39 protein-coding genes are annotated in these 55,528 nt (G+C 68.4%); 32 read left to right on the forward strand and 7 right to left on the reverse strand.

Translation table 11 applies throughout. The features are described from left to right. Positions 1-659: 659 nt before the first annotated feature. Positions 660-1,694, reverse strand: a complete 1,035-nt coding sequence (gene cobT, locus Q1L50_RS04045) for a nicotinate-nucleotide--dimethylbenzimidazole phosphoribosyltransferase (protein WP_300336098.1) — start codon at positions 1,692-1,694, stop codon at positions 660-662. Positions 1,695-1,773: 79 nt separating this feature from the next. Between cobT and cobU the strand changes: the two genes are divergently transcribed. Then, on the forward strand, positions 1,774-2,319 hold the full coding sequence (gene cobU, locus Q1L50_RS04050; RefSeq protein WP_300336100.1) for a bifunctional adenosylcobinamide kinase/adenosylcobinamide-phosphate guanylyltransferase: 546 nt from the start codon (positions 1,774-1,776) through the stop codon (positions 2,317-2,319). A gap of 89 nt (positions 2,320-2,408) precedes the next feature. After that, a complete protein-coding gene (locus tag Q1L50_RS04055) occupies positions 2,409-2,873 on the forward strand; it encodes a universal stress protein (RefSeq protein ID WP_300336102.1) in 465 nt (154 codons plus the stop codon). A 29-nt stretch (positions 2,874-2,902) separates the two neighbouring features. Here the strand turns inward: Q1L50_RS04055 and Q1L50_RS04060 are convergent, their stop codons facing one another. Beyond that, the gene (locus tag Q1L50_RS04060) at positions 2,903-4,384 is read right to left on the reverse strand and encodes a cobyric acid synthase (protein WP_300336103.1); all 1,482 of its coding nucleotides are present in this window, start codon (positions 4,382-4,384) and stop codon (positions 2,903-2,905) included. Positions 4,385-4,419: 35 nt separating this feature from the next. Between Q1L50_RS04060 and cbiB the strand changes: the two genes are divergently transcribed. From cbiB to Q1L50_RS04090, 6 genes are all read left to right on the forward strand, one after another. Further along, the gene (gene cbiB, locus Q1L50_RS04065; protein ID WP_300336105.1) at positions 4,420-5,403 is read left to right on the forward strand and encodes an adenosylcobinamide-phosphate synthase CbiB; all 984 of its coding nucleotides are present in this window, start codon (positions 4,420-4,422) and stop codon (positions 5,401-5,403) included. Continuing rightward, positions 5,396-6,397 carry a threonine-phosphate decarboxylase CobD gene (gene cobD, locus Q1L50_RS04070; protein ID WP_300336106.1) on the forward strand — a complete coding sequence of 334 codons (1,002 nt, stop codon included), beginning with the start codon at positions 5,396-5,398 and terminating at the stop codon, positions 6,395-6,397. Before cbiB ends, cobD begins: the two co-directional genes overlap by 8 nt. A 1-nt stretch (position 6,398) precedes the next feature. Beyond that, complete coding sequence (locus tag Q1L50_RS04075; RefSeq protein ID WP_300336108.1) at positions 6,399-7,304, forward strand: cobalamin-binding protein; 906 nt, start codon at positions 6,399-6,401, stop codon at positions 7,302-7,304. A 23-nt stretch (positions 7,305-7,327) separates the two neighbouring features. Then, positions 7,328-8,164: an ABC transporter substrate-binding protein gene (locus Q1L50_RS04080; RefSeq protein WP_300336147.1), complete on the forward strand. Its 837-nt coding sequence runs from the start codon at positions 7,328-7,330 to the stop codon at positions 8,162-8,164. A 298-nt stretch (positions 8,165-8,462) separates the two neighbouring features. After that, positions 8,463-9,464, forward strand: coding sequence for a glycosyltransferase family 2 protein (locus tag Q1L50_RS04085; protein ID WP_300336109.1), 1,002 nt, complete (start codon positions 8,463-8,465; stop codon positions 9,462-9,464). Then, the gene (locus tag Q1L50_RS04090; RefSeq protein ID WP_300336110.1) at positions 9,461-11,080 is read left to right on the forward strand and encodes a glycosyltransferase family 39 protein; all 1,620 of its coding nucleotides are present in this window, start codon (positions 9,461-9,463) and stop codon (positions 11,078-11,080) included. Before Q1L50_RS04085 ends, Q1L50_RS04090 begins: the two co-directional genes overlap by 4 nt. Here Q1L50_RS04090 and Q1L50_RS04095 read toward each other — a convergent pair. After that, positions 11,046-11,435, reverse strand: coding sequence for a GtrA family protein (locus Q1L50_RS04095; RefSeq protein ID WP_300336111.1), 390 nt, complete (start codon positions 11,433-11,435; stop codon positions 11,046-11,048). The genes Q1L50_RS04090 and Q1L50_RS04095 overlap by 35 nt on opposite strands. On the opposite strand from Q1L50_RS04095, the gene Q1L50_RS04100 reads away from it, so the two are divergent. After that, complete coding sequence (locus Q1L50_RS04100; protein WP_300336112.1) at positions 11,434-12,285, forward strand: ChbG/HpnK family deacetylase; 852 nt, start codon at positions 11,434-11,436, stop codon at positions 12,283-12,285. The two genes, Q1L50_RS04095 and Q1L50_RS04100, sit on opposite strands and share 2 nt — an antisense overlap. A 35-nt stretch (positions 12,286-12,320) precedes the next feature. On the opposite strand, the gene Q1L50_RS04105 is transcribed toward Q1L50_RS04100, so the two are convergent. The 3 genes from Q1L50_RS04105 to Q1L50_RS04115 all read right to left on the reverse strand — a co-directional run bounded on the left by Q1L50_RS04105 (position 12,321) and on the right by Q1L50_RS04115 (position 18,407). Further along, positions 12,321-14,102, reverse strand: coding sequence for an asparagine synthase-related protein (locus Q1L50_RS04105; RefSeq protein ID WP_300336114.1), 1,782 nt, complete (start codon positions 14,100-14,102; stop codon positions 12,321-12,323). A gap of 184 nt (positions 14,103-14,286) precedes the next feature. Next, positions 14,287-17,649 (reverse strand): VanZ family protein, encoded by a 3,363-nt coding sequence (locus tag Q1L50_RS04110; protein WP_300336115.1) that lies wholly within the window; start codon positions 17,647-17,649, stop codon positions 14,287-14,289. Between the two features lie 374 nt (positions 17,650-18,023). Further along, the gene (locus Q1L50_RS04115; RefSeq protein WP_300336117.1) at positions 18,024-18,407 is read right to left on the reverse strand and encodes a hypothetical protein; all 384 of its coding nucleotides are present in this window, start codon (positions 18,405-18,407) and stop codon (positions 18,024-18,026) included. 493 nt (positions 18,408-18,900) lie between these two features. Between Q1L50_RS04115 and Q1L50_RS04120 the strand changes: the two genes are divergently transcribed. The 23 genes from Q1L50_RS04120 to Q1L50_RS04230 all read left to right on the forward strand — a co-directional run bounded on the left by Q1L50_RS04120 (position 18,901) and on the right by Q1L50_RS04230 (position 54,725). After that, complete coding sequence (locus Q1L50_RS04120) at positions 18,901-19,896, forward strand: sigma-54 dependent transcriptional regulator (protein ID WP_300336118.1); 996 nt, start codon at positions 18,901-18,903, stop codon at positions 19,894-19,896. 162 nt (positions 19,897-20,058) lie between these two features. Continuing rightward, positions 20,059-20,328, forward strand: a complete 270-nt coding sequence (locus tag Q1L50_RS04125) for a helix-turn-helix domain-containing protein (protein ID WP_300336119.1) — start codon at positions 20,059-20,061, stop codon at positions 20,326-20,328. 403 nt (positions 20,329-20,731) lie between these two features. Then, the gene (locus Q1L50_RS04130) at positions 20,732-21,355 is read left to right on the forward strand and encodes a DUF4255 domain-containing protein (RefSeq protein ID WP_300336121.1); all 624 of its coding nucleotides are present in this window, start codon (positions 20,732-20,734) and stop codon (positions 21,353-21,355) included. Further along, positions 21,352-22,287, forward strand: a complete 936-nt coding sequence (locus tag Q1L50_RS04135) for a hypothetical protein (RefSeq protein WP_300336123.1) — start codon at positions 21,352-21,354, stop codon at positions 22,285-22,287. The genes Q1L50_RS04130 and Q1L50_RS04135 overlap by 4 nt, the downstream gene beginning before the upstream one ends. A gap of 86 nt (positions 22,288-22,373) precedes the next feature. Continuing rightward, complete coding sequence (locus Q1L50_RS04140) at positions 22,374-24,236, forward strand: phage tail sheath subtilisin-like domain-containing protein (RefSeq protein ID WP_300336124.1); 1,863 nt, start codon at positions 22,374-22,376, stop codon at positions 24,234-24,236. Positions 24,237-24,252: 16 nt separating this feature from the next. Beyond that, the gene (locus Q1L50_RS04145; RefSeq protein WP_300336125.1) at positions 24,253-24,702 is read left to right on the forward strand and encodes a phage tail protein; all 450 of its coding nucleotides are present in this window, start codon (positions 24,253-24,255) and stop codon (positions 24,700-24,702) included. A gap of 102 nt (positions 24,703-24,804) precedes the next feature. Continuing rightward, on the forward strand, positions 24,805-26,811 hold the full coding sequence (locus Q1L50_RS04150; protein ID WP_300336126.1) for a phage tail sheath C-terminal domain-containing protein: 2,007 nt from the start codon (positions 24,805-24,807) through the stop codon (positions 26,809-26,811). Between the two features lie 7 nt (positions 26,812-26,818). Then, complete coding sequence (locus Q1L50_RS04155; RefSeq protein ID WP_300336128.1) at positions 26,819-27,370, forward strand: phage tail protein; 552 nt, start codon at positions 26,819-26,821, stop codon at positions 27,368-27,370. Next, complete coding sequence (locus tag Q1L50_RS04160; RefSeq protein WP_300336129.1) at positions 27,367-28,608, forward strand: hypothetical protein; 1,242 nt, start codon at positions 27,367-27,369, stop codon at positions 28,606-28,608. The genes Q1L50_RS04155 and Q1L50_RS04160 overlap by 4 nt, the downstream gene beginning before the upstream one ends. 20 nt (positions 28,609-28,628) lie before the next feature. Further along, positions 28,629-28,802 carry a hypothetical protein gene (locus tag Q1L50_RS04165; RefSeq protein ID WP_300336130.1) on the forward strand — a complete coding sequence of 58 codons (174 nt, stop codon included), beginning with the start codon at positions 28,629-28,631 and terminating at the stop codon, positions 28,800-28,802. Between the two features lie 48 nt (positions 28,803-28,850). Next, positions 28,851-29,945, forward strand: coding sequence for a contractile injection system protein, VgrG/Pvc8 family (locus Q1L50_RS04170; protein ID WP_300336131.1), 1,095 nt, complete (start codon positions 28,851-28,853; stop codon positions 29,943-29,945). Further along, the gene (locus Q1L50_RS04175) at positions 29,942-30,613 is read left to right on the forward strand and encodes a phage baseplate assembly protein V (RefSeq protein ID WP_300336132.1); all 672 of its coding nucleotides are present in this window, start codon (positions 29,942-29,944) and stop codon (positions 30,611-30,613) included. The genes Q1L50_RS04170 and Q1L50_RS04175 overlap by 4 nt, the downstream gene beginning before the upstream one ends. Then, the gene (locus Q1L50_RS04180) at positions 30,610-32,457 is read left to right on the forward strand and encodes a hypothetical protein (protein WP_300336134.1); all 1,848 of its coding nucleotides are present in this window, start codon (positions 30,610-30,612) and stop codon (positions 32,455-32,457) included. Before Q1L50_RS04175 ends, Q1L50_RS04180 begins: the two co-directional genes overlap by 4 nt. After that, positions 32,457-32,864 carry a GPW/gp25 family protein gene (locus tag Q1L50_RS04185; RefSeq protein ID WP_300336135.1) on the forward strand — a complete coding sequence of 136 codons (408 nt, stop codon included), beginning with the start codon at positions 32,457-32,459 and terminating at the stop codon, positions 32,862-32,864. The genes Q1L50_RS04180 and Q1L50_RS04185 overlap by 1 nt, the downstream gene beginning before the upstream one ends. A gap of 46 nt (positions 32,865-32,910) precedes the next feature. After that, positions 32,911-35,181, forward strand: a complete 2,271-nt coding sequence (locus Q1L50_RS04190; protein ID WP_300336136.1) for a putative baseplate assembly protein — start codon at positions 32,911-32,913, stop codon at positions 35,179-35,181. 15 nt (positions 35,182-35,196) lie between these two features. Then, complete coding sequence (locus Q1L50_RS04195; RefSeq protein ID WP_300336138.1) at positions 35,197-37,371, forward strand: phage tail protein; 2,175 nt, start codon at positions 35,197-35,199, stop codon at positions 37,369-37,371. Continuing rightward, on the forward strand, positions 37,368-38,864 hold the full coding sequence (locus tag Q1L50_RS04200; RefSeq protein WP_300336139.1) for a hypothetical protein: 1,497 nt from the start codon (positions 37,368-37,370) through the stop codon (positions 38,862-38,864). The genes Q1L50_RS04195 and Q1L50_RS04200 overlap by 4 nt, the downstream gene beginning before the upstream one ends. Then, positions 38,857-41,082 (forward strand): ATP-binding protein, encoded by a 2,226-nt coding sequence (locus Q1L50_RS04205; protein ID WP_300336140.1) that lies wholly within the window; start codon positions 38,857-38,859, stop codon positions 41,080-41,082. The genes Q1L50_RS04200 and Q1L50_RS04205 overlap by 8 nt, the downstream gene beginning before the upstream one ends. Before the next feature lie 14 nt (positions 41,083-41,096). Then, positions 41,097-42,470, forward strand: coding sequence for a hypothetical protein (locus tag Q1L50_RS04210; protein ID WP_300336141.1), 1,374 nt, complete (start codon positions 41,097-41,099; stop codon positions 42,468-42,470). A gap of 22 nt (positions 42,471-42,492) precedes the next feature. Then, entirely contained in the window at positions 42,493-43,812 is a 1,320-nt protein-coding gene (locus Q1L50_RS04215; protein ID WP_300336142.1) for a hypothetical protein, read from the forward strand. A gap of 2 nt (positions 43,813-43,814) precedes the next feature. Next, on the forward strand, positions 43,815-47,189 hold the full coding sequence (locus tag Q1L50_RS04220) for a hypothetical protein (RefSeq protein WP_300336143.1): 3,375 nt from the start codon (positions 43,815-43,817) through the stop codon (positions 47,187-47,189). A 26-nt stretch (positions 47,190-47,215) separates the two neighbouring features. Then, complete coding sequence (locus Q1L50_RS04225) at positions 47,216-53,896, forward strand: DUF4157 domain-containing protein (protein WP_300336145.1); 6,681 nt, start codon at positions 47,216-47,218, stop codon at positions 53,894-53,896. Between the two features lie 163 nt (positions 53,897-54,059). Further along, positions 54,060-54,725: a cupin domain-containing protein gene (locus Q1L50_RS04230; protein ID WP_300336146.1), complete on the forward strand. Its 666-nt coding sequence runs from the start codon at positions 54,060-54,062 to the stop codon at positions 54,723-54,725. A gap of 156 nt (positions 54,726-54,881) precedes the next feature. Here the strand turns inward: Q1L50_RS04230 and Q1L50_RS04235 are convergent. Further along, the coding region (locus Q1L50_RS04235; protein WP_366145211.1) for a tetratricopeptide repeat protein at positions 54,882-55,528 on the reverse strand (647 nt) is incomplete at its 5' end.

Consider the following 55,528-nt stretch of genomic DNA (forward strand, 5'->3'; position numbering starts at 1 on the left):
ATATAAAATTTTACATCCGTATCAAGGGGATACATACTTTGCCTTGTGCTCGCCTGACGCGCAACCGGTTTCTGGGTCCGCCGATCAATTTATGTCAATGGCGCGTTACGTTGAGAGCATTGGGTCGCCAGGGAGTTGCTGGCCAGGCTCGCGTAGCGATCAGGCACTCGGTCCTCCGCAGCGCCTTGCGAGAATTTCCTGCGCGTCCGCGGATCCGTTGTTGAAGGTGCGGGAAGAGTTCTCCTGCTTGCGGCCTTGAGGCGATGATGAAGAAGAAACCTTCATTGCCGCCGAGCTGTTGCTCGGCCAGGTGTTACGACCCGCATTATTCCAAACTCTTCCTCCCGACCTATTCCGCGGTGAGACAAGCAGACTGAACTTCAGGCAAGAGCAGGGACGTGTCAGACTTGTGACTCCAAAAGCGGCGCAGCACGGACCGCCGCCATCCTTCCTGCCTGAAGGTGGCGAGCGGGACGAAATCTGCCGCAGACCGCTCCCGCCCCGGTTTCCCTTCTCAGCGGCAGCGAACATGGCCCGGCCATCGTCGCCGCGTAGACGCTGTAGGGTACGGCGCGAAGTCCCGATAGCGGGCACAAGTTCTGCCGTGGATATTCCAATCGGCAATCTCGTCGATCGGCACTCCACCGCCAACGCGCCGCTCAGCCCTGCCCGCTGACGCCGGCCGATTCGAAGCTGGCCATTTCGTTGAGGAAAGCAGCGGCGGCGCGGACCAGCGGCCAGGCCAGCGCCGCACCGGTCCCTTCGCCGAGGCGCAGCCCGAGGTCGAGCAGCGGTTCGGCGTGCAGGGCGCGCAGTTGGGCCAGATGCCCCGCTTCGGCCGAGCGGTGACAGAAGACGCAGTAATCGCGAATGTTCGGCGCCAGGCCGGCAGCGACCAGCAGCGCGGCGGTGACGATGAAGCCGTCGACCAGCAGCAGCATGCGGCGTTCGGCGGCGGCGAGCATCGCGCCAGCGATCATCGCGATCTCGAAGCCGCCGAACTCGGCAAGGACGGTCAGCGGGTCCGCGTCGGCGGGCAGCGCCGCGCGCCGTGCTGCCTGCGCCAGCAGCGCCTGCTTGCGCGCCAGGCCGGCGTCGTCCAGGCCGGTGCCACGACCGACGCAGTCGGCCAGCGGCGTGCCGGTCAGGTGGTGCGTCAGCAGCGTTGCGGCGGCGGTATTGCCGATTCCCATTTCGCCGAAGCCGAGCACCCGGCAGCCGTCGTCGGCCAGTTGGCGGGCGATCGCTGCGCCGCGAGCCAGGGCGGTGTCGCGTTGGTGCGAACTCATTGCTGCCTGTTCGAGGTAGTTGCGCGTGCCGTGGGCGATCTTGGCGTCGACCAGACCCTGGCGGACGCCGAAATCGTGCGCCACGCCGGCGTCGATGACCTGTAGCCGCAGGCCGTTGTGGCGGGCGAAGACGTTGATCGCGGCTCCGCCGGCGAGGAAGTTCTCGACCATCTGCCAGGTGACTTCCTGCGGAAACGCCGAAACGCCGGCGCGGGCGGCACCGTGATCGCCGGCGAAGACCAGCAGATGCGGGCGATCGAGAGCCGGCGCCAAGGACTGCTGCACCTGGCCGATCTGCATGGCCAGGCGTTCGAGCTGGCCCAGCGAACCGGGTGGCTTGGTCTTGCCGTCGATTCGCTCCTGCAGCGCTGGGACGGCGGCGGTGGGCGGGATGGAAAACTGCATGTGCTGGCGATCCCCGGCAAAGGTCTTGATTATACCCCCGGCCCGCTGCCCGGCAGGCGGCCGTGCTAGTCTTCGCGGCATGCGAGAATTGATCATCGGCGGTGCCCGCTCGGGCAAGAGTCTGCTGGCCGAACGCCGGGCTGCCGAGAGCGGCCTGCAGGTCGTCTATGTGGCCACCGCGCAGGCTCTTGACGGCGAAATGTCGCAGCGCATCGCGCACCATCAGGCGCGGCGCTGCACCGATTGGCGGCTGGTCGAGGAGCCGCTCGACCTGGCCGGCGCGCTGCGTCGGAACGCGGCGCCGGCGGTCTGCCTGCTGGTCGATTGCCTGACGCTCTGGTTGTCGAATCTGCTGTTTGCCGGCGACGCCGCGCGCCAGGCCGAGGCCGGTGAAGCGATATCCTGCCGCTATCCGGGCGACGCGACGCAGACGCTGATCGACACCCTGCCGCAGCTTCCAGGGCGGGTGATCCTGGTGTCCAACGAGGTCGGCTGCGGCATCGTGCCGATGGCCGCCTTGTCGCGGCTTTTTGCCGACGAGCAGGGCCGGCTCAACCAGCGGCTGGCCGCAGTGTGCGAACGGGTGACCCTGGTGGTCGCCGGTTTGCCGCTCGAACTGCGCTAGCTGGCGCTGATCGGCGCTGTTCCCGCGCAGCGCAAGAGTGCTATTCTCCCGGTTGTCTGACAACTTCCAAAATCAAGGAGCAGAAACGAATGTACAAGCGAATCATGGTTGCCCTGGACCAGAGCTTCATGACCGGCAGGGTGCTGGAAACGGCTATCGAACTGGCCAAGAGCACCGGTGCGCGGATCGCCATTTGCCACGCGATCGACGAGACGATTCTCGCGCAGCGCGAGGTGGCGATGATGCTGCCGAACAGCGTCGGCAAGACCGAAGCGCGCCTGCGTCTGGGCGCCGAGGGATTCCTCGGCAAGGCAGCAGAAACAGTGCGTGCGGCCGGGGTCGAAGTCGAGATCAAGGTCGTCGAATCGGAGCAGAAACACGTCTCGGACATGCTCATCGACGCCGCGGCCGAATGGCACGCCGACCTGCTGGTGGTCGGCACGCACGGCCGCCGCGGCATCGAGCGTTACTTCGTCGGCAGCGTCGCCGAGCGTCTGGTGCGCAAGGGGCGCCGATCACTGCTGCTGGTCCGTAGCGAAGAGCCGGATGCGTAAGTCTCCGAAGCTGCAGCGGTTCGGCGAGTCTAGGCGGCCGCCCGGGCGACGGGCAGCCACGCCGCCAGCCGGCGCAGGTCCAGGTGTTGTTCGACGGCGTCGGCGAGGCGGTCGAGGTCGTCTTCGCGACGCTGCCGTGGATCGAAGTCGTGCGTCGGCCGGTGGCCGGCCCAGGACAGGAGCGCGGTCAGTGCTGCTGGCGAGTCGAACAGGCCGTGGCAGTAGGTCGCGAGAATCTGCCCGTCACCGGACAGCGCGCCATCCGGCTCGCCGGAAAGCAGCGCCGCCGGCCTGGACAGGGCCCCGCCGCGCGTCACACCCAAGTGGATTCGGTAACCGGCGACCGCAGCCGACCCGGGTAGCCGCAGCTCACCGCTGACGTTCTGCAGGGTTTTCTCGGCGGCGAGGGTCGTTTCGTAGTCCAGCCAGCCGAGCCCCGGGGTGCTCGCAGCAGGGCCTTCGAGCGCCAGCGGATCGTGCAACTGGCGGCCGAGCATCTGCAGGCCACCGCAGATGCCAATCACTTTGCCGCCGTAGCGCAAGTGGCGGGTGATCGCTTCTTCCCATCCCTGCGCCCGCAGCCAGGCCAAGTCGGCCTGTACCGCCTTGGAGCCGGGCAGCACGATCAGGTCGCACGCTGGCGGTGCCTGGTTCGGACCGACGAAGCGAAAATCGACTTCCGGGTGGAAGCGCAGCGGGTCGAGGTCGTTGTGATTGGCGATCCGCGGGTAGACCGGAGCGATCACCCGCAGCGCCGTCGCCTCCTTGCGCACGGCGTCGCGTGGCAGCGCGTCCTCGGCGTCGAGGTAGAGACCGTGCAGGTAGGGCAGCACGCCGAGCACCGGCTTGCCGGTGCGTTCCTCCAGCCAGCGCAGGCCGCTTTCGAGCAGGCCGATGTCGCCGCGGAAGCGGTTGATCACGAAGCCCTTGACGCGCGCCTGCTCGGACGGCGAGAGCAGATCGAGGGTGCCGCAGAGATGCGCGAAGACGCCGCCGCGATCGATGTCGGCGATCAGGATCACCGGGCAATCGACCGCCTCGGCAAAACCCATGTTGGCGATGTCGCGATCGCGCAGGTTGATTTCGGCCGGGCTGCCGGCGCCTTCGACCAGCAGGCACTCGTACCTGGCGCTCAGGCGACGCCATGATTCGAGGACCGCGTTCATCGCCCTTGGCTTGTAGGCGTGGTAGTCACGTGCGTCGAGGTCGAGCAGCGCCCGCCCGTGGATGATCACTTGCGCGCGCTGGTCTGTCGCCGGTTTCAGCAGCACCGGGTTGAAATCCGAATGCGCCGGCACGCCGGCGGCGAGCGCCTGCAGCGCCTGCGCCCGGCCGATCTCGCCGCCATCGATGGTGACCGCCGAATTGAGCGCCATGTTCTGTGGTTTGAAGGGCGCGACGCGGACGCCGCGGCGGTGCAGGATGCGGCACAGCGCGGCGACCAGCGTGCTCTTGCCGGCGTCGGAGGTACAGCCCTGAACCATCAGGCTGGGGGTAGGGCGCTCGTTCATCGTAGAATCCGTGGTTTCGTTGCCGCGATTCTCGCATGCTCACCGTCTCTTTCCCGGAATGGCCCGCCGGCCAGGCGCTACTGGCGCTTTCCATGCCGTTGGCGGCGATCGCCGGCGCCGGGCTCGATCGCCTGCTCGGCGAACCGCGGCGCTGGCATCCGCTGCTCGGTTTCGGGGCCCTGGCCGGCGCCGTCGAGCGGACACTGAACGCCAGCGACGGCGGCGATCGGCACCGCGCGCACAACTCGCGCAGCGTGCGCGGACTGCTGGCGTGGTCGCTGCTGGTGCTGCCCTTGCCGGCCCTTGCGGTCTGGCTGACGCCGGCGGGCCTGCCGGGCTGGGGCGTCGATGTCGTCCTGCTCTACCTGGCTCTGGGCGGGCGCAGCCTGGATCAGCACGCGCGTCGCGTTGCCAGCGACCTGGCGCGCGGCGATCTGGTCCTGGCGCGGCGGCACGTGGGCTGGATGGTCTCACGACAGACCGAACATCTCGGTGCAGCGGGGGTCGCCGGCGCCTGCGTCGAATCGACTCTGGAGAACGGCAACGACGCCGTCTTCAGCGCCTTGTTCTGGTTTGTGCTGCTCGGCGGGCCGGGCGCGCTGCTGTTCCGGCTGGCCAATACGCTGGATGCCATGTGGGGTTACCGCAACGACCGTTTTGCCGACTTCGGCTGGGCTGCGGCACGCCTCGACGACCTGCTGAACTTCGTTCCCGCTCGCCTGACGGCTGTTTCGTACGCACTTTGCGGCCAGCCGCGCAGCGCGCTGCGTTGCTGGCGAGGGCAGGCGGCGAACTGGAAGAGCCCGAACGCCGGTCCGGTGATGGCCGCCGGCGCTGGCAGCCTGGGTGTCGCCCTCGGCGGTCCGGCGGTCTACGATGGTCGCCGCGAGGAGCGGCCGCTGCTCGGCGAAGGACCGCCGGCGTGCGGCGCCGACATCGGCAAGGCGCTGGCGCTGCTCGATCGCTGTCTGCTGCTGTGGCTGGCGACGATACTCTGCTGGGGCCTGGCGCGTGCTTGAGCACGGCGGCCGGCTGCGCGCCGCCTGCCGCCAGTACACAGCCGGCGGTGAGCGGCCATTGAGCGACTGGCTTGATCTGTCGACCGGCATCAATCCCAGTGGCTATCCTGTTCCGGCGATCGACCCGGCGTGCTGGCGGTGCCTGCCGGAGGAAGACGATGGCCTGGAAGCGGCGGCTGCCGCCTACTACGGCAGCGAGCAACTCCTCGCGCTGCCCGGCTCGCAGGCGGCGATCCAGTTGCTGCCGGCGTTGTTCCCGCCGGTAGTCGTGACGTGCATCACGCCGATCTACGAAGAGCATCCCCAGTCCTGGGAACGAGCCGGCCATCGCTTGCGCCGGCTGGAAAATGCGTCGCTGACCCGCGCGGTGTCGGTAGCGACGCCGGTGATCGTTCTCTGCAACCCCGGGAATCCCACCGGCACCACGCTGCCGCGCACCGCCGTGCTCGATGCGGCCGGGCAGTTGCAGCGGCGCGGCGGCTGGCTGGTGGTCGACGAAGCCTTCGGCGACGCCGACCCGGACAACTGCGTCAGCGCGCTGGCCGGCCGCCCGGAAGCGCCGAACCTTATCGCCCTGCGCTCGCTGGGCAAGTTCTTCGGGCTGGCTGGTGCCCGCGTCGGTTTCGTCTTTGCCGCCGCCGACAAGCTCGCGCGGCTGCGCGCAGCGATCGGTCCCTGGCCATTGTCCGGTCCGGCGCGCGCCGTCGCGCAAGAGGCGCTGGCAGATCGCGCCTGGCACGGGCGGACGCGTCGGCAACTGCGCGGCGCCTCGGCCCGGCTGGCGGCGCTGCTGGCGCCTTTCGGCGAGATCAGCGGCACGGCCCTGTTCGCCACCATCGCCACGCCGAACGCCTCGTCACTGTTCGCCCACCTGGCCGGGCAGGCGATCCTGCTTCGGCATTTCCCCGCGCTGGGACTGCTGCGCTGTGGTTTGCCGGGCAGCGAGGCCGAATGGCAGCGCCTCGCCGGCGCACTCGCCACCTGGACGCCCTGAAATGGCCGCGCCAGGCCGGCTGTGGTCGCAACTGCTGTGCGCCGCCTGGCTGCTGACTGCCGGCGGCGTGCTGCGGGCCGAAGTCTCGGTAGTGGACGACGCCGGGACGACGCTGCGGCTCGCGCAGCCGGCGCAACGCATCGTCAGCCTGGCGCCGCACCTGACCGAGACGCTGTTCGCCGCCGGTGCCGGTGAGCACGTCGTCGGTACCGTCGAGTACAGCAACTACCCGGCGGCGGCGGCGAAGATCGCGCGCGTGGGCGGCTACTCGCAAATCGACCTCGAGCGCGTGGCCGCCTTGCGGCCAGACCTGATCATCGCCTGGCAGAGCGGCAACGCGGCAGCGCACCTCGACCGCCTGCGCGCGCTGGGGCTGCCGATTTACATCTCGCAGCCCGACCGGATCGAAGATGTCGCCACCGAGATCGAACGACTGGGGGCGCTGGCCGGCAGCGCGGCGGTAGCCAACCGTGCGGCGGCGAGCTTTCGCGAGCGCCTGGCCGGCTTGCAGCACAGCTACGGCAAGCGGCCGCCGGTTCGCACCTTTTACCAGATCTGGAAGCAGCCGCTGATGACCGTCGGCGGCAAGCAGATCATTTCCGACGTCATTCGCCTGTGCGGCGGCGACAACGTTTTCGGCAAGCTGGAAACGATGGCCCCGACGGTGACCGTCGAAGCGGTCATCGCCGCCAACCCGGAAGCGATTGTCGCCAGCGGCATGGGCGAGTCGCGTCCCGAGTGGCTGGACGACTGGCGGCGCTGGACGTCGATCACGGCGGTCGCACGCGGCAACCTGTTCTTCGTGCCGCCGGACCTGATCCAGCGCCACACGCCGCGCCTGCTCGACGGCGCCGAGAGTGTGTGCCGGCAACTCGAAACAGCGCGCAGTCGGCGGTCGGCGAAATGAATCAGCCGCCGCCGCAGCCACGCATGCCGCGCTTGCCGCGGCGCATTGTCTGCCTGAGCACCGAAACCGTCGAAGTCCTGTACGCGATCGGCGAGCAAGCGCGAATCGTCGGGATCAGCGGCTACACGGTCTATCCGCCGCAAGCACGGAAGGAAAAGAACAAGGTCTTTGCCTTCAGCAGCGGCGACCTGGGCCGCATTCTGGCCGTCGAGCCCGACCTGGTGTTGTGCTTCTCGGACCTGCAGGCCGACATCGCCGGCCAGCTGATCAAGGCCGGCGTGGCGGTCCATGCCTTCAATCAGCGCAGTGTCGAGGGCATCCTGGCGATGATTGAAACGGTCGGTCGGCTGGTCGGTGCGGCAGAGCGGGCCCTGGCGCTGGCCGACGAGCTGGCGGCCATGATCGCGCGGACGCGGCTTGCCGCCGCCACCCTGCCACGCCGGCCGCGGGTCTACTTCGAGGAATGGGACGAACCGCCAATCTCGGGAATTGGCTGGGTTTCGGAACTGATCGGCATCGCCGGGGGCGACGATGTGTTCGCCGACAACGCCGGCAAGCAAGCTGCCAGCGATCGGATCCTGCCCGACCCGCTCGAAGTCGTCCGCCGTGCCCCAGAGATCATCATCGGCTCCTGGTGCGGCAAGCGCTTTCTTCCCGAAAGGGTGGCGGCCAGACCCGGCTGGCACGCGCTTCCAGCGGTCAGCGGCGGGCAACTGCACGAGATCAAGTCAACGCTGATCCTGAGTCCCGGGCCGGTAGCGATCCGCGAAGGCCTGCCGGCGCTGCGGCGGGTGTTCGAGACCTGGGCGGCGGCGGGTAGCGCCTGCGGGAAGGGGATGGCGAGGGTCACCGGGGCTTAAGCTTGCGGTAATATTGGGGCGCCATCATCCACCGATGGGCCTGCGATGGGCGATGCTCGGCAGCTCCTCGATTCTGCCGGCCACCTTTCATCCGACATCCGGATCGGGCGCCGCTTGCTCCTCATGCGACAATCATCGTTTGCGCACTTCTTCTTCTGATCATGACTTTGCCTTCTCTGGACTCGATCTCGCCGCTTGTCTTGGCGCCGCCCAGCGGCCTGGCCGTATCGTGCACGCCGGTTGATGCGGCTTTCGGCTGGCCTGGATTCAGCTCACCGCGCCAGCAAGGATCTGGCCGGTGACTCGAAAGCCAGCAGTCGGCGACCGGCGCTCAGGCGGTTTGCCCAGCGCCTCCTGCATCGTCCCAGGACTCAACGAATGCGATAACCTGCGCGTCCTGCTGCCGAGCCTGGCGGCCATTCTCGAGGCGCATAGCTCGGCGTGGGAAGTGATTGTCGTCGATGACGGCAGCACCGATGCGACTGCCGAACTGATGGCCTCGTGGACAGCTCGTCCAGGATTTCGCTATCTGCAGCTGTCGCGCAACTTTGGCAAGGAGGCGGCGCTCAGCGCCGGTCTGGAAGCAGCCGAAGGCGAGGTGGTGGTAAGTCTTGACGCCGACCTGCAGCATCCGCCGGCGCTGATCCCGGCGATGATCGAGCGCTGGCGAGCCGGTGCCGATGTGGTCTGCGCGGTGCGAGAGAACCGCGACGACGAGTCATCACTCAAGCGCTACGGCGCGTCACTGCTGTACCTGATCCTGGGTTCCGCCGACGGCGTCAAGATTTCGCCAGACGTTGGCGACTTCCGGCTGATGGATCGGCAGGTGGTCTCGGCCCTGCTCCAGTTGCCCGAACGCACCCGCTTCATGAAGGGGCTTTACGCCTGGGTCGGTTTCACGACCGAGGCGATCGAGTACCTGCCGCCAGAGCGCCTGCATGGCAGTACGCGCTTCGATTTCTTTCGCCTGCTGCGCCTGGCGGTGGACGGGATTACGGCTTTCTCGACCTGGCCGCTGCGAGCGCTGAGCATTCTGGGCCTGGTTGTTGCCTTGCTGGCCTTTGCCTATGGGAGTTATCTGGTTCTCGAGTACATGATCATCGGCAATCAGGTGTCTGGCTGGACGACCATCGTCACCGCCATGCTCTTCCTGTCCGGGGTGAATCTGCTCGGGCTCGGGGTCATCGGCGCCTACGTCAGCCGAATCTTCAACGAGGTCAAGCAAAGGCCGCTTTACGTCCTGCGTCAGGATCTCGGCAAGGGCTTGCGCGAGGTCTCCGCGGTCGACCCGGACGAATGAGGCGTTTCCTGGTGGCGATCGGCGAGGGCGTCCTGGAGACCCGGGCGGCAACGCTGCTCATTCTCTGCGCCCTGTGGCTGACGCTCTTTGCCGGGTTCAGGCCGCTGATGCTGCCCGACGAAGGGCGCTACGTCGGCGTCGCCTGGGAAATGCTCAGCAGTGGCAACTGGCTGGTGCCGACGCTCGACGGCATGCCTTTCTTTCACAAGCCACCGCTGTTCTACTGGCTGACCGCGGCCGGCCTGCAGGTTTTTGGCGCCAACGACTGGGCTGCCAGGCTGGCCTCGACGCTGGCCGCACTGCTAGCCACCGTCGCGTTGTATGCTTTCTTGCGACGGTATGCCGACAAGCGGCTGGCCAATCTGGCGGTGGTCGTGCTGGTCAGCCAGCCGATGTTCTTTGCCGGTGCCCAGTACGCCAATCTGGACATGCTCGTTGCGGCGATGATTTCGGCGACCATCGTTTGTGGCGCAAGTGCCATTCTGAGCCTGGAGCGTGGCCTGCCGTACCGGATCGCGCTGGCTTCGGCCTACTTTTTTGCTGCGCTGGGCGTTCTCGCCAAGGGACTGATCGGTTTCGTCCTGCCCGGCGCCATCCTCCTGGCCTGGCTGCTGGTGCGCAGGCGCTACCGCTTGATCCCGGCTCTCTTGCCGATCCCGATGATCGTGCTGTTCCTTTTCCTGGCGCTCCCGTGGTTCGTGTGGATGCAAGCGTCCTACGGCGGGTTCTGGGATTATTTCTTGGTCTACCATCATTTTCGCCGCTTTGCCGAGACCGGCTTCAACAACGGGCAGGCTTTCTGGTTCTACGTCCCGGTGCTGCTGGTCGGCACGCTGCCCTGGTCGCCGTGGATCGTCCGCGTCTTTTCGCTGACGTTTCTTGCGGACCGCGAGCGGCTCGAAGTGCGCAGCCTGATGATCGTCTGGCTGCTCGGAATCGTGATCTTCTTTTCCTTGCCGAGTTCGAAACTGGTCGGCTACATCTTCCCGGCATTGCCGCCGCTGGCCTGTCTGCTGGCCGATGCGCTGCTAGGCTGGCTGGACAAACGGTCCAGCGGCACCGCCAGCGTCTCCGGCACCCCCAGCGCCGCCAGCACCTCCAGCGCCTGGCCTGGGGTCGGTGTGGTCGTCGCCAGCAGTGCCTGCGTGGTGTTCATCGTGCTGGTCGCGCTGTTCGACCGCAGTTCGTCGAAGGCGCTGGCGAAAAAGGTTGCGCCCCTGTTTGCCACCGGCGACCAGATTGTCATGGTCGACGAGTATCAATACGACCTGCCGTTCTATCTGCGCGCCGCGACGAATCCGTGGGTGGTCAGCGACTGGAGCGATCCGGACATTCAGGTCCGGGACAACTGGCGCAAGGAGTTGTACGACGCTGGCCGTTTCGATCCGCCGCTGGTGCGCGACCGCCTTCTGCTCGCCGGCGATTTCGCATCGAGAGCATGCGCCGACAGCGGCGGCACGCTATGGGTCTTCGGCAAGACGGCGCAGGCTTCAGCCTATCCCTTCCTTCCAGAGCAGGCGATCGCTTTCGCGGACGGCAAGCGGACTGTCTGGAAACTCGACGCCGGGCAGCGTCGGCAACTCAGCCTTTGTGCTGAAAAGCCCAGTAGCGGCTGAGGACGAAAGTCAGAGCCGCGACCGCTGCCAGAATGATCGCCAGCAGCCAGTAATACGGAATGGCGGTGCTGTGGAGAAGATAGATGAAGACCAGTTCATTGATCGCGAATCCGCCCAGTGATACGGCGAAAAAGCGTCTGATCGCCGGTCCCAGCGATTTTGACTGGTAACGAAAGGTCAGCAAGTAGTGTCCGGAGAACGAAACGAGCAGGGCGATCGACCAGCCGATGAAGTTGGCCAGGTAGGGCATCAGGTCGAAGGCCGCAATCCCGATCACGGCGCTCAGCCAATGCGTTGCCGCCGCGGCGCAGCCGACAGCAACGAACCAGCCGAGTTGTCGCAAGAGTGTTTTCATGACTGCAGGTACTAAGATCCATGGTCTCGGCGTTGTCTCGCCAGCATTGAAGACGATCGTGCTCTGCGCGGACGATTTTGGCATGGCGCCCGGGATCGATGCCGGCATTCTTGCCCTGGCCCGGACGCAACGGCTGTCGGCAGTCAGCTGCATGAGTCGTGGCCGGCACTTCAGGTCGGACGTGCCAGAACTTGCCGGTCTGCCGATCGACAGGGGGCTTCACCTGGATCTTACCGAGTTGCGTCCGGGGGCCGAATCGGGCGCATTCTATCAGCCTCTGCGCCGCTTGATCTGGCACTGCTGGTCGCGGACGATCGCTCCCGGGATCATTACGCTGGAAATCGAACGGCAACTCGACGCCTTCGAGGACGCGCTGGGCGCGGCGCCGGACTACGTTGATGGGCACCAGCACGTGCATCAGTTTCCGGTCATTCGCGACTGTCTGGTCGAAGTGCTGCGCCGGCGCTATACCGGGAGCCTGCCCTGGCTCCGGTCGACCTTGCCGCGGGACTGCCCCGGGGTGTCGCTGCCGGACCGCCTGAAGGCGAGCGTGATCGGCCATCTCGGAGGTGAGTCTCTGAAAGCGCTGGCGGGCCGCCATGGTCTGGCGATGAACGCTCGCCTGCTCGGCGTCTACGGCTTCGCTGGCGGTCAGGAGGCGTATTCGGCACTGCTCGACAGCTGGCTCGCCAGCGCTGCCGGCAGCGACTTGCTGATGTGCCATCCGGCGAAATTTGCCGACCCAGCCGATCCCCTGGCCGGGCAACGGGTGGCGGAATATGCGCTGCTCTCGGGCGAGCGGCTGCCGGCCTTGCTGGCGCGGCATGGGGTGGTCATCGGGCGCTTGTAGGCTGCGGGCCGCCTGGCGCCGCCGGCAGCGGCTGTCTACCCGGAGACTTCGGGCGATCCTTGGCCGCGCAGCCAATGTTCGAGCATCGTCAGGATCCACACCATCTCGCCATAGTAGCCGGGGTGTTCGGGCAGGTGCTCGGCAAGCAGGCGCTGGATGAAATCGGCGCGAACGATCCCTCGGGTGGCGAGGCTTTTCAGCGAGTCGTCGGCGAATTCCTGGAGCGCCGGGTGGCGCGTGGCCCAGACGCCGAAAGGCAGGCCGAAGCCCTTTTTCGACTTGGTGATGATCTGGTCGGGCAGGTAGCCGCGCAGCGCTTCCTTGAAAAACCAGCGCAGCTTGAAGCGCCGGAGCTTCCAGTTCGCCGGCAGGGTCATCGAGAAGTCGGTCAAGCCGTCGCTGAGCAAGGGATAGCCGACCGCGATGCCGGCCATCTGGGTCGCGCCGCGTACTTTCGGAAGGTCGCTGTCGGCCAGCGTGTAGCGCCAGTCGTAAGCCAGCATGCGGTTGATCAGACTTGGCGCCCGGCACTCGCCCCAGGTCGCCTGCATGTGCTTCGACGGCTCGACGAGGTCGATCCGGGCCAGGAAATCGGCGTTGAGCACCTTTGCCGGATCGAGTTGCATGAGCAGGTTGAAACTCTGCAGCCGATCCGGCATCGGCACCCGCGAATGACGGACATAGCCGGTCGCCTGCCGCAGGCCGGGGATCCGGCGCAGCACGCTGTCGTCCGTGCACAGCGGCTCGATCAGTCGCCGCAGGCCTGCTGGCACGGCGTGGTAATACTCGAACAGCCGCTGCGTCGCGTAGCGGGAATTGCCTCCGAACAGCTCGTCACCGCCGTCGCCGGCGAGCATCTTGGTGCAGCCGTCGGCCTGCGCGATCCTGGCACAGTAGTACGCTGGCAGCGCCGACGAGTTGCCGAAGGGCTGGTCGTGATGCTGGGCGACGGCCGGGATGCTGTCCAGCAGGTCAGCCGGCGTCACGTAGTACTCGTGGTGCTGGCAGCCGAAGTGCTTGGCGGCAATGCGCGCGTACTCCATTTCGTCATAACCCTCGGCGGCGAAGCCGATCGAGTAGGCGGGTGTCGGCTGGCCGGTGACCTGGCCGAGCATGCCGGCCACGGTCGAGCTGTCGGTACCCCCGGACAGGAAGGCTCCGACGCGTTGGTGGCCGTCGACCTGCGCCGCGACGCCATCGAGGATCAGCTTGCGGAAGCGATCGCGGCTGGCCTCGAAGGGCAGCCGGTGCTGCTCGTCGAAGCGCAGCGGCCAGTGGCGGATTTCGCGAGCGCCTTGCCGGTCCACCAGCAGGGCATGCGCCGCTGGCAAGCGGCGGACACCGTCGAAGACGGTGCGTGGCGCCGGGATCATGTGAAAGTACAGGTAGTCGAAGATCGCTTGCGGGTCCAGTTGGTCGCCGCGTCCCGGAACGCAGTCGGCACGATCGGAGAAGCTCAGCGCGGAGTCATCGGCGCGATAGCACAAGGTCTCGATCGCGAAGCGGTCGACGGCCAGGAAGACGCACTCGCGTCGCGCGTCGACGATCGCCAGCGCATACGAGCCGCCGATTCGGGCACAGAGCTCGACGCCGTTCCTTTGCCAGGACGTGAGCAGGGCGGCGGCCGGCCCGGACGCGCGCAAGGCTCTTTGCTCGTCCGGGTCGTGGAAACTGGGCGAGCCAAGGATCGCGCAGGCGGCAGTCGCGTCACGCGCAACGAGCGCGCTGCGCAGGCCAGAATCAGCGATCAGACCCGGCGCGGACGCAGGGTCCAGCAAGCGGGTCAGATCGACCTGGCCGGAAAGCTTGTCTTTCATGGCGATGTTTCGAATCGGTGGTGGTCCCGGGCTGGGTCGGTTGGGATGCCAGGCGGGGTCGGCCGCGAGGGGCGTATAGTCTCATAACGAAGCGCCTGATGGTAGGCAGCAGTGGCGACAACAGCCGCGCCAGGGCCGGTGCCGGCGGGCGATCAGTTCGAACGACCGTGCTTGCCGACAGCGTTCATGCGCTCGCTAGCGGTCGCGGACGTCGCGGGCCACAGCCGACGCAGGTCAGCAGCAATAACAGCAACAGGAATCTCGGCGCATCGATGATGGTGTCCACCGTCGCGATCACCAGGACGCCGAGCAGCGACCCCAGCGTCGCACCGGCCAGGGGGTCACCCTTGAAGGCTTGCCGCGTCGTTCGCGTCAACCCCAGACCGAGCAGGGCCGCAAATGCCGCGAGGCCGAGCCAGCCCAGATCGAAAACGATCGCGACCGGCATGCTCCAGATGTGCCATGGCATATCCTGGTCGACGGCGAAGAACCATCGGTCCAGTCCGCGCGTGAAGTCGCCGTTGCCGCTGAGCTGTTCGCCATCAGCCGCCAGGAGCTGCACATTATCGATATCGACGCTGGTGGCGCCGGTGTTGTAAAGCGACAGTTTCACCGGTCGTCGCGTCAGCCACGAGCCGCTGCCGACGTCGCCGCTGTCCAGTTGCAGTTGCTGCCGTTGCCAGGCAGCACTCCCGTGATCGATCGCCGCGGTCGCTGCCACGCAGCGTCCTGAAGTCAGCAGCAGTTTCTCGCACAGGGAGGCGGCAACGCCGCCTTCAGCCTGCGCGCTGCGGATATCCATCTGCAGTACGTATTGACGGCCGGGCTCCACGGCGACGAACTGCTCGACGTACAGGGCCTGTCCCGAACCGAGTCGCAGGAAGGTGTTGCCGTTCTCGGCTTCCAGGCGGTACCGGCCGGCCTTTGCTTCGTTGCTTCGCCAGTAGTGGGTGTCCGGGAAGCGGCCGATCCCCATGCCGAACAGCTCGGTGAGCAGGCCGGAGTCACGCATCGCCAGAGCGTCGGCCCAATGCGCCTGGCGCATGGCCAGGTCCGGGGCGATTCTCGCGATGCGGTCCTGCGCGAAAGAACCACGGTAGATCGGCAGCGCGACGGCTATGGCCAGGACCAGCAACAGCAGCGGCGCTGCCCACGGATAGGCCGCGGTGCCCTCCGTGTGCGCCGCCTCGGCAGCAGTTGCCCCGGGTGCCGCCGATTCGGAACGTCTGCCGAATCGGGTGGAGAATCGGCCACCGAATCGGCCATCGTTCTCTCCCAGCCGCGCGAGTGCGGCCGTCAGGCAGGCGATGACCAGGGCCACGGCAAAGCCGGCATAACCGGCTCGCGAAAAAGTCACCGCGATGGCGTAACTGGCGCCCAGCAGCAGCAATCCCCCGGCCAGGCGCCCGGCCAGCGAGCGCGCCTGCACGGTGAGCACCACCGCGAAAGGCAAGGCAGCGGTCAGATAGGTTTCGATATCGGCGCCGCCGGTGTGCATTTGCGAGAAGGGACCGGTGACCCGGTAGACGTCGGCGAAGTTCAACAAGCCGGGAAAGGCCGCTCGTTCCCAGACCACCACCGCAACCGTTCCAGCGAGCCCGATCACCATGCCCCGGGCAAACCAGCCGCGAATGTCCTGGCCACGGGCGCTGAAGCGGTGCATCAGGACGACCAGCAGCAGGGCCCACAGCGCACCCCTGGCGATGCGCAGCGCGTTGTACGGGCTGGCGTAGTTGTTGAAGCTGTTGGCGTCCGGCACCGCCAGCGGCCACATCCCGCGCAGCGTGCCGAGGGCCAGGGTCGCCCCGACCAGACTCCCCACGGCCGGACCGATCAGGCCGCGTCTTGAGCCGCCGGGGGCGGGTTCGACTCTGGCGAAAGCGATGATCAGACTGACGATGATCAGGAAGTCGAATTCATCCAGGTAGAAGCGCCCGCTCCACGGCGCCAGATCGAACAGCGGAATGGCCGCCGGGATGGCCGCCCAGAGCAGCTGCGGTTGCATCCAGAGCAGCGCCGCGTAGGCCGGCAGCAGCAGCCCGAGGAGCAGCGGATGAAACGGGAAGTCGACCACGATCCAGCCGGTCAGCGCCAGGGTCGCCGCCAGCGCCGGCCAGACCGCCAGCGGGCGACGGCCGGAGTTGATCGCCGGACTGGGCGCGCTGCTCTTTGGCCCGGTTTCGGCGATCCCCGCAGGCGCTGCTTCGACAGGCAGCAGCGACGCCTCGTGCAGGCGTCGCAGAAGTTTGCTAACCGCCCAGGCGGTGGTGGCGCCAATCAGGACATTGGACGGATCCGGATGCAGATCGGCGATGAACAGCTTGCTCGTTTCCACCGCGCTCGCGGTCAGTGCCGCGCTCCAGAAGGCCAGCGCCGGCGACCAGCGGCGCAGCCAAGCCAGCACGCCCAAGGGGAAATACATCAGCGCCACCGAGGCCAGGCTCAGCAGGGCCACCTGCTCGCTGGTGTAGTAATGGTAGTAGAACGGCAGCAGGCGCGTTTCGGCCAGGGTCCGGGCGGCGAACGCCATGCCGTGCCACCGATGGTCGAACCAGCCATTCACCGCCGCCAGGGCGAGCAGGTAAAGCGACCCCAGCGAGATCGTCAGGACCTTGTTGTGGGCGTGGGCGTGCAGCTCTGCGAGCTGCTTCCGGCCGGCCCACAGGCGGGCGCCTCCGTACATCCCGATGGCGCGGGTCAGCAGCGATGCGCCCTGGCTGACCGCCGAGAAGACGACGAACTGGCCGACTTCGATCAGCAGGCCGAGGAGCGCCCCGTACAGCACCGCGTGGCGCGTCGCCGGCAGCCGTCTGGCCACGTTCCAGCGGGCAAGGATAATGCCCAGGGGGACCACTGCCAGCGCTTCGGCGAACAGCTTGGCGGCCACGACGACCGCGCTCCGGTCGGTGCTCTGCGCCGACAGAAACCATCCCCAGGCATCGGAATCGACCTTGGCAGCGAGTTCCGCCGTCGACAGCAGAAAATCGAACGGGAAGAAGCTGAAGGCGACGTAGCCGATGGCGTAGGCCTGCAGAACACGAGTCCCCAGCTGCCCCAGTTTTCCTGCCAGCGTGGCGAGCATCTCGCGGAACCATTCCGACCAATAGACGGCCAGGACGATGCCGAGAACGCTGCCGATGCACTCGGCGACGACGTCGTTGAGTGACACCGTGCGCGGCGGAAAGTACAACTGCGCAAACTCCACCGCCACGGCCAGCGCAAAACAGAAGAGCGTCGCACCGACCACTATCGGCAGCCGGGTCAGCAGCGTCCTCCTTTCCGCGAACAGGGCGACGGTCAGGAAGCCAACCGGGACGTAGAGTACGCCGTTGGACACCCAGTCGGCGCGTCGCTCGATGCCCAGTTGCAGCATCGGGATCTGCTTGAAGGTGGCCCAGGCCTGATCGAGAGGCAGCGGCTGGAAGTCCAGGGGCACCAGGCTGCCATAGACGACGAAGGCGACGTAGGCGAGCCAGCCGAAAAGGTGGCGCTCCACCCCGGGGTCGCGAGCGTCGGCTGGGTGACTGATGGCTCTGGCGTGGGGCATGGGAACCCTATTGTAAGAGAACGGATGCCTCATCCAGCCCCATCCTCCGCTGCTCCCCGCGCTCCCGGCAAGCTCGCGTTCGAGACCCTGCGGAGCCTCGGCGCGCGCTTGTGGTCAGGGCAACGAGGTACGAATGGGGGCGGGTGGCGGTCGTCGGATTGCGGCCCGGAAGCGTCTCGCGCAGAGGAACGCGCGCAGCGCCTATTGACTGGCAGCGGCCCTTGTGAACGCCAGGCGTATCGGGCATGCCGGCTGCTGCACACAAGGCCGGCGGTCGCAGGAGCGCTGCTCAGCGCTTGTGAGCGGTGCAAAGGCAGCTGGAAATCTCTTGCCAAAGGCCACGTATCAGCCCCCGGCTTCTCGCCATAGGGGTGCTAACAGCCCGTCTGCCCCAGCTTTCGCGTGAATGTGAACTCGCCATTGCTGCCGCAGAAGGAATAGGTGCCGTTTCCGTTGTCCTTGACCCGGTACGGGTAAGGACCACCACCGGGGCCGTAGAGGTAGGTGATTTCGTTGCCTCTGATCGCCCACTCACCGACCTTGGAGGTCGAACTGCCGCCGTTCTTGAAATCCCAGAGCTGACTGCCGCCCCGGTGCTGTTCTTGCCACTGACACCCGGCGCCGCTGCAGTACGCGGGGGAGCACACGGTGTTACCGGCAAGCAAGGTGTTCAGCGGTCCATTGCCCAGGTACGGTTCGCTGCACGCAGCCAGTGCCTCCCCGGAAATGCTGGCCAGCAAGATCACGCTTGTAAGCATTGCACGCTTCATGACTGCTTCTCCCAAAAGTATGGTTAACCCGTTCGGTGCCACTTTGCCGCCCAGCGAAGGTGCCGCCTGGCGCAACGCCAAAGTGAACCAAGCAAATTCTGAGCCATTATATTCTTGTGCTGAAGAATCAGGAGTATACCGGGATCTGGCGACTGCTCCGTGTGGTCAGTGTAAAGTTTCCCGACAAAACGGGGCGATGACGGAAGTGGCGGGATAGGGTCGCCGCCTTCTCGTCCTCGGGCGCTACGAGCAGCAGACGCCATCGCGGCTTCAGCAAGAATCCCCGGTTGCCGACCCCGTCAATGCGGGCGATCAGGGTCGATTGGCGATCTGGTGCCGACAACTGCCGGGAAGCGGCCGTCCTAGCGGTCCGCAGCATTCATAGATTTGAGTGGACGCTGCCCCGGATGGTCTGCTAAGTTTGTTGGCCGAAGTTCAATAAATCTGGCGCTTACGCAGGCAACGCGATGGGGGACAGACGATGGGCAAGCCGCCTTTACTGAATGGTTTCATCGGGGAATCGACTGCTTTCCGGGCGATGCTGGCAATTCTCGCCCGCGTTGCGCGCTACGACACCACCGTCCTGATCAGTGGCGAGACAGGCAGTGGCAAGGAAATGGCTGCGCGGGCCATCCACTACCAGGGGCAACGTCGAGACCGGCCGTTCATTCCCGTCAATTGCGGTGCCTTGCCCGACCATCTGGTTGAAAACGAACTCTTCGGCCACGCCAGGGGCGCCTACACCGACGCCCGTGAAAGCCAGCTCGGTCTGATCGCGCAGGCCGAGGGCGGAAGTCTGTTCCTCGATGAAGTGGACACGCTGACCGCGAAAGCGCAGGTCAGTCTGCTGCGCTTTCTGCAGGATGGCCAGTACCGGCGGCTCGGCAACAGCCTTGTCGAAACGGCCGATGTACGCGTTATCGCGGCGTGCAACAGCGATCTCTCGCAGGCCGTCGATCGGCAGGAGTTTCGCGCTGACCTCTACTATCGGCTGACGGCCATGGAACTGCACGTTCCGCCCCTGCGCGCGCGCGAGAACGACGCGGTCCTGCTGGCGCGCCACGTGGTCGCCGAAGCCGCCAGCCAGTACCAGCTGGCGGTCAAGGATCTGCACCCGGACACCGTGCACTGGCTGCTCGCCTACGGTTGGCCGGGCAACGTTCGCGAACTGCAAAACCGCATTCAGCGCGAGTTTCTGCTCTGCGACGGGCCCGATATCCTGGTCCGCGAGATCGCCCCAGACAGCGACCGCCGACAGCGGGCTGACCGCCGCATTGCCTGCCCGGCGACGCTCAATTTCAACGAAGCCAAGCAACAGGTGCTGCACGCTTTCGAGCGTGGACAGCTGCTGCGCCTGATGTCGGAAAGCGCCGGCAATGTCTCCGGCGCCGCCCGCCTGGCGGGCAAGGAGCGGCGCGCACTGGGCAAATTGCTCAAGAAGCACGGGATCGAGCCGGAGCAGTTCCGGCGCTCCTGAAGCCCGGCGCACGCGTCGCTGCTCCAGGCGACGTTCCGGACCGCTCCCCGGCGGCCAGCGCACTGAGGAGGCTCTTCCCGATCCGCAACTCCGGTCCCGACGCGGAACCCGCATAGCACGATCATTGCTTGCGTTTTCGTGTCGTCTCAGCGAGGGGAGCCCATGGAAGCGCAGCCACGCCTTACCGAGCTGGTAGACGCGCTCCTGCGTTACCTGCACCGCCATCCCGACGCGGCCGACACCGTCGACGGCATCTGCGAGTGGTGGCTGCCCCGCCACTGGCGCGTCGATCGGCAAAGGGTCGAAGCGGCGCTTGAGCGCATGGAGGCGCAGGGGCTGGTGCGGCGTCGCGAGAACGCCGACCGGCACGTCCTTTTTTCGCGCGCGGAGAGCTCCGAAAGCTGCTCCGAGCGCTCTTCTGGTCAGGGATAGGGCGATTTGCCGGCCGGCGTGGGCAGCCAGGGCCGATCGGCGGCGGTCCCGAGCGCAAGGGGTGGGTCCTTGCCGACCCGCCCGGGTCGAAGCTGTCCCAGTTCCGCCAGCTGGCGCGGGGAATCCCTGCAGGACTGCCTTGCAGGCCGATCGCCGCCGTGAGCGGACGGGACGGCATCGTTCAGTCCGCGTGCGAGGCGGGTCGGTGGTGACCCACGCCGGCCGCCGGCGCCCCATCTTTTTTTGGTGAAACGCCAAGCGATACATGTACTTGAAGCGGAACGCGGGACTGGCACGGCGTTTGCTACGAAGCACCGGCAGGGGTCCGGCTGTTGGTGCCGGACCGATGGGTTGAGCAAGTTTACGCCGCGTCGCCGCGGCCCAACCGGGAGAGCGCAAGCGCATGGCAGGTTTCACGGGCATTGCCGCGGTCGGGAAAAGCATTGAGCGGGTGCTCGCGCGTGCCTTTCTCGAACGCGAGCCGGTGCCCGGGAAGAAGACCAAGGCCGTGCTGATCCGCACCGAGGAACTCAGCGACACCATGTCGAAGACGGCGATCGGTGAAAATGCCCTGTCGATCCTGCTCTACCGCGTGGACTTCAACAACACCATGCGCGCCGCCTGGTCGGCGGTTGGCAATGCCGATGGCCGCGGTCATCTGGCGCTCGATCTGCACTATCTGCTGACCCCCTGGGCCGAGAATGCCGAGCACCAGCACATGATCCTCGGGCGAACGATGCAGGTGCTCGAGCGCGCGCCGGTCCTCTCCGGGCCATTGCTCTATTCGCCGAGCCTGCCGGCAACGCCGGAATACGCCGGCGAGCCGCAGGCGGCGCCGACCGACGCCGTGCAGCTGCTGCTCGAGGAAATCTCGACCGAAGCGCTGATGCGCACCTTCGACTCGCTGCCCAGTGACTATCGGCTGTCGGTGCCCTATCTGGCGCGCGTCGTGCGCATCGATACCGCCGAGGCGCTGATTACGCCGCCGGTGACCGACGCCGAGATCCGCATGCGGGTGAGCACGTGAGTGCGGTGGCGATCACCCGCCCCCTGGGCATCGACGATACGGTGCAGGTCAGCCGCGTCAGCCATCGGCTGGCGCTCGGTATCCAGTGGCTCGACGCCTTGACCGGCATGCCGGTGCCCGGCGACTGGGTCAACGATCTCGAAGCCATCGGCAGCCGCGCCGGCCTGCAGCGCTTCGAGCGCCACCCGCAAGCCCGCCAGGCGCTGCGCCACGCCGGCCGGCTGGCCAAACTGCTGCAACTGGCCGCGGCCGACAAGGCCGCCGCGCCGCCCGCAGAAGTCGCCGACGATCAGACCAACTTTGTCGTGCGCGCCTTTGCTCGCCGCGATTCGCGCCATGTCACCTACCGCAGCGACAACGATCCCCGCCAGTACGTGCCGCGGCGGCTGTCGCTGACGCCGGTGCAGAGCGAAGGCGTACCGCCTTCATCGGTGGCCAACATCCGCAGCGCCTGGCTGTGGCCCGGCGCCGTCTATCCGCTGGCCGCCAACGCCACGGCGATCCGTGGCTGCGTCCGCCGCGGCGTGGCGCTGGCCAGTGCCGTGGCGGTTCCCTGGGCACGGCTGGTGGTCACCCGGCCGGGCGCCGGGCCAGCGAACTTCGCCACCGAGACGCAGCTTGCCTGGGCGCACGGCGACGACCGCGGCGAATTCGTGATGCTGCTTGGAACGCAGGCCGTTCCCGGCGGCGTCGTCCTGCCGGCGACGATGGACCTGCGGCTATGGGTTTTTCTGCCGCCGGCGGCGGTTCTGGATGCCGTCGATCCGCTGGCCAGCCTGCCGCTCGAAGTCGCCGGCGACGAGCCGCTCAACGATGTCCTCAGGGGAACGGCGATTCCTGCCGGCTACCTGATGCAAGCCGGTTTCATCGACCTCACGCTGCCGCCTGGCGTGGTGTCCGGAGTAAGCGATGCCGACCTGCTCTTCGCCTAGTCGGCAGGAGTCGGCAGGAATGGCGTTGCGGCCGTTGCCGCGGCGCCTTTTTGTCTCATGACCACAGCAGAAAAGAGGGGAACACCATGCCCGAGTACCTAGCACCTGGCGTTTATGTCGAGGAGGTCAGCTTCCGCTCCAAGTCGATCGAAGGCGTGCCGACCAGCACCACCGGTTTTGCCGGCGTGACCCGCTTCGGGCCGGTGCAGTACTCGGCGGGGCCGACGACCACCAAGCCGCGCCTGATCACCTCGTTCACCGAATTCGAGCGCGTCTATGGCAGCCTGACGCCGCTGCAACTGGCGACCGGCGAGCGGGTGGCCTACCTGGCGCACGCCGCGCGGGCATTTTTCAACAACGGTGGCCGACGACTCTACGTGTCGCGCGTCTTTGCCGCCGAGGCCGGCCAGACGGCGGCCAATTACATCGCCAGCCTGACCGTACCGACGACGCTCGGGGCCGCTGCCTGGCGAGCGCGCTGGCCTGGCGAGGACGGCAACGTGCTGGTCGACACGCAGGTCGTGCGCAGCAAGAATCTCGCTTTCGAACACCCGCAGGTGGCCGGTGACATTCTCGCCAAGCACACCTGGGGCGTGCAGGTGAAGAGCGTCCGCGCCGGCGCCGTGGTCGAGGTCACGGCGCCCCTGCCGGCGGTCGCGCCGACCGGCAATGCGGCGCTGGTGGCCGGCAACCTGCGGGTGATCAGCGTCGATGGCAGCGGTCGCCAGAGCTTCATCGACAGCACCGGGCTGGTGGTGCCGGTCGCCCCCGGCGCGCAGATCTCGCTGGTCGAACTGCGCGTCACGGTCTATGGCCCGGAGGGCCGTATCGACGGCTACGATCAGCTCGGCGCGCACCGCGACCAGCGTCGCGACATCGCCAAGGTGCTCGAACTCGATGACCCGGAAGACGAGAACGCGATGGTCTATCTCGACTGGGTACCGGGCGCCAGCGCGTTTGCGCCGGCGGCGCTGATGGTCGGCCTGCAGGCCGCCGACAAGCGGCTCAGCGGCGGTGGCGAAGGGACCTTGCCGAGCGCTGACGACCTGCGCGGCGAAGAGGCCAACCCCGATGTCGTCAGCGAACGCGCGACCGGTCTCGAAGCGCTCGGCGAGCTCGAAGACATCGCCATCGTCGCCATGCCCGACGGTGGTGCGATGCTCGACGACGACTCGATCCAGATGGCCGCCGACCACCTGATCGCGCACGCCGAAAAGTATCGCTACCGGATCGCCGTCCTCGACGCCGCCGCCAACAGCTCGATCTCCGAGATCCGCGAGTTCCGCGGCAAGTTCGACAGCAAGTATGCAGCGCTCTACCACCCGTGGATCGAGATTCTCGACCCGCTGTTCCCGACCGTGCCGGGCGTGCCGCCGCGCAAGCTGACGCTGCCGCCGTCGGGCTTCGTCTGCGGCATCTACGCCCGCAACGACATCGAGCGCGGCGTGCACAAGGCGCCGGCCAACGAGGTGGTGCGCGGCCTGACCAAGTTCGAGATCAACATCAACAAGGCGCGCCAGGACGTGCTCAACCCCGAGGGGGTGAACTGCCTGCGCTTCTTCGACGGCCGCGGCAACCGCGTCTGGGGCGCCCGCACGATCAGTTCGGACCCGGAATGGAAATACGTCAACGTCCGGCGGCTGTTCATCTACGTCGAGCACTCGATCGAGAAGGCCACCCAGTGGGCGGTCTTCGAGCCGAACAACGAGCGGCTGTGGACCAACATCCGGAGCATGGTCGAGGACTTCCTCTACGTCCTGTGGCGCGACGGCGCGCTGATCGGCGCCAAGCCCGAGGAGGCCTTCTTTGTCCGCTGCGACCGCACCACGATGACCCAGAACGATCTCGACAATGGCCGGATGATCTGCCTGGTCGGGATGGCGCCGAGCCGTCCGGCCGAGTACGTGATCTTCCGCGTCGGTCAATGGACCGCGGACAGCAAGAGCTGATTGAGGAGAAACCCAGATGGCAACCCAACGCAACAATCCCTACGGCGCCTTCAATTTCCTGGTCTCCCTGGGCAATGGCAGCGAGACCAGTGTCATTGCGGGCTTTTCCGACGCTTCCGGTCTGGGCACCGAGATCAACTATTCCGAGTACCGCAACGGCAACGACATGGTCAATACCGTGCGCAAGGTGGCCAACACCTTCAAGCAGGAAGACGTCACGCTGAAGCGCGGGCTGATCGGTTCGACCGATCTCTTCCAGTGGGTCAAGGACGTCCGTGAAGGCGGCGACGGTCGTCGCACGGTGACCATCACCGTCCTCGACGAAGCGCGCAATCCGGTTGCCGCCTTCAAGCTGACCAACGCCCAGCCGAAGAAGTGGGTCGGCCCGACGCTGGCCGCCAAGGGCGGCGGCGAAGTGGCGATGGAAGAACTGCATCTGGTTCACGAAGGCGTCGAGTACGTCTAGGGAGGAGCGCAGGCCTTGCCCAGCCCGCTGCCTGGCGGAGCGGCCCGTGGCCGCGCCGTCGTCGGCGAACAGGTGGTGCCAACAAGCTGTGATCGATAAGCCATGCTGACCTCAGTCCGCTCCCCGCTCGGCGCTCCCGGCGTTTTCGCGCTGCCGGACGCGCCGGTTCCGGCTTTGCACCCGCAGCGCATGGACGTTTGCGCCTTCGTCGGTGTCGCGCCGCGCGGGCCGGCGCGGGTGCCGGTGGTCGACCAGGACTGGCCGGCCGGCTATCGGATGGTCACCGATTTGGCGCGGCCGCTGCGCCACAGCCAGCCGGTGCAGGTCCGCAGTTTCGACGAGTATCAGTATTACTTCGGTGGCTTCGAAGGGCCGGGCCTGCTGCCGCACGCGGTCGCCAGCTACTTCGAGCAGGGCGGCCGCCTGGCGTGGATCGTGCGCATCGTACATGCGCGCAACGCCGCTTTCAGTAACGGCTGCGCCAGCGGCAAGCTGAGCGGCGCGTTCGCCGGCGAGCTGGCGTTCATCGCCCGCAACGAGGGCCAGTGGGGCGATCGGCTGACGGTGAGTGTCGGCTTCACGGCAAGCGCGCTGGGCTTCACGCTCGATGCGCTCGACCGGCTGCTGCTCGACCCGCGCAGTCCGGTGGCGGTCGGCAGCTGTCTGCGGCTGACCGACGTCGCCGGTGGCGCGACGCTGGCTTTCTGCGAGGAATTGCGGTTGGTACGCGACAGCGAGCGCGCGCGCGAGCGCTGGCTGGTGACGCTGGATGCCTTGCCGGCATTGCCACCGGTTCGCGCCGAACTGATCGCTGCCAGCGTGGCGATCGGCGATGGCGCCGGGCGTCGTGAGCTCTTCGAGAATCTGGCGCTGTCACCCGATCATCCGGAGAGCCTGGCGAACGTTCTCTGCGATCGCTCGACGCTGCTCTGGCCGCATCCCGACTGGGCGGCGACGCGGATCAAGCCGGCCGACGCGCGGGTCGAGTTCCTGCGCGGGGTCAGCGCCATGTTTTCCGGCGGGCGCGACGACTGGCAGGCGATCAGCCACGACGACTTCTTCGACAGCCACTGGACGCCGGCCGACGAAACCGGTGGCGCCGGGATCACCGCCCTCGCCGATTGCGACAGCGTCAGCCAGGTACTGCTGCCGGACCTTTATGTGCCGGCGCAGTGGGCCGGTCCGGAAACCATCGAAGAACTGCCGATCAGCAGCGCGGGCGCCGAATTCGCGGCCTGCCTGGAGCTGGAGACCAACCCCGGCAGCGCCAGCACGCTGGCGCCGAGCGCACTGGCCGGCTTGATCCTCGATCCGCGCACGCAGGCTGGCTTGACCGCCATCGTCGGCTTGCAGCAGCGCGTCGTCGATTTCTGCGAGAGCACGCAGGCGCTGATCGCGCTGTTCGACGTGCCGCCCGGCCTGTCGCAAGCGCGCATCGAGCAGTGGCGAGCGCAGTTCGACAGCAGCTGGGCGGCCGCCTACCACCCCTGGCTGGTACCGGCCAGGCGCAGTGCCGACGCCGCCGACGCAGCGCAGGCGCGGCGTGACCAGTTGCCGCCGTCGGCGGTTGCCGCCGGGATCATCGCCCGACGCGAATTCGAGCGTGGCATCCAGTTCGGCCCGGCCAACGAGATCGCCCGGCAGATCATCCACCTGGCCGAAGCGCAGCCCGAAGGCCGCGCCGACGCGCTCCACCCGCAAGGAATCAACTGTTTCGCGCGCGTTCCCGACGGCATCCAGCTGCTCGCCGCGCGCACCCTCTCGCGCGAACGCGACTGGCGACAGCTGTCGGTGCGCCGGCTGATCCTGATGCTCCGGCGAACCCTGCTGGCCGACCTGCAGTGGGCCGTTTTCGAGCCCAACGGCCCGGCGCTCTGGCGCGACCTGCAGCACGCCATCGAGAGTCTGCTGCGTGGCCTGTTCCGCGCTGGCGCCTTTGCCGGGCGCAGCGAGGCCGAGTCTTTCTTCGTCCGGGTGCATACCGACACGCCACGCCTCGATCGTGGCGAACTGCTGGTGGACATCGGCGTCGCTCCCGCCGAACCGCTGGAATTCATCCTCGTCCGCCTGCGTCGCGACGGCGACGGCACGCTCAACCTCCAGGAATGAGACGACCATGGCTGACGCCCTGATCCTGCCTGCCTTCCGCTTCGAAGTGAAGCTGCTGCGCTCGCCGGACATCATCGCCGGCAGCCAGCGCCTGCCCGGCGCCGGTGACGGCTACAGCCCGGCGCAGGGAAGGACGTTGCTTGGCACCGGCGCTTTCCAGGAGTGCGCCGGGCTGGAGATCGAGATGGACATCCAGGAGTACCAGGAGGGCGGCCGCAACAATGGCACCATCCGCCGCGTCGGTCGCGCCAAGTATCAGCCGCTGCTGCTCAAGCGCGGGATGTTCTATCAGCGGGACGGCGACGGCCAGGCAAGTCCCGAGTTGTGGCACTGGCTGCAGCGGATCATCAACGGCGAGCGCCCGGTTCCGCGCCACGACGGCATCGTGTACGTGATGAGCGCCGACCACAGCGTGCGCGCGACCTGGATGTTCGATCGCGGCCTGCCGGCCAAGATTCGCGGCCCCGAGCTGAACGCCAGGACCGGCGAAATCGCCATCGAGGAGCTGACCATCGCCCACGAAGGCCTGCGTCTGCTGCCCGCCGAGGTCGCCGCGTGAGCGCGCTGGTCAAGGCCCGCCTGGCCGAGATCGGATCGGGCGACCGTCCGAAGGAAACGCCGAATACCTCGGTGGACGTGCAGTTCAATCCGACGACGCTGCGCGTGCAGATCTCCAACCGCACTGCCGGTGGCGCGCAGGCTGGCGCGCAGGCGCGCCAACGTCCGGGCACCGGTGAGATGCAGGTCAGTTTCGACCTGGTCTTCGATACCGCCGACGAAGGCAAGACCGACGCCGGCGTCAGCGTCCTCAAGAAGACCGCGATGGTCGAGCGCTTTGTCCGGCCGCGCGGACCGGGAGCCGGCAAGGAAGCACCGCCGCGGGTGCTCTTCGAGTGGGGCAGCTTCCTGGTGCAGGGGACGATGGAGAGTGCCAACATCGACCTCGACCTGTTCGACGCCAGCGGCGTGCCCTTGCGCGCCAAGGTGTCGGTGAGCATCAAGGGCCAGGACCCGCGGTGGACGTACACCGCCGCGCCAGCCACTGCCGGTGGCAACTCCGCGGCGCCCTCGCCGGGGCGCTCGGGCAGCGGCACCGCGCTGCCCGCCGGTGCCCCCGGCACGCAGGGCAACGGCCAGACGCCGGATCGCATCGCGCAGGCGATGCCCGGCGAGAGCCTGGCGCAGCTGGCGGCGCGCAACGGTTTCGATCCGGCGGCGTGGCGGGCGCTGGCCGACGGCCTCGGCAACCCCCTGCAGCTGAGCCTGGGCCAGGAAGTGCCATTGCCCGCCGCTGCCGGCCGCGGCGTCGCCAACGGCGCCACGGCGCAGGGCAGTGACCCGGCGCGAGCCGCCGCCAGTCTGCCATTGGTCGGAGGCGGTGCTGCCGGTGCCGGCAGCAGCCAGGCCAGCGGGCAGCGCAGCGCCGCCGGCAGCGCTATCGATCCGGTGCGCCAGGGGCAGGCGCTGGCCAGCAAGGGTGGCCTTGGCGGGGCCATCGCCGAGGTCAAGAGCGAGGTGCATCGGCAGGGCGCGAGCAACAGTCTCGGCGCTTTCGGCGTGCGCAGCGACGGGGTCGCCGACAGCAGCGGTCGCCCCTGGGGCGCCGGCGTACCGCTGCGTCCGAAATTCGGCAGCGCCCGGCCGGCGGCGCGTCACGATCCGACGCTGCCGGGCTGGGCCAGCGCCGGCGCAACGAAGGCGGCTGCGAGTCCGGCGTCGACGGCCAGCGGCGCGCGCGGCAAGGCCGGCGCTGGCGACTGCGGTTGTCGCGGCCGGCGTTCGCGCACCAAACCGTGAACCAGTGGAGAGGGCAAACGATGCCAATCGAAATCAGGGAAGTCGAGGCCGAGGTCGAGGTCGACGCTGGCCGTGGTGGCGGCGAACAGCCACGCAGCGAAGCGAGCGCCGAGGCGCTGGCGCGCTGGCAGGAACTGGCGCGCCGCGACGCACAGCTGGCCGCGCGCACGCAGGCCTGGTCTTTCGACGACTGAGTTCGACCACCGCCCAGTGCCTACTCCCTTACACGCGAGCCTGAAACCATGCCCTTGATCCCGACTCCGCTGCAGGCCTCGACGATCCCCGAGATCCAGGTCGACGGGCGGGCGAATGCCGAGTTGGCGCGCGACGTCTCGCTGCTGCAGATCGACGAGGACGTCAACGGCCTGCGCCGTCTGCTGGCGACCTTCGTCGCCATCGGGCCGCGCGAAGGCGCGCCGAGCGAGCAACTCAACTGGCTGGACGGCGCGGTGCTCGATTTCGGCAAGGAATTGCGCGTCTCGATGGGCCCCAGCGACGCCCGGGAACAGATGTTTGCCGGCAAGCTGAGCGCCATCGAGCTGTCGATGGAGCAGGGCCGGACACCCGAGGTGGTCTGCCTGGCCGAGGACACGCTGATGGATCTGCGCATGACGCGGCGCTTCAAGACCTACGAGAACGTCAGCGAAGCCGACCTGCTGCAGCAGATCGCTGGCGAGCACGGCCTGCGCGCGGCCGCCGACGTGGACGGACCGACCTGGCCGCTGGCGCAGCAATGGAACCTCAGCGACCTCGCTTTCCTGCGCGAGCGCGCCCGCCGGCTGGCCGCCGAAGTGTGGGTCGACGGCGACACCCTGCACATGGCGACGCGTGACCAGCGTCGTGGCAATTCGCTGACCCTGATCCAGGGCGGCAACCTGCTGCAGCTGCGGCTGCGCGCCGACCTCGCGCAGCAGCGCAGCAAGGTCATCGTCGGCGGTTTCGACGATAACGATCAGGACGCCATCGACGAGGAAGCCGGCGACAGCGCCATCGCTGCCGAGGCTCAGGGCAATACGCACGGCGTGCAGGTGCTCGACCGCGCCTTCGGCGAGCGGGTCAGTTACCGCGTTCGCGAAGTGCCGCTGGCCGACGCCGAGGCCAGCGCGATGGCGCGGGCGGCGCTGCTCGGCCGGGCGCGCCGCTTCGTCACCGCCAGCGGTGTCGCCGACGGCAGCACGGCGATCCGCGTCGGCAGCCTGCTGCGGCTGGAACGTGTCAGCCCGCTGTTCGAGGGCGATGGCTACTACGTGACGCGGGTCCGCCACCAATATGACCAGAGCAGCGGCTACCGCACGCATTTCGACGCCGAACGCGCCTGGCTGGGGAGGGCGAGATGAGCGGCGACCCGCGCTTTCCGCGCGACGGCGATGGCCCGCGCTGGTTCGGTCTCTATCCGGCGGTGGTCAGCGACCTGGTCGACCCCGACGGCAAGGGTCGGATCAAGGTGGAAATGCCGGCTTTCGGCGCTGCCGGCGACACGGTCTTTGCCTGGGCGACGCTGCTCACGCCCTACGCCGACCGCGATCAGGGGCTGGAGATCCTGCCCGAAGTCGATTCGCAGGTGGTTCTCGCTTTCGAAGCCGGCGACCCGGCGAGGCCGTACATCGTCGGTGCCTGCTGGAACGGCAGCCGCGCGCTGCCCGAGGCGGCGGCCGCGGCCAACAACCTGCGCACGCTGAAGACGCGTTCGGGCAGCATGCTGCAGTTCGACGACAGCGAGGGGGCGGCCAAGGTCACGATCTCGATGAGCAGCGGCCACCGCGTCGTCCTCGACGATAGCGCGCAGGAAGTCACCGTCGAGCACAGCAACGGCTGCAAGATCAACATGAATATCGCCGGGCAGGTAACGATCACCGCCAACGCGACGGTCGAAATCAATGCCTCGGCAGTCAACGTGCACGCGCCGATGGTCACTTGCGACGGCATCGTCCAATGCACCACGCTGATCGCCTCGACCGGCGTCGTTTCGCCAAGCTACACACCCGGCGCGGGGAACGTATGGTGATCACCCGACAAGCCACCCATCCGGCACCGAACTGGCGGCTGGTCGGCCCGTGGTATCGCTGGCCGCGGCCGGCGCTGCCGGCCGATGGCCGCGTCAGCCGGCCGGCGATCCAGAAGTTCGCTGGCGACGATTTCATCAAGGATTTTCTGGCACAGCCGCAGCGCTCGCTGAAGTACGACGAGACGATCGATGTGGTCAATGGCTATCAACTGGCGCAGGCCGGGTCGTTCGCCAAGAAGGTGCTGTGCATGCTGCCGCTGACCGCGGCCGGCAAACCTGCCAGCAAGCGGGTCAATGAAAAGGGCGAGGTGATCGACGAACCGGTCTACCGCGCGCGCCTGGCGCCGACCGACCTGCGCAAGCTCTACCAGCCGGCGCACGACCGCCACTACCTGGTCACTTGCCAGCTGCACTGCGACGAGCCCGGATTTCCGCGCGTCGCCCGCCAGCAGGTCTGCCAGGCCGGCTTCGTCGTTCGCCGCCGGCGCCCGGCCAAGCTGCCGGACGGCATCACCGCGGCGATGGTCACCGAGCAGGCCAGGGCCGCGCAGGCGCTGGCCGCCAAGCTGCACGAACTGCTAGGGCTCGACGCTGCGGCCAGTGATTCGCAGGCCAGCGCCGGCCTGCGCGCCAATGCGCTGCGCCAGCAGGAGCTGCTCGCCAAGGACGAAAGCCAGGCGAACTGGGCGGCGCTGCTTGCCGATACCCGCGAAAAGCTCGATAAGGAACGCAGGAATCTGCAGGACTGGTACGACAAGAACGGCGTCGGCGTCGAGATCGACGGCTGGTTCCCGACGCTCCTGGACGGCAAGAGCAGCCGGATCTACGGTGAGTGGCGGCATCTCGGCGACAGCGACCAGCTCGGCGCCGACCCGCACGCCGCCGGCGAACGCCACTATCCGCTGTTCGCGGTCGTTCCCGACCCGCGCGAAGCGCAGCACGATGCGGCCGGTCGCACGCTCTACTACGGAACGGTGCCCACTGGCGGGCTGGAGCACGATGGCAGCGGGCTGGCGCGCTTCGACGAACTGACGACCTACGAGATCAGCTGTTTCGTTCGCCAGCATCACCCCTGTCCGCCGCAGGTGGGCAAGGCGCCGGACTGCCACGGGCCGGTGGTCTGGAGCCTGCCGACTGCCGCCTTCCGCGTCGCTGCGCCTTTCGACGTCCTCGGCTCGGCCAACCGGCCGATCACCATCAAGATGCCCGACCTGCGCGAACTCGCCGCGCAGGCGGCGATGCGGCCGCGCGGCAAGCTGTCGCCGATCCGCTTCGTGCAGCCGCAGCACCTGTCGCCGAAGGTCAAGGACAAGGGCGCCGACGGTGGCGAGATGAGCGGCGAGGCGATCTGCAGCTTCTCGATCCCGCTGATCACGATCATCGCGCTGTTCCTGCTCAACCTGTTCCTGCCGATCGTGGTGTTGATCTTCAACCTGTGGTTCCTGCTGGTCTTCCGCTTCTGCATCCCGCCACAGATCCAGGTCGCCGCCGGGCTCGACGCGGCGCTGGCGGTCACCCCGCCGAAGGTTGACCTCGACGCCGAGTTCAGCGTCAAGGTTAATGGCCTGGACACGCTTGTCAAACCCGACGACCTGCACGCGGCGCTGACCAGCGGCGGCGACTCGATGAAGACGCGGATCAGGAGTGACACCGGCCTCGACGAAGACCCGGCGATCGACGACCTGAGCAACAACAGCCTCGGCCCAATCGACCAGACGCTGCAGGACAACGCCGGGCGCAAGGCGGACAGCGCTGGAAACCTGCCGCCGCCACCACCGGTTGGCACACCGCTGGTCTACGAAGAGGCGGTGACGCCGGTCTGGCCACCTGCCGGAGCCAGCTGATGAACAAGCCACTGAAGCGCTACGAACGCCTCGGCCAGGGCCTCGGGCAGCCGATTGCTCCCGACGATGCCGGCCGCCTGCCGGTCGTCTCCGGCCCCGAGAAGGTCCGCCAGGCGATGTTCACCATCCTCGACACCGAGCCCGGCGAGCGGGTGATGCGGGCCGATTTCGGCTGCGGCCTGCGCCGCTTCCTGATGGCGCCGAACAACCCGGCGACGCGCGCCGGCATCGAGCGCGAGATCGCCCAGTCGCTGGCGCGCTGGGAGCCGCGGGTCAAGGTGATCGCGGTCAGCGTCTCGCCGACCGACGACCGTGCCACGGTGCTGATCGAGATCCACTACGCGCATGCGCTGGACGGTCGTCAGGACGTTCTGGTCTATCCCTTCTATCTGGAGCAAGCCGGATGAATCACCCTCGATGCCCCAGCGCTGCCTTGCCGGTTGGAGAGCCACCATGCCACTGATCGCCCCCATCCTGGACGACCGCAGTTTCGAGGATCTGTATGCCGAGCTGCGCAACCGCATCCCGGTGTACAACCCGAGCTGGACCGATCACCTCGACAGCGACCCCGGGATCACCCTGTTGCAGCTTTTCGCGTATCTCGGCGAGGGCCTGCAATTTCGCTTCAACCAGATCCCCGAGGCGACGCAGATCGCCTTTCTGAAATTGCTCGACCTGCCGCTGGAGCCGGCGCGCGCCGCCCGGGCGCTGCTGCGCTTCGAGAGCAAGGTCGGCAACGGCGTCGTGCTCTACGGCGGCGACCAGGTCAAGGCCGGCAAGACGGTATTCACGCTGACCCACGACGCGACCATCTGGCCGCTCGACTGCGTCGCCGTGGCGCGCCGCAGCCTGCTCACCGACGACGAACTGAGCGACAGCGCCAGGGTAAGCAGTTACATCGAAGGGCTGGACAGCGAGCTGAGCGTCGCCGTCAAGGGCAGCGTAGACGCCCTCAGGCTGGCGCAGGGCGAGGACCTGCCGGTGGCGCCCTACGAAGTGCTGACCATGGCCTCCGACGGCCTTTCGCCGCCGCTGGATTTCTCGGCGACGGTCGATGCCTGCGTCTGGATCGGCATCCTCAAGAAGGACGGCGTGGTCGACGACCCGCTGACCGACCTCAAGCGCGTCGCCGGGCGGACGCTGTCGCTGTCGCTCGGATTTGCGCCGGCGGTCTGGTATCCCGGCATCGACCAGGTGGCGGCGTGCGGCGTCGGCGACGGCCCGTCGCTGATCTGGCAGGCGTCGCTGGCGACGCTCAAGAAGGATGGCAGTCCGGACTACACGCCGGTGCGCGTTGCCGGCGATACCAGCGGTGGTTTCACCCGCCAGGGCGTCGTTCGTCTCGAGCTGCCCGCTGACCTGGCGCCGCTCGGCGTGCCGCAAGCTCCTGCCGGCCTCGCCGGCACCGGCGATTTCCCGCCAGAACTCGATGACGACCGTGGCGAGCAGCTGTGGTTCTGGCTGCGCGTCTGGCGCGGCGACGGCAGCCGCATCGGCGAGGTCAGTCTGCTGACGCTGAACGCCGTTGCCGGCGAACAGAGCGTCGCCGCCGCCGGCGAGTTGCTGGGTAGCGGCAGCGGCCAGCCGGATCAGCTGTACCAGCTGGCGCACGCCCCGGTGCTGCCGGACGCGCGCTACCCGGTGCGGTTGCAGGTCGAGGAGGGTGGGGTGTGGACCGACTGGACGCAGGTCGACACGCTCGACGCCTCGTTGCCCACCGACCGCCATTTTTCGCTCGACGCCGAAGCCGGGACGGTGCGCTTCGGCGACGGTCTTGGCGGCCGCCTGCCGCAGCTCGGCGAGCGCCTGCGGGTGATGGGCTATCGCTGGGGTGGTGGTGCCGCAGGCAACGTCCCGGCCAGGGCGATCGACAAGGTCGGCGAGACCCTCGCCGGTCCGTTGCCGCCGCCACCGCTGCTGCGGCCCGGGCAGGTGGCGCTGAAGTGCAGCAATCCGCTGCCGGCCTACGGCGGCGCCGACAGCGAGAGCCTGGACGCCGCACTGCGCCGGATTCCGGGTGAGCTGCGCCGCAATCACCGGGCGGTGGCGAGAGACGATTTTGCCGAGCTGGCGATGCAGACGCCGGCGGTGCTGCTCGGGCGCGCCGAATGCCTGCCGCTGTTCCACGCGCCGAGCCGCAGCCGCAAGCCGGGGACGGTCAGCGTGGTGGTCTGGCCGGCGCGCGACGCGCAGCATCCGAACGCGCCGCTGCCCGACGCCTGGGAGCTGACGCAGGTCTGCGGCTGGCTCGACCGCTGGCGCCTGGTGACCACCGAGCTGTACGTGATTCCGCCGACCTATCGGCGCATCGCGCTGGCGATTTCGGTGAAGGTCCGCGACGGCTACGGCCTCGACGCCGTTCGTGACTGGCTGGAGATCCTGCTTCGCCAGTATCTGGCGCCCTTGCCGCCCTACGGCCCGGACGGACACGGCTGGCCGCTCGGGCGGCGACTGCTGGCGCGCGAACTCGAAGGCGTGGCGATGCAGGTCGAAGGCGTCGAATACCTCGAAGCGCTGCGTCTCGATGCCGCCAGCACCAGCCAGGACGGCACGGTGAGCTGGGCGGCGACCGAGATCCTGTTGCTGAACGACTGGGAAGTTCCCGAAGTCGCCGCGATCATCGTGGTAGACGACGCGACCGCGCTGCCGGCGCCGGGCACCGGTCTGCTGCCGCCACTGGCGCGCCCGGCGGTGCCGGTGCCGGTGCTCAGGGACGTTTGCTGAGGAAATGGAGACGCCATGGCCATGCGTCTGATCGCTGACTCCGGCTACCGGATGCTGCGCGGCAGCGCCCACTGGCAGGCGTGCGCGCTGCACGACACGGCGCGCGTCGACGACCTGGTGATGCTCGCGCCGGCGCCGGCGCCGGTGGAGAACGGCGGCCCGGCTGGCGGTTTTGCCGGCGGTTACGCGGGGATGGCTTTCGACCGGCGCTGCCGGCTGTTCCACCCCAGGCCCGAGGACGGGAGCGTCGACTACGTGCTGTGGGGCCAGACCAGCGCGCTCGGGGTGCACGACAACAAACTACATCCGTTCGTGATCACCGCTGCCGGCACCGAGGTCGACGGCAGCGTCACCGGCGAGTTGCCGAAGCGCCCGCTGGCGCTGGCCGGCGACGCCGCCGATTATCTGTACCTGGCCGACCCGGACAGCCAGGCGGTCTGGCTGATCGACACCTGGCAGCAGGAAGTCGCCCGCCGGATCGACTTCGCGCAGCCGCCGCTCGACCTCGCGGCCTGCGGTGGCGAAGTCTTCGTGCTGCTCGCTGACGGCAGCACCTGGCAGATCTCGGCGTGCGCGGCGCCTGAACGCAGCGTCTGGCCGCTGCTCGCCGGAGCGCAGCGCCTGAGCGTCTCGGCAGCCGCGCGCGGTGGCCGGCTGGCCTGGGTGCTGAGCAATGCCGGCCAGTTCGACGCGACGCTGCACGCGCTGCACCTCGGCAAGTCGATCGCCGTGCCGTTCTGCACCGACATCGTCAGCGAGGCGGAAGACACCGAATTCGGGACGCTGATGGTCGTCGCCCAGCGCCCCGGCGAAAACTTCCTGCGCCTGCGTCTGCTGGCCAATCAGCCGACCATGCTGCCACCGCTGATGGCGCCGCAGTACGACGGCCGCGGCATCGCCCTGGCGCCGGACTGCCGGATCGCCTACTGGACGGCGCAAGGACTGCGGCACGCGGCACCGGCACGAGCGCAGTATCGGCAGCACGGGACGCTGTTCTCTTTCGCGCTCGACGCCGAGCACGACCAGACGCAGTGGGGCCGCCTGGTCGTCGAAGCGTGCATCCCGGCCGGCACCGCGATCCGTTTCCGGGCCTTCACCCGCGACGAGCTCGAATTCGACGATCCGATCGACGGCATCGGCCTGGCCGGCGAGACGCCGGTGCTCTCTCAGCACACCTGGGATCATTACGCAGGAGAATCGCAGACGCTGTTCCGCGATCCCTCGCAACGACCCTTGCGGCCAGCGCCAGCCGACGGTTTCGCGCTCTACGATGCGCCGCTGATCGTCGCGCCGGGGCGCTACCTGTGGCTGGTCTTCGAATTCAGCGGCACGCGCAGCAAGAGCCCGCGCCTGCGCAGTGCGCGTGTCGAGTATCCGGGCCACGACCTGCTGAAGAAACTGCCGCGAACGCTGTGGCGTGAAGCGGCGTCGCGCGACTTCCTGTTCCGCTACCTGATGGCGCCGGCGGCGATGCTCGACGAGTGGCAGGCGGTGGCCAGCGAACGCCAGCGCCTGCTCGACGCCCGCATTGCGCCCGAAGCGGCGCTGCCGTGGCTGGCCTCGTTCCTCGGCCTGGTCATCGATCCGTGCTGGTCGCCGGCGGTGCAACGGCAGATGATTCTCGAAGCGGCGACACTGTTCCGCACGCGTGGCACGCTGGCCAGTCTCAAGCGGATGGTCGAGATCCTGAGCGGCGCCGAAGTGGTGATCATCGAGCACTTCCGTCTGCGCGGCGGCGGAGTCGTTGGCAATCCGCAGGTGAATGCCTCGCAGGCGGTGCTCGGCGTCGGCTACCGGGTCGGTGGCGCGATTGGGGGCGCGCTTGGTGGAGCCCTCGGCGAGCCGCGCCGGCAGGCGCTGGCCACCGAGCAGCCGGTGGCGTCGGCGGCGGTCGACGATGTGCAGAATTTCGACGATTTCGCGCATCGTTTCACGGTCAGCGTCGTCGCTGCACTCGACGCCCGGCAGCTCGACTGCGTGCGGCGCCTGATCGAAATCCACAAACCGGCGCACACCGACTTCACGCTATGTACCGCCAGCAGCGGCATCCGCGCCGGTCTTGGCGCGCATCTCGGCATCTCGTCGGTGATTGGCAAGTCGGCGGGTTTTGAACAGGGGCTGATGGGCGACGCGGTGCTCGGCGCCGGCTACCTGCTCGGTCGCCCCGAAATCGACCGGGAGGCGAAATGAGCCTGGCCATCGACCGCCTGCGAGCGCGTTTCAATAGCCGCCTGCCCTTGCCGGCGGCGCTCCGCGACGAGTGGCTTGCCGTCCTCGCCGACGCCGACGGCGATGCGGTCAGCGCCGGGCTGGTCGCTAGCGGCGAATGGCTGTTCATCGCGCACCTGCCGCTGGCGATGCGCTGGTCGGTCGACGCCGACGCGCCGACCGTCGGCGAGCAATGGCAGGTGCAGCTGCGCCAGGCCATCGAACAAGCGCTGGCGGACGATGACGATACGCAGGTCATACGCTATCGCGGCCGCGCCGAGGCGCTGGCCGACCTGCTCTATCGCAGCGCTCTCGGCGAGCGCCGCCGGCAGTGGGCGTGGCAGCGCATGCACCTGCTCGAAGACGTCGGGGTCAGCGGCGCGCAGGCGCTTGCCGCCGGGATCGCCATCCTGGTCGGCGAGCCGCAGCAGGTCTGGCCGGTGCTGCACCGCCTGCTGAGCGCCGAGCGCGAAACGGCGGCGCTGAGTGCGCTCCTGCGGGCCTTGCCGGCGAGCGCGTGGGCAAGCCTCTTTGCCGCCAGTCCGCGCACGGCGGCGTACGCCAGTGCCGAGCACAGCGTCGAACGCGGCGCGGCGACGGCGACCGCGACCGCTGCGTGGTCGGCAGCAGCATTCGATAGCGGCCTCCGATCACTGCTGCGGGCATCTGCGGAAGCGCGCGACCTGCTGCGCTGGGCGGCGGCGCGCGGGCATTTCGCCGCCCGTCACCTCGATCCGCTGAGCGTAATGCTCGCCGCCCTCGTCTGGTCAGCGGCGGCGACGCCGACGGCTACCGTTCGCGGGCGCCTGTTCGCGGCGCGTGCCGAACTGCTGGCGGCGATCGCCATCGGCGACGTGGCCGGCACGCACCGCCTGGCGCGGAGTGCCGCGCAGCCGGCCGGCGAGCCTGTCCGCGCCGGCGAGGAAGGCCCCGCGCCGGCTGGACCGCTGGCCGCGATCGCCGAGCCCGAGGCCGTGCCGGCACTGCCCGAGTCGCCCGGGGCGATCGACTGGCACGGCACCGACTGGGGCGGCGCGCTGTTCTGGCTGGCGCGCTTGGCCGCCGATGGCGCTCTCGAATGGCTGGCGGAGCAGCCCGCCTTACCCGGTGACGCGCTGCCCTTGTTGCTGCGTGCTGCCGCCGACGGGCTTGGGGTTCCCACTGATGATCCGGCGCGAGCGGCTTTCTGCGGTGGCCAGCTACCGCCAGGCGACACGCCGCCGGCGCTCGACGAGTACGCGGCGATGCTGCTCGCCGGCTGGTCGGCGTGGCTGGACGAGCAGGCGCCCGAGCTGGCGCCGCCACGCTTGCAGTCGGTCTGCCGGCGGCGCGGCCGGATTCGTTTCGAGCCCGGCTGGATCGAGCTGCTGCTGCCGCTCGATGCGGTCGATACCAGCATCCGCCGCTTGGGGCTCGACCTCGACCCCGGCTGGCTGCCCTGGCTGGCTTGCGTGCTGAGGATTCGCTATGAGTGAGCAAGGCGACCCGCACTCGCCGGCGCTGCCGACCCGGCAGGCGCTGGTCAGCGAGATTCGCGAGCACAGCCGCCGCGAACTCGCGGCGGTCGGTCTGCGGCTGGCGCGCAGCCTGGCGCGGCGCTTCGTCGGCAACGATCAGGGCGGCCACGGCGGCGAGCGCGGTGCTGCCGCGCTACCGGGGCTGGACGAGGCGCCCGCGCGCGACGCGCTGCTGCCGGCGCTGGCTTTCGCCGAGCGCTTTGCGCGCGAGCTGCCGCCGGCTGTTCAGCCACCACTGGCGGCGCACCCGCTGTTGCGCCTCGAGGCGCTGGCGCGCGTCCGGCACAGCGCGCCGCTGCTCAAGGACCTGCTGCTGCTGGCCTGCCTGCCGGTCGCCCACGAGGGTTTTGCAACGCTCTGCCGCCTGCTGCATCCGCAGGGCTTGGCGCAGCCTACCGGCGCGCTGACGGTGCACTGGCTGGAGTCCGAGCGTGCTGGCGATCGTCTGCTCGCGCCTTTCGCGGTGCGCGACGCCGTCGAGGATCTGCTGCACTACTCGCCGCTGGCGGCGATGCGTCTGCTGCGCCTGGCCGGCGACGGTCCCTGGCACGGGCGCAGCCTGCACGCTGCGCCGGGGGTCTGGGAGGCGCTGATGGCGCGGCCGCCGCAACTCGACAACGGTGAGCTGCTGAGCGGCTACGTGCAGGTGCCCGGACTCGACGACTGGCTGGCGCTGCCGGATGTGCTGCAGGCGGTTGCGGCGCTGCGTGCCGGTCTGCCGTGCCAGGTGATGCTGGTCGGCGGCGACGCGGCGATGCGCGTGACCCGCGTGCGGGCGCTGCTCGGGGCCGCCGGGGTGGTCGCCATCCGCACGCGCATCGACGGTGGCGAGAGCCTGGCCCGCGGCGGCGACTGGATCGACGGCCATACCGCGGCGTTCATGCACCAGGCCTGCCTGTGGCTGGAGGCGCGCAGCGACCAGGCGCCTGCTGACCAGGCCAGCGAGTTGGCCAGCGAGGTGGCCAGCAATTCGACCAGCGCCGGACTCGGCGCGGTGCTGGCCGCTCTTCCCGAACTGCCGGTGATCACCAGCGCCCATTCCGACCGCCAGGCGCCGCTGCTCGGGCTGGCGCTGATCCGCTTGCCGGTGCTGGCGCTGGCGCCGGTCGCCCGGCGTAGCCTGTGGCAGTCCTTGCTGCCGCAATTCGGCGAACACGCCGGAATCCTCGCCGCGCGCTATCCGATCGACCCCGACGACGCGCGCGACGTGGTCCGCGACCTCGGCCTGCGCCACAAACTGTCGCAGCAGCCGCTGGCGCTCGAACAGGTCGGCGAATGCATCCGCGCGCGCACCACCTGGAGCAGCCGGCCGGGAATTCAGCGCGTCCTGCCGCGCGCCGACTGGTCGGCGCTGCTGCTGCCCGATCCGGCGCGCCGGCAATTGCAGCGCGCGGTGCGGCGCGTCCTGCAGCAGATCACGGTCCTCGACGACTGGGGATTCGCGCAGGGGCGCGGCGAGCGGCGCGGCGTGCGCCTGCTTTTCTTCGGTACGCCGGGAACCGGCAAGTCACTCGCTGCCGAGGTCGTCGCGCGCGCCCTGGGAGTCGATCTGCTGGTGGTCGACCTGGCCAGCCTGGTTTCGAAATGGATCGGCGAGACCGAGAAGAACCTGGCTGCCGTTTTCGACATCGCCGAACGCTCGCGCGCCTTGCTGCTCTTCGACGAGGCCGACGCGCTGTTCGCCCGCCGCACCGAAACGCAGGACGCGCACGATCGCTACGCCAACCTGGAGACCGCCTATCTGTTGCAGCGGCTCGAGCGCTACGAGGGCGTCGCGGTGTTGACCACCAACCTGCGCTCCAACCTCGACAACGCCTTTGCCCGCCGCTTCGAGTTCATCGTCGAGTTTCCCGAGCCCGACGCGGCCACCCGCGAAGCGCTGTGGCGGCTGCATCTGCCGGCCGGCGCGCCGCTGGCCGACGACGTCAGCCTGCAGGAGCTCGCCGCCTGGTACGCGCTGTCCGGCGCGCAGATCAAGAATGCGGCGCTGGCGGCGGCTTTCCTGGCCGCCGCCGCCGGTCGGCAAATCCACCAGCACCATTTCCTGCTCGCCGTCGAGAACGAATTCGACAAGGCCGGGCGCGCCCACCCGGGCTTTCCGCAGCACACCGTCTGGCCGACGGCCGACGCCGAAGACGCCGACGACCTTGCACCGATCACCCCGAACGCACGCTGACAGGAGGAATTTCCATGGCCACCTTGACCCAATACTGGAACGACGAAGTGAGCCGCCTGGCGACCGCGCTGAGTGCCGAGCAGCTGGCCGGGGCGACGCTGCGTAACAGCCTGGGCGCCGCGCAGACCGTTCAGCGCGCCGCTGCCGACGCGGTGCGCAGCCAGGGCGATACCCTCGCCGCGGCGCGCAAGGCGCTGGCGGCGATCGCCATGCCGGCCGACGGCGACCCGCTGCTGGCGCAAATGGAACAGGCGCTGGCGGACCTGGCCGCAGCCCGCGTCGCGCAGGCCAATGCCGAACTCGCGGTGCAGGGCTGGCGCGCCGACCTCGCCCGCCAGCAGCAGCTGGCCGCCGCGCTCGCCGAGCAACTGGTGGCCGCGCAGCGCGCGCAAGCGACGGCGACGCAGAGTGCGGCGGCACGGTCGGCGATCGCCGACGCGCTGACCACCGGCGAGCTGGCCGGACTGGCCAGCGACGCGGCCGCGGCGCTGGCCGCCGACGCCGCCGATGCGCGCGCTCGGGTCGAGGGCGAGTTCCCGTCCAGCGGCACCGCGGCCAAGGACCTGCTCAAGCGGGTGCGCGCGCGGCGGGCGATCGTCGAGGCGTCGGCGAGCTCCGCCGCCAGTGTCGAGGAGGCCGCTTTCACTGCCAGTCACGATCCCCTGGCGCAGGCGCAGCGCGCTTTCGACGACGCGCTGCAGGCGGTGCAGGCGCTGCATCAGGCAGCGCCGGCGCTGGCCGCCGATACGGCGACGCTGCACCGGCTGGCGGCGCTGCCGGCGGCGGTGCCATCGACCAGCTTCCCGATCCTGACGCCGTGGCAGCAGGCCCGCCTGCACGACGCGAGCAAGAAGTCGGCGCGCGAAACGGCGCTCGCCAAGCTCAAGGATGTCGATGACGCGGCGCAGGCCGTCCGCCCGGCGCAGGCCGCCTACGACCAGGCGCTGCACGCCGCGATGCAGGCCGAGCCCGACGCGACGCAGGCGCAGCTCGACGCGACGACGATCAGCGCCGAGCGCACCGCGCTCGACGGCAAGCTGGCCGACCTGGCGACCGCGCGGGCGGCGCTCGACGCCGCCGCGCAGGCGACGCTGCAGGCTTGGTTCGCCGCCGTTCCCGATACCCTCTGGGAAGCGCTGGAGAGCCTCGACAATGCGCTGGCGCGGCTGAGCCTGCTGCAGGGGCCGCCGACTGCCGCCGCCTTGCTGGGCGCGCTGGACGCCGCCGAGGCGACGCTGGTCGGCGCGCTGGCTGCGGCCCGGCTGGCGCAGCGCCAGGCGAGTGGCGGCAGTGCCGCGAACGCCCGCGCCAGCGCCGCCCGGCTCGCTGAAAGCGAAACCCGGCGGCAGCGCGCGCGGGCCTTCGCCCGCAGCAGCGAGTCGTTCTGAGCACCGAGACACGGAGACCGCCATGAATGCAAACGACACCCCCGGCCTGGGCTGCAGCGGCGTGCCGGTGATCGACCGCTGCGCAGCGAGCCTGCCGGACAACCCGCAGTGCGCGCCGAACTATCATTTCGGGATGCTGCTGGGGGTCGCCGATTTCCGCGCCGAGCAGGGCTTCCACGTCGGCCGCTTGCGTCGTCACCAGCGTCTGTTGCACGGCAGCGGGGTGGTCGCCGGTTTTCCGGTGCATTTCGATGTGGACGATTTCGAGCTGCACGTCGGCGCCGGTTACGCGATCGACGCGCTCGGCCGCGACCTGCTGCTCGACAGCGAACAATGTGTCAGTCTGCCCAGGTGGTGGGAAAAACACGCCGGCGACGAAGCGTTCGACGACATTGCTGCGGCCGAGGACGCCACTTTCGACCTCGACCTCGTCGTCTGCTACGCCAGCTGCCTCGACCAGCCGGTGCCGGCGATTGCCGAGCCCTGCGCCGGCGATGCCGCCGACATTGCCTACGCCAGGGTCTGCGAGACCGTTCAGCTGTTGCTGCGCCGCCATCTCGAACCACCGCCGGCGGTGCCCGCGCCGCCGGCGCCGTATTACCTCCTGCAGCGCTGGCTGGGGCTGGCGCCCGCGGCGTTCGATGCCGAAGGGCAGCCGCTGCCTGAGGAGCAGTGGCTGAGTGACCGTCTGGCAGAGCTGCCGGCCTTGCCGGCGCCCGCACAGGGCGCGGCGCGCGCCGCCTTGCTCGGCGAGATCAGCGCGCGGGCGGTCGCCGCCACCTCACCGTTCGCGCCCGCGCACCTGCCCGACGAGTCGGATCTCTGCCTGTCCATCGCGCGGCTGCGCGAGGTGCATATCTGGCAGGACGCGGTCGGCTGGCACGCGACGATCGGCAGCGTCGAACTCGGCGCGCGCCGCTCCTTGCTGCCGGGCAGCCTGCTGCAGACGCTGCTGCTTGCCGAACCACCGCCAGCGGCGGCGGTCGCCGGTGCGGTGGTGGTGGCCTCCGGTGCGACGCTGGCCGGCAACGACCTGACGCTGGTGTTCAGCCAGAAACTGGCGGCAGCGAGCGTCCAGCCGGGAGCCTTCGCGGTCAGCGAGTTCGTCGACGGCAGCGGCTGGCAGACCTTCGCGCCGGCGCCGCCGGCGTACGACGAAAGCGACCCGGCGCGGCCGACGGTGACGCTGACGCTGGACCGCGCGCCGGTCGGCTCGCGGCTGCGGATCAGTGTCGTCGGCGACGGCAGCACGCCGCTGCTCGGCGCCAATCTGATACCTGCCGGCGCGCCGCATCCGGACAGCGACGGGCGCACTCTCACCACCACCATTATCGGGGGCTAGTCATGGGCATAAACGAAATCACCGGCGAAACCGTCGAGATCAACGCCAAGGACGGCGTCGCTTTCATCGAGCAGGCCAGCCCGCTGACCCGCCTGCACTACTTCGACGGCCAGTTCCTGCGCGCCGACGCTTTCGCGCTCGAACAGGACTACCATCGCACGCGTACCCGGCTGGCCAACCTGGCCGGCGGCTGGGGGGTGGTGCATGGCCTGGGGATTGCCATCAGCGGCGCGCAACTGCGCGTCGGTGCCGGCCTGGGCGTCACCGCGGCGGGGAATTTTGTCCTCGCCAGCGGCGAGATGCAGGCGGCGATCGCCGACCTGCTGGCGACCGCGACGCCGGCGCCGGCCAGCGGCAACGCCGATTTCGGCGACTGTCTGGAAAACGCCAAAGGCGGCGTCAAGGGAAGCGCCGCGCTGGCGATTTACGAGGTCACCGTCGGCCCGGTCGAAGGGCAGTGCGGCAACGAACCGGTATTCGGCAAGCTCTGCGAGAGCGCCTGCGTCAGCGACTCGCGGCACCCCTGGTGGCGCGAGGGCGTCGTCCTGCGGCTGCGTCCGATCAGCCTCAAACTGCCTCCTGGCAGCGCTTTCCCCACGTCGTCGGTACACCTGCGCAACCGGGTTGCCTCGGGCTACTTTGCCGCCGAGCCCTGGCTGACGCCGAGCGCGGTCAGCGCGCTCGGTCTGGCCAACGAACTGTGGTGCGAGCCAGCCGGCCTCTACGGGCGCGACGAACTGGTGCTCGGCCTGCTGGTGCGTGAAGCCGGTGTCAACCGCGTGCTCGACGCCTGGAGCGGTCGCCGCGAGCGGATGGATACGCAGGCCCGCGGCTACTGGCAAGGGCGCATGCAGATGCGGCCATGGAACGTCTTCGTGGCGCAGATCCTGCAGTTCCAGTGCCAGCTGAGCGGCGTTTTCGACGCCGGCAGCGGCGTCATCAAGCCGGCCGACGATTGCGCGGAATTGCGCCAACTGCTCGACAAGACCCGCCAGGAACTGGAAGCACTGCAGAAAAAGTACAGCGAGAGTGCCGAGAAGATCATCGGTTCGTTTGGCGAAAAGCCGAACAAGAAAGCGGCGCAGGAGGCCGCGGGCGAAGCCAAGATCGCCTACGCCGAACTGTACGAGCTGAGCAACAAGCTGGCCGCCGCGAATCTCGGGCAGGGCGTCCTGCCGGCGCAGCGGATGCTGATCAACGCCGGTTTCATCGAGCTGCCGCCGGCCGGCTATCTGCCGGTGTCGGCCGGCAAGGTGGCGATCGAGGAACAGCTGTCACGGATGTTCGGCGAAGGCGTCGCCTTGCACTACCACGCGGTGCGCGCCGACGAGATCGCCCACTTGCTGGCCGAGGCGCAGCACCTGCAGCGCATTTCGCTGACCCGCGGCATCGTCCAGTCGGGCGAGCCTGAAGACGTCGAGATCTTCGTTCCCGACGGTCAGGTGGTCGACCTGCAGGCGCAGGCCGTCGGCACCTGGTGGCAGGTCGACATGCGTCTGATGGCGCTGTTCGTCTTCGATTTCGGCAGCAGTGAACAGGCCGGCGAGGCCGCCGCAGTGGCCAGCGGCGGCGCAAACCTCGAACTGCTGCGCGGCGCCGAGCGAGCGGCAGGCGCGGAGGGCGAGCCGCAATACACCACCGGCAACCGCGTCAACAGCCGCTTGGGTTCATTGACCCTCGCTGGTCTGGCGCGCACGGAAAGCCGAGCGAACGGCAGCTACGGCCTGACGCTGCTCACCGCCAGCGACCCGCAACAAGCGGGCGAACTCGAGCAGATCGGTCGGGAGAAGGTCGGTGGCGCGTCTGCGGCTGGCTTCAGCCTCTACGTTGCCGGCGACGTCGGCGGTGACCCCTTCGATCTCGAGATCGGCGACGCCATCGACGTCAAGGCGGAACTGCGCGTGCTGTCCGCTGGCCGGGGAACGGCCACGGTCATCGCCGGCGAACTGACCCTCCTGGCACGCAAGCCACAGGGCGCTTATACCGAATTGCTGGTGCAGGTCGAGCTGACGCTCAGCGACCGCAGTCCTTCCAGCGGCGAGGGCTCCGCGCCGCAAACCGCGCGCAGCTCGCTGAGCTTCACGATGCTGCGCCAGGGCAACGCTGCCGCGGCGGGCAGCTTCATCGTCGACGATCGCTATCACGATCCGAAAAATTCGCCGGTGTTCATCGATTGGGATGAGACGCCGCGACGCGCCAGGCTGTCGGTGAACGCCGCCAGCGAAGCGCAACAGGTGGTGCTGCAGAAGATGGTACGGGCGATGATGATCAACACCAACACCGGTATCGCCAGCGGCACGGCGCTGTCGAAGCGCGAGCAACTGCTGGTGATGAACGCCCTGGCGACGATGCCGGCGGCGTCGAGCACGCTCGGCGTGGCGGCGATGAACACGCTGGTGGCAATCGCCGACGCCACCGACGATGCCGCTTTCCTGGCGCGTGCGCGCCGGCGCCTGTTCCCGACGCTGGGCATCGCGCCGGCGCAGCAGGTGCAGGCGACGCAGGACTGGGTGATGTTCCGCCGGGCACGCACGCATCTCTGCCCGCCGGTGTGCGCCCCGGTCGTTCTGCCGGCGATCGAGGCTTTCCAGGTCTGGCACCTGCGCGTCGACGACGCCCAGCAGCTCGCCGTGCTGCACGCGGCCCTCGACAAGCGCGACCTCAAGACGCTCGGCGGATTCAAGTTCCAGCGCGTCGGCATCCTGCGCTTCCGCGACGCGAGCACCTTTGCCGAAGAATCGGCCGATCGCGTGCTGGCCATGTGGCAGCTCGCGCAGCCGGCGCCACAGGTGGTCCTCGGTCGCGTCTGGGAGACCGCGCCAGCGACCGGACAGGGCTGGGAGAACCATTTCCGCCTGCGCAACATGCTCGAACAGATCGCCAGCATCAGCACGCCGCCAGCGCGCGGACAGGGCGCTCTGGCGGCGATCCCGGAACCGCCGGCGCCGCTGGCCGATGGCGCCCTCGACGGCGGCATGCTGGTGGTCAGCATGCCGGTCGCCAGCGCCGAAACGCGCAGCGCCCTGCTGATCCAGGGTGGCCGGGACGGTGACTTCCACTACCCGCAAAAGGACTCGCCGCGCGCACCGCTGCAGTATCTCGCCAACCAGCCACAAGGCACGGCACTAGTGGATTTCATCGCCTTGCTGACGCCCACCCAGCCGGTCTTCGGTCTCACTCTGGCGACCACCAAGGCGGCCCCCGACGCTGGCGCCGCGGACCGTCTGAAGGCGGTGGTCGAGGCGCTGATGGCGGCCGGGAAGGCGTCGACCGACCTGCAGCAGGTGATCGAGCAAATCAACCAGACCGACCGGCAGCAGCTGGTTGATATTGGACTCGTTCCCGACGACTTCGACGAAGTCATCTTCTTCGAATGACCGCCGTCCGATGAGGAGCTGACCCCATGCCTGCCGCCGTACCCCCCGCTGCCGAGCACAAGAAGCCGGCGACGCCGCCGGCCTCGGTTGGCAACAAGCCCGGTGCTGCGGCCAGCAAGCCGGACGCGTCGCCGGGCAGGCAGGCGGCTGCCGGCGGCCCGGCGCAGGCCGGCAAGAACCTGGGCGGCCCGGCCCCGGCCGGGAAGAATCAGGCCGGCGCGCCGCAGGCGGGGGCGAAAAGCGGTGCGCCGGCGACCGGGGGCGGCGCTGGCGTCGCGCCGGCAAACGGCAGCCAGCAGCGTTTCGACCGGATGGCGGTGCGCGCCAAGCTGGCGGTCAGCGAGCCTGGCGACGCGGTCGAGCGCGAGGCCGACGCGATCGCCAGCAGGGTGATGCGGATGCCCGAACCGGCGGCTGCGCCAGCCACTGCAGCCGCTGGTCCAGCCAGCCCGGCGGCAAGACCCGAGCAGCTCAAGCGCTTGCTGCAGCCCAACGAGAAGAAGCCGGCCGTCGGCGGTGGCAGCGCGTCGCCAGCCAAGGCCGCTCCGCCGCAGGTTCCGACGCCGACTCCGCCGGCGGCTGCTCAGGGGACCGGCGCGCAGGCGGCTCCGACGCAAAAGGCGGGGCAGGCCCCGGCGCCGGCGCCTACCTCGGCTCAGGTGCCGGCAGGTCCGGCCGCCCCGGCGCAAGGGCCCGCACCCGGACGCGAAGATCTCACCGTCAAGCGACGGGCCGATGCTGCCGCGTCGCCGGCAGCAGGCGAGCGCCAGCCGGCCGCCGGCAACGCTCCGGGTACGCAGTCCGAATTGCTGTCGGGTCTCGGCGCTGGCGTACCGCTCGACGTCGACAGCCGGGCCTTTTTCGAGCAGCGTCTCGGCCGCGACCTCGGCGACGTCCGCATCCATGCTGACGACAGCGCCGCCGAAGCGGCCCGGCAGTTGCACGCCCGGGCCTTCACCTGGGGCAACCACATCGCCTTCGCCGGCGGCGAGTACCAGCCGGCCACCAGCAGCGGGCGGGCGTTGCTGGCGCACGAACTGGCGCACGTCGTGCAGAACGACAGCATGACGGTCAGCAACGTCGTGCGGCGCAAGGCCGACAATCCCAAGTTCAAGGATGGCAACGACATCAGCAGCGACGCGATCGACCCGGCCAAGGACAAGAAGGCGCGGCCGGCGCTCGAAACGCTCAAGCTGCCGGCGATCAAGGCACGGCACGCCGACGTCTACCAGAAACGCGCCGGCAAGTCGCTGCGGCGGCCGAAGGGTTACGACCGCAAGACGCCGCCGTTCCAGACCGAGCAGGTCAAGAAGTGGAAAGAGGCCATCGATCTGGCGGCGTTCTACGCCGCGATCGGCTTCGAGGCGGGCGGCGGTCGCCAGACGCTGACCTTCTACGGCGGCAAGCAGCAAAGCATCGCCGGCACCGAAGGCGAGATCCTCGAACAGCTCAAGGTTCCGAAATGGACTCCGGATGGCAGCTGGCTGAACTCGCCGCTGCAGGTCGACCATGTCGTCGAGGTCCAGTTGGGCGGCGAGGACGCTTTCGAGAACTACGAGCTGCTGACCGGCGCGCACAATACCAACGTCGGTTCGCAGCTGCGCTCGGTGATCTACGCCAACGTCAAGGTCTATCTGGGCGAAGTCGAGAAGAACACCGGCGACGCGCTGGTCAAGAAGTATCTCGACGACAACGACATCGAGTTCAGGAAGGTCGAGGCCGGCGGCGAGGGCAAGAACCTTGAAAAGACAGCCCAGTTCTGGAGCCGCAAGGAGATCGTCGGCGGCAAGCACCTGATCTGGCTGCAGGACGAGAAGCGCGCCAAAAAGGACGAAGGCACCGACAAGACGCGCTTCGCGCTGTATTCGCATACCGGCCAGGGTTTCATCGACGCCTTTCCGTTGAACAAGAAGAAGGTGACAGTGGTCGATAGCGGCCGGCTGGCCGGGATCAAGATCGAAAAGATCGAGATCACCGCCGACCTCGACCAGGAGAACAGCGGCAACATCGGTCAGCTTGTCGGCAAGTGGGAGCTTCCGAAGAACGTCGAGGTCAGCGCGGGCACCGGCTTCCAGAGCACGCTCAACGGTGTCAAGGGCAAGAAGTACGCCGGCGCGCTGAGCATGCCGCCGCCGCCCAAGGTCGACGTCAAGGGCGGCAGCCCGGTGACCTTTGGCGAGGTCGGCTTCGTGCGCGGCAAGCTGAGCGCCGACGGTACGCTGACCGCCAGCCATCCGCTGTTCGCCGGCGTCCAGATCCCGGTGCGCTGGCGCGGCGACGACTTCGCCTTCGAGCACACCTTCTCGGTCGATCAGCTGAAAGGCAAGCTGCCGGTTCCCGGGCTGACCATCGACGACGCCAGCCTGACGCTGTTCTTCGGCACCAGGGGTCTGGGTGCCGACGGCTCGATCAGCTTCACCATCGCCGGCCTGGGGGCGGGCATCCTGACCGTGACCGTCAAGCAGCAGGGCGCGCAGGGGCCGGAACTGAGCGCGACGGGGACGCTGACCGCCGATCGCAAGCTGTTCGACCTGGCGACCGTCGGCATCGGCTATTCGACCAGCAAGGGCTTCTTCGGCAGCGGCACGCTGGGGATCACCAATCCCGAAAAGATCAAGGGGATCAAGTCGGCCAGCCTGAAAGCGTCCTACGCCGAGTCGCTGTTCACCGCCACCGGCAGTGTCGATCCGGACATCCCCGGCCTCAAAAGCGCGGCGCTGAGCGTCACTTACGGCAAGGACACGCTGCAGATCACCGGCAAGCTGGGAATCGACGAGAAGGTTCCCGGCGTCGAAGCGGCCGAGATCACGGTCAGCGTCACGCAGGGCGACAAGGGCTGGAAGGTCGGCGCCAGCGGCGAGGTCACCCCGAAGTTGCCCGGACTCAGCGGCGCCAAGCTGCAGTTCAGTTACGACGACGGCTCGGTGCTCGTCGAAGGCGAGTTCGCGATCAAGAAAGGGCCGCTCGACGGCAAGGTCACCGCCGGGGTGACCAACGCCGAGGTCGACGACAAGGGCGTTCGCGGCGCCAAGGGCAGCGGCAGCAACTTCAAGGTCTTCGGCAGCGCCGACATCAAGGCCGAGTTCATCAAGGACAAGCTCGACGGCAAGCTCAAGCTGCGTCTGCTGCCCGATGGTTCAGTACGCGTCGGCGGTGGCCTGGCGGTCAAGGACTTCGAGGTCTTCGGGCGTTATCCCGCGGACGGCGGTGAATTCTTCAACAAGACCATCTCGACGCCGTCGATTCCACTGCCGGGGCTGGGGTTCTCGGTCGGCTCGATCGCCGTCGGGATCACCTTCTCGGCGTCGGTGACCGCCAAGGCGCACGCCAGCATTGGTCCCGGCAAGATCAGCGGCGTCACCCTGACGGTGACCGAGTTCGACCCGGCGACGGTTTCCTTCGACACCCTCGAAATCGGCGGCGGGGCGACCTTCAAGGTCTTCGGCGACGCCGGTTTCGGCGCCAGCGCGCAGGTCAATCTGGAATTCAGCGCGGCGGTGGCCAAGCTGGTCGGCAGCGTCGGCGTCGAAGCAACGGTCGGCATTCCACCCGAGAAACCCATCCTTTCGGCCGCCTCGACCTTCACCTACAGCCAGGCCAAGGGCCTGGATATCCTCAACACGCTCACCCTCGATATCAGTCCGGAGCTGAAGTTCAGGCTCTTCGGCGGCGTTTCGGCGCAGCTCAACCTGCTGGTCGATACGGTCACCGTGTGGAGCAAGGACTGGACGCTGGCCGAGGCCAACTACAAGCTGCCGGTGGCGATCAAGGCGACCGGCAGCCTGGGCTACAACTCGAAGACCGGCAAGATCAGGCCGGAAAAACCGGCCGACGCGATCGTCGTCGAGAAGCCCAAGCTCGACGAGAACGTGATGAAGGGCATCGTCCTCGGCGACTCGGCGCCACCGACCGTGAGCAGCGTCGACAAGGATGGCAAGGAGAGCGAGACGGCGCGGCCGACGGTCAATCCGAAGCGTGCCGATGGCGCCGGCGAGCAGCCGGCGACGCCGGTGGACGAGAACGTCGTCGCCCGGCTCGGGACCGGCGCGCCGCTCGATCCGGCAACCCGCGGCTACTTCGAGCAACGTCTCAAGGTCGACCTGACGCAGGTGCGGGTGCACACCGGGCCGGACGCCGTCAGAGAGGCCGAGCGCTTGTCGGCCAAGGCGTTCACCGTCGGCGAGCACATCGCTTTCGCGCAGGACGAGTACCAGCCCGGCACGCCCGAAGGCCAGCAGCTGATCGCCCATGAACTGGCGCACGTGGCGCAGCAACAGGGCGGCAGCGGGCCGGTCGTCCTGCGCTGGCCGGCGGTGACGCGAACCGACGCCCAGACCTCCGAGACGCCGGCGAGCATCCGGGCGATGACCCTGTCGGGCTTTTCGCTGCTCACCGAGACGCAACTCGACTGGGCGACCAGCCCCGCCTTGCAGGCCGATGCCGCCGCGCTGGCGTCGTTCAGGGAGATCGATCGCTTTACCGAGCGTCCCAACGTGGCGAGCGGTGCCGGCGGTCTGAAAGTCGGCGAGGTGATCGCCAAGGGTATTCCGGGGATCTATGCGCCACTCGAGAAGTATGCCGAAGGTGCGGCCACGCGCAACACCGCCTGGTTGCGCTCGACCGGCAAGATCGACGAAGCGGAAAGCTGGGGGCGTGACCTGACGACGCTCGAGGCCGCCTGGCCAGCCGCCAACCTGTCGCTGGTCATGCGTGCTCCGTCGGACCCGGCGGCGGCGAAAGCGCCGTTCGAAAAACTGGTCGATCCGGCCAAACCCGAGCTGGCCAATTTCATCAACTACCTGACCACCTGCAAGCCGGTGTTGTCGGCCAGCGATGGCAGCGAAGTCGATTCCTTCAAGGACCTGCGCGACGAAGGCGTCCTGCCGGCCAGCTACCACGGCCGGATCAACTTCGCCAGAACCTATCACCACTTCACGAGGAAAACCCTGGACGGGCTGGTCGCCAACGAAGCCTTCCCGCAATGGAAGCAGCAATCGTTCTGGTTCGAGCGGCCGCTGACGGTAGTCCTCTACCCGGCCATCGACGACAACGGCGCATTCCATCGCAACGCCGGGCTCGAAGCGATGGTCACCAGTAGCGACATCCTGAGCATCGTCATCGAAGGGCACGCGAGTGTCGGCGATTACCAGTCGCAGCTGGCGCCGGTTGCCGCGCGCTATGGGATCAACGGCGAGATCCAGCAGGCGCTGGTCGGCGGTCACGGCAACTCGACGGTGCTCAACCTGGCCGGCAGCGCCAATGCCGCGGTGACTGCCGACGCACTCGGTACCAGCGGCGGCAGCGGTGCCAACACCACCGGCCTGATGACCGAGTTGACGCGGCTGATGAGCGGCAGTCCCGCACAGCGCCGAATCGTGCTCGACGCGTGTCTGACCGACTCGCATCACGTCAACTCGGCGCTGCGCGCGTCGCCAGCCGACGCCGCCGCCGACATCCAGGCGGCAATCGTCGCCAACCCCAGCCTGCGCGACGTGGTGGCCAGTATCGCCGGTGCCGGCTCGACGGTACTGGGCGCCAACGCCTCCTTCGCCCCGTCGCGAACCACCTTCCTGCCAGCCGGAGCGACCGACATTGGCCTGAGTGTTCCCGGCGACCCCGATCTGGTTGCCGGCAAGCTGGCTTACGTCGAATTCGGCACCGAACCCACCGGTTGCCTGCGTGCCGTGCTCGAATGCTGGGCGACCGACCAGGCCGCCGGTACCAGCGTCTGCCGCGATGCCATGCGGCGGCGGATCGCCGGCGGGCGGTCAGCGCACGTGCCCGCAGCCGCCACCAGCACGTGGCGCGAAAGCGTCATCCAGCCGCTTTACGATCTGGTGGCCAACCATTACTGGGCCAACGGCGATGCGATTCGCCGGATTGGCGAACTCGCCGACAATGTCTTCGTGCTGTACATGGTCGACCACACCACGCCAGCCCGGATCAACAACGCTCTGGCCGTCCTGTCGGGAAACGTGGCGCACGTCAATCAACTGATGAGCCGGGTCACCGCCGCTCCGACGAGCACTTCCAGCATGCGCGTGGCGATCACGCTCGAGCAGGCATGGATGCAGTACAACAACGCGCGCCGCGGGCAGTTCATGACCGAACTCGACCGTTTCGGCAACTGCGCGCTTGCCGCACAGTACGTCGACATGAATCTCGTGATGCCGCATGTGCCGGACCTGCTGCTGCTGCCGCCGGCTGGCGCGCAGCTCAAGCTGGCGCTGCTGGCTGCCGTTCATGCGCCGGTGGCAACCCCGCCGCCGTCGCCACTGCCGGCCCATATCGCTTTCCTGCATGCCCTGCTCGGCGCCGGGCCGACCTTCCCGGCGGCGGCAGGCGTGGACGCCCCCCTCCGTTCCTTCGCCAGCGAGGAAGACATCCTGGCCAAGATCGGGCGACCGGTTGCTGGAGCCCCCGACCCGACCCGCGCGCCCAATGCCAACATCAACCTCGGCCGCGCCGACGTGCCGGATCGCAACGATTTCGCCGTTACGCCATTGCGCCGGAACGGGGTGGTGGCGACGCTGCGCGACGACCTGATGGTCCGCAGCACGCCGACCACCGCCACGCGTGCCAACATCTTCAACCACTTGCCCACCGGTAGCAGCGTCCTGGTGATCGGCGAATTCCGTGACTGGTACGTCATCGAGCAGGCCGCTGCGACCGGTTTCGTGGCCAAGCGATTCATCACGCTCGTCTAGTCTCGCTGGCCGCGGACCCGGTGAACGGTTGCGTGGCGCAGCGGCAGGCAGGTGCGCTTGCAACAGCGCTGACGACAGCGGTGGGTTCAGCGGGCTCGACCGAACCAACCCGCGCGGCGCTGTTCCATACTTCTTCAGCCTGGCCCACAAGGACACCGCCCGCATGCTCAACATGAACTTCGCGCAAGCCGCGCGCGTCGACACCGCCAGCGCGCTCTGGCAGCCGAGTCCGATGCCTGGCGTGTGGCGCAAACCGCTGGCCCGCGAGGACGCCGAACGCGGGCACGCGACCAGTGTCGTGCGCTACGACGCCGGCGCCCGCTTCGCCCACCATCTGCACCCCGGTGGCGAAGAAATCCTGGTGCTCGAAGGCTTTTTCTCCGACGAAAGCGGCGATTTCGGACCCGGCAGCTATCTTCGCAATCCCCCCGGCAGTGGCCATGCACCGTTCAGCGAAGGCGGCTGCGTGCTGTTCGTGAAGTTGCACCAGTTCGCGCCCGGCGATACCGCCAGCGTGCACATCGACACCGCCAGCGCGGATTGGCTGCCCGGTCAGGGTGGATTGCAGGTGATGCCGCTGCATGCGTACGAGGGCGAGCAGGTGGCGCTCGTCAAATGGCCAGCAGGCGAACGCTTCGTGCCGCATCGGCATTGGGGCGGCGAGGAAATCCTGGTGCTCAGCGGCGAATTCATCGACGAACACGGTCGCTACCCGGTCGGCAGCTGGTTACGCAGCCCGCATCTCAGTGCGCACTACCCATACACCGAAGTTGAAACGGTGATCTGGGTGAAGACCGGGCATCTGCCGGTGGTGTCAGTGGGGCGCTGACGGGCGCCGAATAGGCCAGGGCGCCTGCCGCCCAGCGCCGGCAGCCGGTCCACTGGCAGGTCCTCGCGCAGGCAGCGTGGCAATTCTCGGAGCGGGCGAGTGCGCCGCGCGCAGCGAGCTCACCTCGGACTCCTTGACCGACCCCTGCGTGCGCACTCATTGGCCGGCGCGCCGCCTCAACTCATTGATCAGCCAGGCGTCACGCGGCGCCAGGATTTCGCGCTGCTGCATGTTCCGGGCAATCCGCAATGCCTTCTGCACGAACGTCTCGTCGCCGCTCACTTCGCTCAGTTTCACGTAGCTGACGATCAGGTCGCGCTGCCACTCGGCGTTGGCGGGATCGCGCCGGGCAAGCGCTTCGGTGATGGCGAGGCCCTGGCGATAGGCGGCGAGCGCCGCGGGTCCGACTCCCTGGGCGAGCAGCACGTTGCCGATCTTGTTGTGGCTGACCGACAGGTCGCGCTGCCACTGGGTGTTGGCGGGATCGCGCCGGGTCAGCGCTTCGGCGATGGCGAGGCCCTGGCGATAGGCGGCGAGCGCGGCGGGTCCGTCACCCTGGGCGAGCAGCACGTCGCCGATCCTCTCGTGGCTGACCGAGAGGTCGCGCTGCCACTCGGCGTTGGCGGGATCGCGCCGGGTCAGCGTTTCACGGATGGCGAGGCCCTGGCGATAGGCGGCGAGCGCCGCGGGTCCGTCACCCTGGGCGGCCAGCATGTCGCCGATCTTGATGTGGCTGACCGAGAGGTCGCGCTGCCACTGGGTATTGGCCGGATCGCGCCGGGTCAGCGCTTCGGCGATGGCGA

It is taken from the genome of Accumulibacter sp. (assembly GCF_029255145.1).
GTDB lineage: Bacteria > Pseudomonadota > Gammaproteobacteria > Burkholderiales > Rhodocyclaceae > Accumulibacter.

Excerpts from the sequence above, each read along its gene's own strand:
- cobT (WP_300336098.1), bottom strand. The coding sequence starts at position 1,694 with ATGCAGTTTTCCATCCCGCCCACCGCCGCCGTCCCAGCGCTGCAGGAG.
- cobU (WP_300336100.1), top strand. The coding sequence starts at position 1,774 with ATGCGAGAATTGATCATCGGCGGTGCCCGCTCGGGCAAGAGTCTGCTG.
- Q1L50_RS04055 (WP_300336102.1), top strand. The coding sequence starts at position 2,409 with ATGTACAAGCGAATCATGGTTGCCCTGGACCAGAGCTTCATGACCGGC.
- Q1L50_RS04060 (WP_300336103.1), bottom strand. The coding sequence starts at position 4,384 with ATGAACGAGCGCCCTACCCCCAGCCTGATGGTTCAGGGCTGTACCTCC.
- cbiB (WP_300336105.1), top strand. The coding sequence starts at position 4,420 with ATGCTCACCGTCTCTTTCCCGGAATGGCCCGCCGGCCAGGCGCTACTG.
- Q1L50_RS04075 (WP_300336108.1), top strand. The coding sequence starts at position 6,399 with ATGGCCGCGCCAGGCCGGCTGTGGTCGCAACTGCTGTGCGCCGCCTGG.
- Q1L50_RS04080 (WP_300336147.1), top strand. The coding sequence starts at position 7,328 with ATGCCGCGCTTGCCGCGGCGCATTGTCTGCCTGAGCACCGAAACCGTC.
- Q1L50_RS04090 (WP_300336110.1), top strand. The coding sequence starts at position 9,461 with ATGAGGCGTTTCCTGGTGGCGATCGGCGAGGGCGTCCTGGAGACCCGG.
- Q1L50_RS04100 (WP_300336112.1), top strand. The coding sequence starts at position 11,434 with ATGACTGCAGGTACTAAGATCCATGGTCTCGGCGTTGTCTCGCCAGCA.
- Q1L50_RS04095 (WP_300336111.1), bottom strand. The coding sequence starts at position 11,435 with ATGAAAACACTCTTGCGACAACTCGGCTGGTTCGTTGCTGTCGGCTGC.
- Q1L50_RS04105 (WP_300336114.1), bottom strand. The coding sequence starts at position 14,102 with ATGAAAGACAAGCTTTCCGGCCAGGTCGATCTGACCCGCTTGCTGGAC.
- Q1L50_RS04110 (WP_300336115.1), bottom strand. The coding sequence starts at position 17,649 with ATGCCCCACGCCAGAGCCATCAGTCACCCAGCCGACGCTCGCGACCCC.
- Q1L50_RS04115 (WP_300336117.1), bottom strand. The coding sequence starts at position 18,407 with ATGCTTACAAGCGTGATCTTGCTGGCCAGCATTTCCGGGGAGGCACTG.
- Q1L50_RS04120 (WP_300336118.1), top strand. The coding sequence starts at position 18,901 with ATGGGCAAGCCGCCTTTACTGAATGGTTTCATCGGGGAATCGACTGCT.
- Q1L50_RS04125 (WP_300336119.1), top strand. The coding sequence starts at position 20,059 with ATGGAAGCGCAGCCACGCCTTACCGAGCTGGTAGACGCGCTCCTGCGT.
- Q1L50_RS04130 (WP_300336121.1), top strand. The coding sequence starts at position 20,732 with ATGGCAGGTTTCACGGGCATTGCCGCGGTCGGGAAAAGCATTGAGCGG.
- Q1L50_RS04140 (WP_300336124.1), top strand. The coding sequence starts at position 22,374 with ATGCCCGAGTACCTAGCACCTGGCGTTTATGTCGAGGAGGTCAGCTTC.
- Q1L50_RS04145 (WP_300336125.1), top strand. The coding sequence starts at position 24,253 with ATGGCAACCCAACGCAACAATCCCTACGGCGCCTTCAATTTCCTGGTC.
- Q1L50_RS04150 (WP_300336126.1), top strand. The coding sequence starts at position 24,805 with ATGCTGACCTCAGTCCGCTCCCCGCTCGGCGCTCCCGGCGTTTTCGCG.
- Q1L50_RS04155 (WP_300336128.1), top strand. The coding sequence starts at position 26,819 with ATGGCTGACGCCCTGATCCTGCCTGCCTTCCGCTTCGAAGTGAAGCTG.
- Q1L50_RS04165 (WP_300336130.1), top strand. The coding sequence starts at position 28,629 with ATGCCAATCGAAATCAGGGAAGTCGAGGCCGAGGTCGAGGTCGACGCT.
- Q1L50_RS04170 (WP_300336131.1), top strand. The coding sequence starts at position 28,851 with ATGCCCTTGATCCCGACTCCGCTGCAGGCCTCGACGATCCCCGAGATC.
- Q1L50_RS04175 (WP_300336132.1), top strand. The coding sequence starts at position 29,942 with ATGAGCGGCGACCCGCGCTTTCCGCGCGACGGCGATGGCCCGCGCTGG.
- Q1L50_RS04185 (WP_300336135.1), top strand. The coding sequence starts at position 32,457 with ATGAACAAGCCACTGAAGCGCTACGAACGCCTCGGCCAGGGCCTCGGG.
- Q1L50_RS04190 (WP_300336136.1), top strand. The coding sequence starts at position 32,911 with ATGCCACTGATCGCCCCCATCCTGGACGACCGCAGTTTCGAGGATCTG.
- Q1L50_RS04195 (WP_300336138.1), top strand. The coding sequence starts at position 35,197 with ATGGCCATGCGTCTGATCGCTGACTCCGGCTACCGGATGCTGCGCGGC.
- Q1L50_RS04200 (WP_300336139.1), top strand. The coding sequence starts at position 37,368 with ATGAGCCTGGCCATCGACCGCCTGCGAGCGCGTTTCAATAGCCGCCTG.
- Q1L50_RS04205 (WP_300336140.1), top strand. The coding sequence starts at position 38,857 with ATGAGTGAGCAAGGCGACCCGCACTCGCCGGCGCTGCCGACCCGGCAG.
- Q1L50_RS04210 (WP_300336141.1), top strand. The coding sequence starts at position 41,097 with ATGGCCACCTTGACCCAATACTGGAACGACGAAGTGAGCCGCCTGGCG.
- Q1L50_RS04215 (WP_300336142.1), top strand. The coding sequence starts at position 42,493 with ATGAATGCAAACGACACCCCCGGCCTGGGCTGCAGCGGCGTGCCGGTG.
- Q1L50_RS04220 (WP_300336143.1), top strand. The coding sequence starts at position 43,815 with ATGGGCATAAACGAAATCACCGGCGAAACCGTCGAGATCAACGCCAAG.
- Q1L50_RS04225 (WP_300336145.1), top strand. The coding sequence starts at position 47,216 with ATGCCTGCCGCCGTACCCCCCGCTGCCGAGCACAAGAAGCCGGCGACG.
- Q1L50_RS04230 (WP_300336146.1), top strand. The coding sequence starts at position 54,060 with ATGCTCAACATGAACTTCGCGCAAGCCGCGCGCGTCGACACCGCCAGC.